The sequence below is a fragment of the Nonomuraea sp. WAC 01424 genome (genome assembly GCF_003947315.1).
Classification (GTDB): Bacteria; Actinomycetota; Actinomycetes; order Streptosporangiales; family Streptosporangiaceae; genus Nonomuraea; species Nonomuraea spiralis.
The window spans coordinates 57,672-111,318 of sequence record NZ_QHHZ01000027.1; the positions used below are offsets into that span (position 1 = coordinate 57,672).

Genomic DNA, 53,647 nt, shown 5'->3' on the forward strand with positions numbered 1-53,647 from the left:
CAACATGAACACGAATCCGCCGACCACGGCCGCCGACCAGTACTGCCCCCGCGCGAGCCCGGGTACGGCCCGCGGCAGCACGGCATCGCCGAGCAGCACCACGATGAGCGCCGCGAGACCGAGCACCGACCAGTGCGCGCGCACCGGGACCCCGGCGACGGCGCCCAGCGAGAATGTCCCCCTCACTTCGTCATCGTCCAGCGGCGGCGGTACATACCGGTAGTGCACTTAGATCCTCATCGCCCAAATTTGACCCGCAGGCGATCACACCCGGTGCCGGTACCTCTGGGTGCGTGGCCCGTCACCCCGCCGCGCGGCCCACTGAGGCGGCGGGGGGACGGGCGGAGCGGTCAGGAGTGGTCGGTGATCTGCTGGAACTTGGTCAGCACGGCACGCGGGTCGCTGCCGGGGGCCAGCGCGGCACCCAGTTCGGCGGCCAGCGTGCCGCGCAACTCCGCCCAGACCGGCTCGGAGGTCGGGTCGAAGCGGGCCTTGGCCACCATGTCCACGATGGAGCTGACCTTCGGGTCCTGGCGCATGAGCGCCGAGGCGGACGTGGTCGTGGGCAGCAGGCCCTCGACCTTGAGGTACTTGGTGTAGTTGTCGGCCTGGTAGAAGTAGTCGAGGAACTCGCGGACCAGTTGCTGGTTGCCGTCCTTCTTGAAGGCCATCAGGTAGTCCTGGATGCCGTGCGTGGCCTGCTCGGCGCCGTTGTTGGTGGGGAACGGCGCCGTGCCGTACTCGATGCCGGCCTTGTCCACCTGGTCGAGGAAGGCGCGGGTGCCGAAGGAGGCGTACACCATGGCCGCCTTGCCCTGCGCGAACAGCGGCCAGGTGCCGTCGGCGCGGTTGGTCTGGCCCGGGTTCGGCTGGGTGTAGCCGTCGTTGGTCAGCGACTTGAGGAACTGCAGCGTCTCGACGGCCCGCTCGCCGTTGACGGTCCACTTCCCGTCGGTACGCCAGTCGCCGCCGTCGGCCCGCAGCCAGGTGCCGAACTCGTAGCCGCCGGCCTCGGCGCCGAGCGCCAGCGCGTACGGCACGTACCCGCCGGGCAGCGCCTTGATCGCTTTGACCGCCGCGCGGAGTTCGTCCCAGGTGGCCGGGGGCTTATCGAGGCCGGCCTCCTTGAGGATCTTCTTGTTGTAGTACATGCCGTTGACGGTGGCGACGAACGGCAGGCCGTACTGGGCGCCGTCGTAGGAGGCGTTCTCGGCGAAGGAGGGCAGGAAGTCCGCCAGCACCTCCTTGGAGACCACCTCCTCGGCCCGGTAGAGCAGACCGGCCTCGGCGTAGTCGGCGAAGACGTTGATGTTCAGCAGGTCGGGGAGCTGCTTGGTCTGGACCATGGTGTTGACCTGGCTCTGCAGGTTCCCCCAGTCGATCACCTGGAGGTCGACGTTCTTGCCCGGGTGCTTGGCCTCGAACGAGGCGATCAGCTCGTCCCAGTACGGTCGCGTGCCCTCGGTGTACTGGGCCACGACCAGCTTGATGGAGTTCTGCCCGCCGCCGCCCGAGCCGCCGCCCGACCCGCCGCCGCAGGCGGTCAGCGCGAGAACGAGACCGGTGAACGCGGCCAGGCCGCCGAGCCGTCGTCGTCTTGTGGGGGTCATCTCACACCGATCTTTCTCGTTGTCACTTGGTGCTGCCCGCGGTGAGGCCGCTCACCAGATGCTTCTCGATGAGCGCGAAGAGGATCACCGCGGGCACGATCGCCATCAGCGCCGCGGCGAAGAGGTACTGGTAGTTGGTCTCGTACAGGCCGATGAACTGCTGGACGCCGACCGTCAGCGGCACGCGGCCGCCCGCCGGGTCGTTGAAGAGCGTCAGCGCGATGACGAACTCGTTCCACACCTGGATGAAGGTGAAGATCATCACGGTGACGAGGCCGGGCGCGGCCAGCGGGAGGATCATGCGCAGCATGATCCGGAACTTGCCGAGGCCGTCCATCATGGCGGCCTCGTCGATCTCCTCCGGGATCGCGCCGAAGTGGGCGTGCAGGATCCATACGGCGAAGGCGAGGTTGAAGGCCGAGTTGATGGCGATGATCACGAAGTAGCTGTTCACGCCGTCCACGAACACCGCCTGCCGGTACAGGCCGATGAGCAGCGCGACGGCGGGGAACATCTGCGTCACGAGGATCACGCTGAGGAACGCCGTACGTCCCCGGAACCGGAAGCGGGCCAGGACGTAGGCGGCGGGCGCGGCGACCACCAGCACCAGGGCCGTGGAGGCCAGCGCGACGGTCAGGCTGACCCGGAAGTAGTCGGCCAGCGGGATGCGCCGCCACACGTCGGCGTAGTTGGACCACGCCCAGCTCTTGGGCAGGTAGTCCGCCGGGACGGCGAACAGCTCGGCGTCGGTCTTGAGCGAGCCGAACAACATCGCGGCGTACGGGGCGAGGAAGAACAACGCCACCGCGAACCCGATGATCGGGAGCACGACGGGACGGACCCGCGCCCACCCGCGCCCCGCCCGCACCAGCACCGGCCTGCTCCGTCCGGCGGGGGCCGGGACACGCGGCGCGACAGTGGGAGGCTCCTCGACAGAGGACTCCCCACCAGCGGACTCCTCCTTGGCAGGTTCCGCCGCCGGGTTGCGATAGGGACGCAGGACCAGCACGAAGGCCAGGATGAGCAGCAGCAGGAAGGCCACGTTGAGCACGCCGAGCGCCGCCGCCTCGCCCGAGTCGAGCTGCGCCGTGAACGCGATCTTGTACAGCCACGTCACGGTCGTGTCGGCGTGGTTCCCCGCCGTCTTCCCCATGATCACCCAGATCACGGTGAACGCGTTGAAGACGTGCAACATGTTGAGCACGAGCGCGATCATGAGCGAGGGCCGCAGGATCGGCAGCGTCACCCGCCGCCAGGTCGCCCACGCGCTCGCGCCGTCCATCCGCGCGGCCTCCAGCACGTCGTGCGGCACCGTCTGCAACCCGGACAGCAGCACGTACGTGGTGAACGGCATCGAGGTGATGATCCCGACCGCCATGATCGCGTACAGGGCGGTGGCCGGGTCCTTGTACCAGTCGACGGGCGCGGAGATGATCGACAGATCCATCAGCAGCCGGTTGAGCAGCCCGTTGCCGCCCTCGTAGATGAAGCGCCACACGGTCGCGGTCATCACCAGCGAGGTCGCCCACGGCACCACCAGCGCGAGCCGGACGAACTTGCGGCCGAAGAACGGCTTGGACAGGAACTGCGCCAGCGCCAGCGAGAGCAACATGGTCAGCCCGACGACGATCACCAGCCACAGCAGGGTGTTGCCGACCACCGGGCCGAGCGCGTCCTCCTTCAGCAGCCTGGCGTAGTTGTCCAGCCCGGCCATGCCCCTGACCTGCCCGATCCTGCTGATGTCGAGGAAGGACATCCAGACCATGTACAGGGCCGGGAAGCCGACGACACCGGCGATGAGCAGCGTGCTCGGCGTCAGCCAGCGCCAGGGGACGGTGCGCTCCCACAGGTCGGCGATCCGGCCTGCCGCGAGCATCTTCATGGCGCGTTCCTGAGGTTGGCGGTCCAGGAGTCGAGCGTCGCCTGCCACTCGTCGCGCTCGGCCGGCATGCCGGGCACGCCGGGGCGTCGTTGCCAGGGCAGCGGGCCGGACTCGCGCCGGTACTCCACGCCGATCGCGTCCAGGCGCTCAAGGTGCGCGGCCAGGCGGCGGCGGAAGTCGTCCAGGTCCCGTTCGGGTCCCGACCATACGGTCTCCGCGAACGCCGCCAGCCGGGGGAAGGCCATGTAGTCGACGTGCCGGGTGGAGTCGATCAGCTCCGTCCAGACCCCGCACTGGGCTCCCATGACGCGTTCCGCGGCCGGGTCGCCGCGCAGCTCCGGCGGGACGGGTTCGAAGGCATAAACGTCCTCGACGGTCAGCACGGTCCTGAACGGCATCGGCTCGTCGTCGCGTTCGCTCTGCCGGTAGTCCAGGTAGACGGCGGTGTTGGAGCAGTTGATGACGTCGTGCCCGGCGCGGGCGGCGGCCACCGCGCCCAGGTCGGCCCGCCAGGAGGCCACCACCGCGCCGGGGGCGAGCCCGCCCTCCAGGATCTCGTCCCAGCCGACCAGGCGCCGCCCGCGTTCGGTCAGGTAGTCGTCGAACTGGCGGATGAACCAGCTCTGCAGCTCCTCCTCGTCGCGCAGGCCCAGCTCGGCGATGCGGCGGCGGGCCGCCGGGCTGTCGCGCCACTGCTCCTTGGGGCACTCGTCGCCGCCGACGCAGACGTACGGGCCGGGGAACAGGTCGAGCACCTCGTCGAAGACGTTCTTGAAGAACGTGATCGTGGAGTCCTCGACGTTGAGCACGTTGTGGCCGACGCCCCAGGTCGTGCCCACGCCGATCGGGGTGTCGAGGTTGCCCAGCTCGGGATAGGCGGCGATGGCCGACTGGGTGTGGCCGGGCAGGTCGATCTCGGGCACGACCGAGATGTGGCGGCGTGCGGCGTAGGCGACGATCTCGCGGAGGTCGTCCTGGGTGTAGAAGCCGCCGTGCGGCCGGCCGTCCATCTCCCCCAGCCAGCCGACCTGGCTCTCCTCGCGCCAGGAGCCGATCTCGGTGAGGCGCGGGTATCGCTTGATCTCGACGCGCCAGCCCTGGTCGTCGGTCAGGTGCAGGTGCAGGACGTTCAGCTTGTGCAGGGCCATCAGGTCGATGAAGCGCAACACGTCCGCCTTGGTCATGAAGTGCCGGGCCACGTCGAGGATCGCGCCGCGCCAGGCGAAGCGCGGGCGGTCCTCCACGTGGACGGCCGGCAGCTCCAGGGGCCCGCCGGCGTCCGCCCGGCGGAAGGCGGCGGGCGGCAGGAGCTGGCGCAGCGTCTGCGCACCGTAGAACGCGCCGGCCGCCGATCCGGCGTCGAGCGCGACCCCGTCGGGCGCGACGGTCAGCCGGTAGGCGTCGGGGGGCAGGTCGTCGAGGCCGAGCCTGATCATCGCCGCTCCGGGGTCGCCGGGCAGCAGTTCGCCGCCGGTGACCGCGCTGAGCTCGCCGCGCAGCCAGGCGGCCTCCTCGCCGAGCGCGGGATCGGCGGTGAGCGCGGTGTCGCGGTCGATGACGAAGCGGCCCGGTCTGGCCTCGTGGTGCAGGGGCTTGGGGACGATCATTAGGCGGCCTCTCGGAACTGATGAAGGAGACTCTTCGCCTCGGGCGCGTTCCCGGGCGTGACCGACGGTGCCCGACGGCGGGAGGTCCGCGCCGAACTGCGCCCGACCTCTTTTACGAAGGAGCACTTCATTAGTAGCACCGGCCTGACGGGAGGGTCAATGCTCATTTATGCTCGTATCAGCCCTCGTCGATCACCCTTGGAGCTCCGGGCGGGCATAATGAGTTCCGTACTTATCGAGGAAACCTGCGTTAGGACGGGACGATGGCCCCCACACTCCGCGGCGGCGGGCTGTCACGGCTCAGGCAGCTCAACGTCCTGACCGCGATCGCGGCACTGCGCGCCGCCGGACCCCTGACACTGTCGGCCCTGGCCGAACGGACCGGATTGTCGCGCCCCTCGACGAAGGAGGTCGTGGACGAGCTGATGAGGCTCGGCTGGGTGGAGGAGACCCCGCCCGCGCAGGGCACGCTCGGCCGACCGGCCCGCCGCTACCGGTTCCGCGCCGGGAGCGGCCACCTGGTGGGGCTCGACATCGGAGGTCACAACATCCGGGCCGCCCTGGCGGACCTGAACGGCGTGATCATCTCCGAGACCCGCCGGCCCGTGGAGCCGGACACCCCTCTCGACGAACGGCTGGCCGCGATCGAACACGCGGTCGCGGGCTGCCTGGCGCTGGGCGGCAAGACCATCGACGACGTCTGGATCCTCGCCGCGGGCACGATCGGCGTGATCACCCCCGAAGGCCGCATCCTGTACTGCGCCGCCGTTCCCGCCTGGACCGGGTTCGACCTGGCCGGTCACCTGCGCCGGCTGTTCCCCTGCGAGGTGCTCGTCGAGAACGACAGCCGCCTGGCCGCCAGGGCCGAGGCGGTCCGCGGGGCCGCACGCGACGTCGCCGACGCGGTCTACCTGCACGTCGGCCGCCGGATGGGCACGGCTGTCATCATCGACGGCAAGGTGCACCGCGGGTTCGGCGCGGCGTCCGGCGAGATCGCCATGTTGCCGCAGGCGCGGTTGTTCGACGCCTCCGAGCACCTGCAGAGCTGCGCGATCATCCCCGAGGGCACCCCGCCCGCGGACGCCGCCGGTTACACCCTGGCCGCCGCCCGCGCGGGCGACCCGGTGGCGCTCGCCGCGGTCGAACGGTACGCCGGCGACCTGGCCGTCGGCACCAGCGCGATGGTGTTGCTGCTCGACCCGCAGGTCGTCGTGCTGGGCGGCGGGTTCTCCCGGTCGGCCGACGTACTGCTGCCGCCGCTGCGCGCCCGCCTGGAACGCGTCTGCATGCGCCTGCCCGACCTGCGTGCCTCGACGCTGGGCGACGAGTGCGTGGTGACCGGCGCCATCGACTACGCCGTTGCCCACCTCGACGACCAGCACTTCACCCCGGACGCCCCCCTCCCCACGCCCCGCTGACCCGCGCGCCGGAAGGCAGGCGGTGGCAGGCGGTGGCAGGCGGCGCGTACGGTTCCGGCGCGGTGCCGGGCCGGGCCCCCAGGGGGCCCCGGCCCCTGCGACGGCGTGCCGTCAGCAGCTGGTGCTGTCGGTGCCGTCGTGGTCGACCAGGACGTCGTTGCCGTTCTGGCCGTCCAGGCCATCGTTGCCGGGGCCGCCGTCGATCAGCCGAGGCCGTTGGCGACGGTGGCGTCCACGCTCGCGGTGGCGGTCCGATCCTGCGACCTGAGGGAGGACCCATCTCCGGCCAAAGGGAGGACGCCCCTCCGGGGCCGCATCGCCGAGCTGTGGGCCGCGGCCCCCACGGTGATCCAGTCGGGCGGGGCCTCAGCAGCCGGCCTCGCAGCCACGGCGGAACGTCCGCGCGGTCGGTGTGCTGATGGAGGACGGGTTATTCCGTCAGTGCGCCGAATACGTAGGAGCCGGGGGCGTTCGGGTCGTCGCCGGCCCAGAACTCGGTCCAGTGGGTGCGGAACTCGTCGCGGGTGAGGTGGCCGTCGCCGTCCAGGTCGAGGCGCGGGAAGATCTCATCGGTCGCCGAGGGTGTCCCGTTCCACGTCTCGATGAGGGCGCCGTACTCCGAACGGGAGATGCGGCCGTCGCCGTTGAGGTCGATGGCCTCGAACATCGCGTCGGCGGTGCCGGAGACCGCGTCGGCCATGTCACCGAGCCCTTCCACGACGCGAAGCACCTCGTCGAGGGAGACGCCCTCGTCACCACCGGGGACGGAGGCGGCCCGGAGCACCGGCCACCAACCGGTCATGACGGAGGCCAGCCGCTCCGGGTCGACAGACCCCGCGACGGCCGTCCAGCGCTGGGCGAGCGCCTGGAAGTCGGCCTGGGTCAGCCGGCCGTCGCCGTCCACGTCCATCGCCCGGAAGACTCCGCCGACCTTTCTCCGCTGGAACTCACTGGCCACATTCGCCTCCATTTTTCGGGAGACTCAATGCTGTCGAGAGATCACTAAACGTGACCATAGCCATTTGAGTGACGAACTTGTCACGCAGTGTGGAAGGCTCACATCCGGGAGCGCAGTACGTCGACCTCGCAGCCCGGCGCGAACGGGTCGAAGCCGTGCTCGACCAGCCAGCGGACCGCCACCAGGCTTCGCAACGACCACCACGCGCGGATCACGTCGAGGTCGACGTCGGTGCCGTAGCCGGCCAGGACGTCGCCAAGCCGCTCCTCATGTCCGAGCGTCAGGATGGCCAGGTCGAACATGGCATCGCCCCGGCTCGCCTCGGACCAGTCGATCACGCCGGTGACCTGGTCACCGTCGACGAACACGTGGGTGATCTGCAGGTCGCCGTGCGTGAACACCGGTGTCCACGGCCGGAGTGCGGCCTCGGCGACCTTGCGGTTGCGGTTGACCAGGTCGGCGGGGAGGACGTCGTTCGCGAGGAGCCGTTCGCATTCGCCGTCGAGGCGCGAGGCGATCTCGTCGAGGCTCGGGCCGGGCCAGGGCGGCAGGGGCGCGTCGTGCAACGTCCGTACGGCGGCGCCCGCGGCGGCCCAGGCCGCCGGTGACGCGGTGGACGGTTCGCCGAGGCGGCCGAGTGCCGTCCCGGGGACGGCGGCGAGCGCGAGCACGGGCGGCCTACGCCACAGGACCTCCGGAGTCGGGATCGGCGCCATGGCCATCGCCTCGACCTCGACGTCGGTACGTGTCTGATCGGCGTCGACCTTCAGGAACACGTCCCCGACCCGCAGCGTCGCACGCTCGTTGTGGGCGACGACGACCTCGACCTCCTCCATGCCGGCCATTGTCTCGGGGCGATCATCGATGTCGCCACAGGTTTATCGCGCGGGAGGGCACGCCTGACCACGTGCGATCGTCCGGCGGCCTCGTGCACGGCGCTGGCGGGGTGGTGTCCGGGCGATCACCCGCGCCCGGTCGGCTCGTGAAGAAGGGACGCGCGTCCCGCCAATAGGGAATGTGATCTTCAGAACGACAGCGATCTCGCTGACCATCATGCTCCTCGGAGCCACCCAGCCCAGTGCGGAGGCGCCGCCGCCGGGCGGCACCGCCCGTACCGTGACGTTGATCACGGGCGACCGGGTGACGGTCACGGCCGACGCCGTGCGCGTCTCGCCGGGCAAGGGCCGTAAGAACGTCGTCTTCAGTACGCGCAAGTTCGGCGACCGGCTGCGCGTCGTCCCCGGCGACGCCCTTCCCCTGCTGGCCGGCGGCCGGCTCGACCCGCGCCTGTTCGACGTGACGACCCTGCTGGAGTACGGCCCCGGCGCCCTGCCCCTCATCGTCGCGGGCCCGGACGGCGCCCGGCGGCCCGGCCTGGCCGCCAAGGGCATGGCGGTGACCCTCGACCTGCCCGCCGTGAACGGCGCCGCCGTACGCTACGACGCCGCCGCCGGCTCCTGGGCGGATCTGAGGAACTCGTTGTCCGCCGGCACCGCCAAGGTCTGGCTGGACGGCCGGGCGACGCTCTCCCTGGACGCCAGCGTCAAGCAGATCGGCGCGCCCACCGCCTGGGCGAAGGGCTACACGGGGACCGGCGTGAAGGTCGCCGTCCTGGACACGGGCATCGACGACACCCATCCCGACCTGGCCGGCAAGGTCGTGGCCCGCCGGAACTTCGCCGGTACCGACACAGACGCGGACGTCATCGGGCACGGCACCCACGTGGCCTCGACCATCGCCGGGACCGGCGAGCGCTACCGCGGCGTCGCGCCGGGCGCCACGCTCCTGGACGCCAAGGTGTGCGCCGAGCGCTGGTGCGCCGACTCGGCGATCCTGGCAGGCATGCAGTGGGCCGCCGAGCAGGGCGCGAAGGTGGCGAACCTCAGCCTCGGCTCGCCGGACTCCCCCGGCCTGGACCCCGTGGAGGAGGCCGTCCAGACGCTGACCGAGCGGTACGGCATCCTCTTCGTCGTGGCCGCCGGCAACACCGGCAAGCCCGGCAGCGTCTCCTCGCCCTCCACCGCGGACGCGGCCCTGTCGGTCGGCGCGGTGGACCGGTCGGACCGGGCGGCCCTCTTCTCCAGCGCCGGTCCCCGTCCGGGCGACTCGGCGCTGAAGCCCGACCTCACCGCGCCGGGTGTCGCCATCACGGCGGCGCGCGGCAAGGACTCCCCCGGCGACGGCCCATACGTCGCGATGTCCGGCACCTCCATGGCCACCCCGCACGTGGCCGGGTCGGCCGCGATCCTGGCCGGGCTGCGCCCGGACTGGACGCCCGAGCAGCTCAAGGGCGCGTTGACGGCCACAGCCCGGCCGCAGCCGGACACCGGGATCTTCACCCAGGGCGCCGGCCGGGTCGACGTGGCCCGCGCGATCGGCCAGACGGTGACCACGACTCCGGCGTCCGTGAGCTTCGGCCGCGTCGCCTGGCCGCACGACGACGACGAGCCCGTCACCAGGAAGATCGCCTACCGCAACGACGGGCCCGAGCCGGTGACGTTGCGCCTGTCACCGCGGGGCGGCGCGTCCGTGTTCACGGTGACGCCCGGCACGCTGACCGTGCCCGCCGGCGGCCGGGCGGAGGCGACCGTCACCGCCGACACCCGCGGCGACGCGCCCGACGGGCCGCTCGGCGGGTACCTGGAGGCCACCGCCGAGGGCGGCAGGTCGGTGAGCACGCCGCTGGCCGTGGTCAAGGAGGTCGAGAGCTACGAGCTGACCCTCGACCGGACGGGCGCCGCGGAGGCGACGACCACCGTCTACCGGACCGACGTCGACAGGAAGGACCTGAACCCGGTCACCGTCCCGCCGGGCGGCAAGGTCACGCTGCGGCTGGCCAAGGGCACCTACGTCATCGACAGCCAGACCGTCGACGACCAGGGCTTCACCATGCTGGTCCACCCCGGCCTGCGCCTGGACCGGGACCGGTCCGTACGGCTGGACCCGGCCGAGGCGCGGCCGGTGTCCATCGCGGTGCCGGACCCGGCGGCCAGGCACCTGCTGACCGACGTGATCTACAGCGGCCGTACGCTCGACGGCGCCCCCTACTACATGAGCGTGGCGGCCACGTTGTTCGACGCCACGCCGCGCATCCGTACCGCGCAGGTCGGGTCCGGCCGGTACGACCTGCTGACCACGGTCGCGGGGAACTGGGCGGTACCAGGGCCGGGCGGTGACCTGACGGGCAGCGCCGAGGCGTACCGACTGGCATGGTTCGTCCGGGGACAGGTGCCCACAGGCTTCAGCCGCCGGGTCGGGCGCGAGGACCTGGCCACGGTCCGCAGGGACTACGGCGCGCCGATGCCCGACACGTACGCGGAGGTCGCGAGCGGCGCATGGCCCGCGGACCGGCCGTACTTCAACATCGTGTTCTCGACCGACTTCCGGCCGCCGTTCAAGCACACGGAGTACGTCAACACCGACGGCGGGATCCGCTGGAAGAACGGCTATATAGAGATGGGGCCGACCTGGGGAGGCTTCCTGGACTCGGCCGCCACCAGGTACGAGGCCGGACGCGCGTACGACGAGATCTGGAACCGCGGCGTCTTCGGCCCCGCGCCGATCGACGGAGAGGGCACGCCACTGATCTCCCGCGAGGGTGACGTGATCTCCGCGTTCCCGTTGCTCTACGCCGACGGGGCCGGGCATCCGGGGTTGTCGGAGGTGTCCAGGGCGCGGATCGCCCTCTACCGCGACGGCGAGCTCGTGGCGGAGGAGCCGTACATGGGGGCCAAGTTCGGGGTGCCCGCCGGGGAGGCGGCGTACCGGCTGGAGGTGGAGGCCGAGCGCGCTTCGCGGCCGATCTCCACGCGTACGGCGCTCACCTGGACGTTCCGCTCGGCCGGTGGCCGGGACGGGGCGCTGCCGCTGCCGGTCGTCGCCTTCTCGCCCGCGCTGGACCCGGCCGGGACCGCGCCCGCCGGGCGGGCGTTCGCGGTGCCGGTGGCGGTGCGCGGACCGGCGGGGACGGTACGGAAGCCGTCCGTGGACGTCTCCTACGACGACGGCCGCACCTGGCAGCCGGCGCCGGTCACCGGCGGCGCCGCACGGCTGCGCCACCCGGCCGCGCCGGGCTTCGTGTCCCTGCGCGCCCGCGCCACCGGCGGCGGCGGCACCGTGGAGCAGACCGTCAGCCGCGCCTACCGGATCGCCTGACAGCGGGCGGCGAGCCGCTCAGCGCGCGCAGAGCTCGGGGACGAGCACACCGGGTATCCCGCTTGATCATTACGGCGGTGCGGCTTCCCGTTAAGCTCTGCGCGCATGCGATTAAGGATGATCTGCATGCTGCTGCTGGTCTACGCCGTCTCGGCGGCGCCCTTGTTCCTGCCCGGCGAGCTGCGGGTGATCGTCCAGCCGGCCACGGACGACGCGGCCGAGGTCTACTACGAGCCCGTCTCGCCCGTGCTGCTCAGGTCGTACGAGGACATCGAGTCCTTCAACCAGGCGCAGTTGCTCGCCGAGCAGCGGGCCGAGGCCAATCCGTACGACCTCGCTCCCCCGTACATCGCCCACGGCGGGCGATACCGGCTCGTCGCCCCCTACGTCACGGCGCGAGGGCGCGCGCTGGCCGCTCCGGTGCTCTCGGGGACGTATTGGTCCGAGGGACAGCAGGTCAGGTACGACATCGTCCCGGAGGTACGGCGGGTCACGAACAGCCAGGCCGCGCTGAAGCAGCTGTTCGAGGACAGGCTCGGCCTGCGTGAGGAGCCCAGCGCCCTCGGGGCGGGGATCGACGCGGAGACGAACCGGATCGTCCTTGAGACGAACAGCTTCGACCAGGCTCTGCGCCGCAGGCTGGCCGAGCGGTACGGCGGGCTCGTGGCGGTGAGGTGGGATCCGTTCCAGGAGCCGATGGTGCTCCGGTGAACCGGGATCCGCGTCATGCGCGGGCCTGCCCACGTTCGTGGAGAAACCACTGGCCACGACCGTGGAGGACGCCGACCGCCGCGACACCACCGGCCTGCTGCTGCAGAAGGGCGCCCACGACCTCGACGTCATCCACTGGCTGGCCGGGTCGCGTACCGGGCTGGTGACGGCCATGGGCGCCCTGGGCGTCTACGGCCGCGTGGAGGACCGTTCGCCCGGCCTGGACGAGCGGTTCGATCCCGAGCGCAACTGGCCGCCGCTCGGCCAGCGCGGCCTCAACCCGGTCATCGACGTGGAGGACCTGTCGATGGTCCTGATGCGCCTGGACAACGGGGTGCAGGCCAGTTACCAGCAGTGCCACTACACGCCCGACTACTGGCGCAACTACACGGTGATCGGCACCGAGGGCAGGCTGGAGAACTTCGGCGACCACCGGGGCAGCAGCGTCGTACGGGTGTGAAACAAGGGCCGGCGCGACTACGACGCCGACGGGGACCTGGTGGTCGCCGTACCGGAGGCTGAGGGCGGGCACGGCGGGGCCGACCGGGCGCTGATGACGGAGTTCCTCCGCTTCGCCAGGGAGGGCGGGGCCACCGACACCTCACCGGTGGCCGCCCGGGACGCGGTGGCGGCGGCGTACCACGCGACCATGTCACTCCGCTCGGGGTCGGTGCCGGGCGCGGTGCCGCCGGTCTCACCCGAGATTTCGGCCTATTTCACGATTTAGGACAGCCGTTTCGCGTAGGGCGGCGTCGGGCGGGTACCGGGCCAATGATTATGATCAAGATCGCGACGGAAATGATCTACTGTTCCGCCGTGATAGCCGCCCCACCCCCGAAGGGATGCTGATGCCCAAGCTCACCCGCGCCGCCGCGACCACGTTCGCGGCGATCGCCCTGGCCGCCACCTGCTCCGCAGTGACGGCGCCCGCCAGCTCCGCGACCACCTCGGTCGCGGCCTCCACCTGGATCAAGTACGGCGACTACTCCAGCGAGGCGAAGTGCGTCGCCAAGGGCAAGCAGCTCAAGGCCAGCGGCGCGTACCTGTCGTACTTCTGCGAGTACACCGGCTTCTTCACGCTGATGGTCCTGACCAGGTAGTCGCCTGACCACCCGCGGCCCGGAGGTCATCCCCTCCGGGCCGGCGGGCTCACGGCGTCCGGCCGGTGGACCCGTCGAAGATCATGGTGTGCCCGAGCGGCCAGCCGGGGTCGCCGGTGCGGACGAAGCGTACCCAGGCGGCGTGCATGGCGTCGGCCAGGGCCTGGGGCGCGTCCGGTCCCGCGGTGCGTTCGACGCCGGGCGCGTCGAGCACGTCGAAGACGAAGGGCAGGTCGAGGTTGTGCACCGCGCCCACCCGTCCGCCGCCGACCGGGCTCTCGACCGGCGACTCCCACCGGAACTCGTAGCCGTGTGCGGGCCTGGCCTCGCGGATCCAGCAGGTCTCGCGGGTGAACAGGTGCTGGGTGAAGGCACGTCCAACGCGCTCGGCGGGCGTGAGCCCGGGTTCGTCGACCGTGACGCCGAGGTGGTCGAGCGCGGCCCGCGCGGCGGCCTCGTCGAGCCCTTCGGCCAGGCGGCGGACGAACACGTCGGCCTCCTGCGAGGTGCAGCCGACCAGCAGCGGGACGTGCCGGCTCGCGCCCGCGCGCAGGGCGGCCAGCGGCACGGCCGGGATCAGGTCGCCGTCGACGACCGGCTTGACCGGCACCGACTCGTTCAGCCCGCCGGAGTCGCCGGTCAGCGGCGGCGGCTGTTCGGCGACGAGCGCCTCGGGGGACAGCGCGGCGAAGGCCGACCTGGTCGGGGCGATCCCCAGCCGGGCGGCGAGCGTCCTGGCGTAGTCGCGGGCCTCCTGCTCGGTGGCGACCAGGGTGGCCGAGCCGCTCATCACGATCGCCCGCCGGAACAGCCCTTCGGCGCGCGGCATCGTCAGCAGGGTGGCGACGGCGGCGGCGCCCGCCGACTGCCCGGCGATCGTCACGTCGCCGGGGTCGCCGCCGAAGGCCGCGATGTTGTCGCGTACCCATTCCAGGGCGGCCAGCCAGTCCAGGACACCCCGGTTGAGCGGGGCGTCCTCCAGGGCCAGGAAGCCCTCGAAGCCGAGCCGGTAGTTGACGGCCACGCAGACCACGCCGTCGCGGGCGAAGCGGGCGCCCTGGTGCCAGGCGGCCCCGTTGCCGCCGATGGAGAACGCGCCGCCGTGGATCCAGACCAGGACGGGCAGGTTCGCCCGGTCGGTCCGGGGGGTGCGTACGTCGAGGTTGAGGCAGTCCTCGCCGGTCTCGAAGACGTCGGGCGCGTACAGGCCGACGTCCTCACCGGCCGCCTGCGGGGCGGCGGGGCCCCGCGTGACGGCCGGCCGTACGCCGTCCCACGCGGGCGGGGGTACGGGCGCGCCGAAGCGGTGCTCGCCGAAGGGCGGGGCGGCGTACGGCACACCGAGGAAGGCCGGCACGCCCTCCTCGGCCCTGCCCTCGACCAGCCCCGACGTGGTACGCACGATCACCGGCGACGCCATCCGGCCGTCCCTTCGACGATTCTGACCGCCGCCCGGGTGAGCGGCTCAAGACGGGCCTCGTCCACCTTGTCCAGGGTGTCGGCCGAGTCGAACAGGTACATGGGAGCCGACAGGAAGTGCACGAGCGGCACCCCCTCGGGGTGGAAGAAGGCCCCGTCGGTGGGCGGCATCGGGGAGAACACGTCCGGCGGCAACACGAACGAGCGCCGCAGGTCCTCCGCGACGACGGCCGCCGCCACCAGGCTCTCCAGCTCCGGTTTCCTGGTGGTGAACCACCAGCCGGGTTCGGGGTCGCCGGTGGGCACCAGCTCGCCGTCCACGACCACGCACCGCCGGGCGGCGTGCTCCAGGTGGAGCTGGAGCACGACGTCGTCCAGCAGGGCGCGGTTCTCCTCGATGAAGGCCCGGGTGCCCGCGGCGTGCGCCATATGGCCCGCGGTCAGCAGGAAGATCAGATTGTGCGGCCGGTCCCGTTCCGGCACGCCCGCCCAGTACCGGGCGGCGGCCAGCACCAGCGCGATTCCCGAGGCGTCCTCGACGGCCGAGGCCCAGGGCGCGTCGTGGTGCGAGCCGATGATGACCCACTGGTCGGAGCGGCCGGGGAGCGTGCCGATCACGTTGTGCGACAGGCCCGGGCCCGTCTCCGACTCGACGGTGAGCGTGCCCGTGCAGGGGCCCTCGTCGACCAGGTCGAGCACCCGCCGCGAGTCGGCGCCCGACAACCAGACGGCCGGGAGGTCCCGGTGCACGGCGTCGTAGGGCACGTAGTAGTCGCGGGTCTCCCACGGCACGCCGGTCAGCGCCCCCGCGAAGGCGGCGGCGCCCGCGTCCATGACGCCCTGGATGACGTCGAGGTAGTCGAGCTGGAACGGCAGCGTCTGGACCAGTTCGCCGAAGACGCCCTCGGGGTCGTGCACGGCCGTCGCCAGGTCCCTGACGTAGGACTGCGGCAGCTCGGTGAAGGCGTACTCGGGCACGACGATCGCGCCCGGCACGACCTCGCGGCTGACCGGCGCGGTCACGGTCGCCTTCGGCGTGGTGTACGGCAGCGCGGACGCCGCCACCCGTACGACTCTGGACGGGTCGGCGTCCAGCCGCACCACCAGGGTCGCCGTGACCGGCCGCCAGACGGGCAGCTCGACCGGCGCCAGCCGTACGTCGTGGAGCCCGAACTCGGTGAAGCGCCCGGCGGCCCACTCGGCGGTCCAGTCGTCGGCCGGGTAGCCGGGACGCCTGACGCCCCGCGAGGTGACCGTCTCGATCCACCCCATCATCCGCGCGGCGTCGGGGATCAGGTCCGGGATCATCGTTTCAGCCCTCCGAAGGTGAGCCCCGCCACGTAGTAGCGCTGCAGCGCCACCATGAGGACGAACGGCGGCACGGCGGTGACCAGTGCCGCGGTGGTGGTCAGGTGATAGGTGATGCCGACCTCACTCTGGAAGTTGGCCAGCCCCACCGGCAGCGGCCACAGCGACTGCTCGTTGGCCACGATCAGCGGCCACAGCAGGTTGTCCCACTGCGCCAGGAAGTGCACCAGGAACAGGGTGATGAGCGCGGGCTTGAGCAGCGGCGCGGCGATGCGGGCGAAGATGCGGAACTCCCCCGCGCCGTCGACCCGCGCGGCCAGCAGCAGCTCCTTCGGGATGCCGAGGGCGAACTGCCGCACCAGGAACACGCCGAACGCGCTGATCATGCCGGGCACCATCATGCCCTGGAAGGTGTTGACCCAGCCGAGTTCCTTCACGATGAGGAAGACGGGGATGACCAGGACCATCGGGGTGAGCGCGAGCGTGCCGATCACCAGCGCGAACAGGATCCGGCGGCCGGGGAAGGAGAGCTGGGCCATCGCGTACCCGGCGGCGGCCGAGAAGATCACGTCCAGCAGGCCGGTGCCGACGCACAGGACGAGGCTGTTGCGCAGGTACGTGGGCAGGTTGCCCTCGCCGGCCAGCCGCCCGATGTTCTCGGGCAGGTGGAAGCCGTTGAAGACCAGCCCGCGCAGGTCGGTGTCGTCCGGCGCCGAGGCCACGACGATCATTGAGTAGACCGGCAGCAGCATGCACCCGACGGCGGCGACCAGCCAGACGGTACGCAGAACCTTCATTCGTCGCCGCCCTTCAGGAACCCGAACTGCAGCGCCGAGACGATCACCATGGCGGCGAGCAGCACCATGCCCATCGCGGCGGCGTAGCCCATGTGCTCGTAGGGGAAGGCGTTGGCCCAGATGTAGTACGGCAGCACCTGGGTCGCGTCGGCGGGCCCGCCGCCGGTGAGCAGGAACGCGGGCACGAACGCCTGCATCGAGCCGGCCACCGAGATGACCAGGACGAACAGCAGGGTCCTGCGCAGCAGCGGGAGCGTGATCCGGGTGAACGTGGTCACCGCTCCCGAGCCGTCGATGGCGGCGGCCTCGTACACCTCGCCGGGCAGCGCCTGGAGCCCGGCGGTCAGGATGATCACGAACAGCCCCATGCTCTTCCAGACGACCATCACCACCAGGGCCCAGATGGCCAGGTCGGAGCTGGTCAGCCAGGACTGCGGCGGGATCCCGACCAGGCCGACGAGGGTGTTGGCCAGGCCCCGGTCGGAGTAGATGATCACCCAGACCATGGACGTGGCGGCCAGCGGCATCACGGCCGGGATCATGACCAGCGCCCTGAGCCAGCGGTTGATCCGTCCCGGCTTGCTCAGCGGCACGGCCACCAGCACGGCCAGCACGATCGTCGGGACGACCGTGCAGACCGTGTAGACGACGGTGATCCACGCCGAGTTGAGGAAGCCGGGGTCGGCGAACATGCGCTCGTAGTTGGCCAGGCCGATCCAGTTCGGCGTTCCCGCCATCTCGTAGTCGGTGAAGCTGAGATAGATGGCCGACAGGAACGGGACGAGCCAGAACACCACGAAGAACACGGCCACCGGAAGGGTCAGCGCCACGCCCGCCGTGGCCTGAGGCCGGGTCCTGACCGCGCCGAGCACCCCGCCGAGCCCCCCTCCGCGAACGCCGCCGCGAACCCCGTCGCGCCCGCCGTCGCGAACCTCGTCGAGCACGCTCACAGGACCGGTCGCACGGTGGCGTCGAAGGTCGCCGCGGCCTGGGCGGGGGTCGCCTTGCCGTGGGCGACGGAGTCGACGGCACTGGAGGCGGCCTTCGCCAGTTCGAGTGTGCCGGGCACGACCGGGCCGAAGTCGACGTGCGGCAGGCTGTCGGCGACGATCTGCATGATCTCGGACTTGCCGCGCGGTCCGGCCTCGCGCCAGCCCTTGGTCGGGATGATGATGCCGTTGTCGAGGTTGGCGGCCACCGACGGGGCGCCCTGAAGGTAGTTCACGAGGTGCCAGGCGGTGAACTGGTTGGGCGAGTCCTTGGCCACACCCCAGCCCCAGGTGTAGGCGGGAACGACGGACGGGCCGCCGGCCCAGGTGGGCATGGGCGCGACGCCGTACTGCTTGCCGAAGGTGAGCTGGTCCTTGCCCAGCTTCTCCAGCGCGGGGCCGAGGAAGGCGCCGCTGACGACCATGGCGGCCTGGCCGGAGTAGAACAGGCCGAGCGCGCCCAGCGGGTTGGACAGCTTGGGGTTGCCGAGCCCCGACATGTACGCCAGGGCGGCGAGGCCCTGCTCGGTGGCCAGCGACGCCTTGGTCCCGTCCGCCGTGACGAGTTCGCCGCCCTTGCCCCGGACGAGGGCGGTCAGCGTCATGAGGGCCCACTGCGGGTCGCCGTAGAGCCATTGGAGGCCGACCCGTCCGCGGTCCTTCGAGGTCAGCCTGGCGCTGTACTCGGCGACCTCCTCCCAGGTGGTCGGCGGCTTGTCGGGGTCGAGTCCGGCCTCCTTGAACCGGTCCTTGCGGTAGTAGAGCATGCAGGGGTTGAAGTCGATGGGCACGCCGTAGGGCACGTCCCGGTAGGTGAGCGGGGTGGTCGTGCCCGGCTCGTAGTTCTGCAGCGGGAGCGCCTTGGTGTCGACGGGCGCGAGCCGCTGCTTCTTGGCGTGCGCGGGGAAGCTCCAGTGGCCGATCTTGAAGACGTCGGGCGGGGCGCCGCCGCTGAAGGCGGTCAGCAGTTTGGCGTCGAGCTGGCCCACGGGCAGGTAGAGCAGCTTGACGTCGACCTTGAACTCGGCGATGTAGCGGTGCACGAGATCCTGGAACTGCTGGCCGGTGTCCTGCGAGCCGTGCAGCCAGACGGTGACCTCACCGTGCGGCCTGCCGTCCGCGGCCTGCTGCCGGGGCTGGTCCTTGCCGCATCCGGCGAGCAGGGTGAGCGCGCCGGCGGCGAGGAGCCCACGCCGCGTCAGATCCGCCATGGTGGTTCTCCTAGGTGAGGTTCTTGAGGGCCTGGTTCTGCCAGGCGGTGTTGGTGGGGAGCTCGGGGGCGCTGCCGGCGAACGCCCCGCGGGCCTGGAGGTCGCCCTGGAGGCGGTACTTCAGCCAGGCGGTCACGTAGCCGAGGAAGCCCCCGCCGGAGTTCTGGATGTCGTTGTGTCCCGCGCCCTTGAGCAGCGCCCTGCCCGCTCCGGCGGTGGCCTGGTCGTAGTAGCCCTGTACGGTCCCGGCCGAGGAGATCAGCCAGTCGTCCGCGCCGCTGAGGAAGAGCACCGGGCAGGTCAGGGCGGCGGCGGAGAACTCGTCTCCTGGGCTCGCCATCCACTGGGCGGGTACGGCGATCGGCACGACGGTCTTGATCAGCCCGGCGGAGTGGTTGGCCGCGTTGATGGATCCGCCCGCGCCCTGGGAGTGGCCGACGGCGGCGACCTGGGCGGTGTCCAGCTTGCCGTGGAAGACGCTGGCCGGGTCGCCCCCGAGTCCGACGAGGTGCTGGGCGGCGGCGAGGATCTCGGCGCCGGTGCCCGTGGTGGTGTCGGTGGAGGCGACCACCGCGAAGCCCCACGAGGCGAGGTGGTTGAGCAGGCCCGGGTAGTTGTCCGGGGTGGCCCACGAGCCGTTGCCCCAGGTGACGATCGGGTGGGTGACGCCGCCCGAGCCCAGGTTCTGCGGATAGTAGAGCCGGTGGCCGCCCGAGGTGCCGGTGGCGACCGGCCACGGACCCGTCGCCTTGTAGGTCGTCTCGATGGTGGAGGCGGCGCCGGCCTCGGTGGTCCACGACAGGAAGCCGGCCGACATGAGGCCGAGCGCCCCTGCCCGCAACGCCTGCCGACGGGTGAAGTTCTCCATGGTCACCTCGATGATTATTTGGAGACGTGAACGTCTCCTAAGAGAGGGAAGTACGATCGGTGAGCGATGTCAAGAGATGAACAGAAGGAAGTTCCAGCGGCCCGGCCACTCCCCAGAGGGCGCCACGGACTCTCCCCCGACACAGTGCGCAGCTCCCAGCGGGACCGCCTCGTGGAGGCCATGCTGAGGCTCGTCGCGAGACGCGGCTACGCGGCCACGAGCGTCCCGGACGTGATCGCCGCCGCGCGGGTGTCGCGCAACGCCTTCTACGCCCAGTTCGCCGACAAGGAGGCGTGTTTCCTCGCGGGATGCGAGCGCGACCTGCCCGACATGATCGACACGATCTACGCGGCCGCGTCGGGGGCGGGCGACGGATGGCGGGAAGAGCTCTGGCTGGGGACGACCGCCTACCTGCGCTGGTGGCAGGAGCGCCCGGAGTACGCGCAGGCGTACTTCGTGGAGTTGCCGAGGGCGGGTGAGCGGGCCGTCGAGCAGCGCGACGCCGCCTACCGGCCCTTCCTCGACATGTTCGGGGCACTGGCCGCGCGGGCCAGGCTGGAGGATCCCGCGCTGCCTCCGCTGCGCGCCGCGGTGCCCCGCCTGATCGTCTACGGGACCACCGAGTACATCGCCGCGGAGGTGCGTGAAGGCCGCGTCGCCACGTTGACGTCGTCGGCCGGCGACCTCTACCACTTCGCGGTCGCCCTGCTGGCCGGCCCCGATCACGGCATCGAGACCACCCCTTCCGCCTGAACCAGCCAGCCCTCGGGGAAACACCCCTCCGCCGCCATGTGGGCGACGGCGGCCAGCAGGCCGCCGTTGCCCGGCAGGTAGAGGGGCAGCAGGCCGGGCCACTGATGGTTGTGGCCGCTGGCCAGATAGGTGTTCTTCGGCACGTCCAGCAGCAGCGCGTCCACGGCGGTGCCGGGCTCGCCGAGCCTGGCCGCGCACATGGCGAGCATCGGGTAGTCCCAGCCCCAGGTGCTCTCCAGGTCCCAGTCGGCGAGCACGTCGTGCAGCGTGGCCCGCATGGTCTCCGGGTCGATCAGCGGGGTGGGCGGCACGAACCCGAGCGCGCCGGTCATCGAGGGGTGGTCGGTCCTGATCGTGTACGGCTCCACCCCGATGGCCGCGTACACGCCGTCGCGCACCGCCGGCCGGGCCAGGCCGTCCAGGACCCGCGCCCACTCCGGGTCGGGACCGAGGCCGAGCAGCCCCCGCCACCGCTGGGCCGTCTCCAGCCCCCACCACCAGTAGGCCAGCTCGAACGTGGGATCGCGCACCGACCGCCGCGACTCGTGATAGGACTCCTGCGCCGGGACCAGCGGCGGCCCCAGATGCCCGTCACCGGCGAAGGAGGCCATGAACTCGGCCGTCTCGAACACCAGGTCCCGGTAGTCCTCCAGCGCCCCCGGGCGGACCCGGCGGAGCAGCTCGGCGAAGTAGATCAGGTGCGGCTGCTGCCAGACGATGAACGCGCCGATCTCGCTCGGGCTCTCCCTGCCCTCCGGCCCCACCTGCTTGGGCCAGCGGGCGCCGCGGAACCCCTGCCGCGCGGCCGTGGCCCTGGCCCGCGGCAGGATCGAGCGGTACCACGGCAGGCTCCGCTCCAGCAGCTCGGGCCTGCCCCACAGGGCGAAGTGGGCGGCGTGCCACCAGTGCATCTCCAGGTGGAACTTGCCGCTCCAGGAGTTGACGGCCAGCCCGGTCTCCTGCGGCGGGGTGGTCCCCGCACAGTTGACCGCGGTGAGGTACTGCGAGAGCACGACCCGGCGTTCGAGCTCGGGCGCCCGCGGGTCGGTGCTGCCCTCGAAGCTCACCGCTCCCCCGCTCGTCCAGAACCGCTCCCAGTGGGCGGCGGCGGCCGTACGGACCTGGGAGAAGGACGGGAGGGCGGCGCCGACGGGCTCGCGGGCGAACTCGACGACGAGTTCCAGCTCGTCGCCCTGGATGAGGTACACGTGATCGGCGGGCGACGTGAGCTCCGCCGGTCCCGTCCACTCGGCCGCCACGTGGTAGCGGTCCTGGTCCAGGACGCGGGTGAAGTCGCAGCGCGAGCCACGCCGGATGTACGTGGTGGTGTGCCGGTCGGGTTTGTCCCAGTCGGCGGTGGTGTGCCAGCCGTCACTGGCGTAGGGGAAGGCGATCCTGATCCCCGCCCCGCCCACCACGCGGACGGCCAGCAGATCCCGCTCGGGGTGGCAGACCGTCTCCACCTCGTACGGCAGGCCGCCCAGCTCGAAGGAGCTGGACAGCGTGCCGGTCCACAGGTCGAGGGTCTGCGCCGACCGGCCGAGCGGGGCCGCCTCGTCGGCGTCGAGGCCGATCCGGCCCAGATGCAGGCGGTGCGGGTTCACGTGCAGCCAGCCGCCCGCCTGGGTGGCCGGGTAGAGGTCCGGGTAGCCGACGCCGTCGTAGTCGGTGAAGGCGTCCTCCAGCACGTGCCCCTCGGGGTTCGGCATCGTGTGCCAGCCCCACTGCGCCTGCGTGCCCAGCGGCGCGAAGGTCTGCAGCCCGGTGGCGTCGGCGGTGAAGGCGAACTCCCCGTTGCCGACGGTGAGCGGGCACCCGGCGTCGGCGACGGTGTGCCGGCGCACGAGTGCCCTCCTGTCCACGCTCACGCACACCCCGGCGTGCCGGAGGCGCGCTGCTGGCGCATGGCGGTCACGTCGCCCGCGACGTCCGACTGGGCCATCGGGCCGAGATCGAGCACGACGTCGGTGAAGGCGAGCGACGCCTTGCGCATCACCGGCAGGTCGATCGCCTCGGGGCCGAACTGCGGCGAGAACAGCGTCTTGGGCGCGGCGATGGGCGCGATGACGGGCAGCAGGTGCTGGTTGTACGGCGTGCCCTCGCCGCCGAAGCTGCAGTGGTGCGGCACCGTGGCGAGGTCGGCCGCCGACAGGCCCTTGAGGATCGCGGTGCGCCGCACGTCCCAGTACTGGATGTGGCCCTTGACCAGCTCGCGCAGCGGCGTGCTCTCGCTGACGGGGACCCACAGCAGCTCGGTGAGGGTGGGGCTGGCGACGAGCTGCTTGCCCGGCAGGCCGTTCGGCCTGGCGACCGCGTCGTAGCGCTTGGCGCCGAGGTGTTCGAGCACGACGACGGAGGAGACCTTGCCCTGGTCGTACTCGGCGTCGAGCTGGGCGGCGAGCTGGCCGGCGCCGCCCTCGCGCACGTCCGGACCGGTCAGGTGCTGGTAGAGGTGGCCGGTCACGAACGCGAACTGCACGGTACGCGGACGGCACTCCACCGGCAGCGACGACAGATAACGGGCCATCTCGATCATGGTGAGCGGGCCGTTGTCCCACACCGCGCTCATGCCGTCGGTGTGGCTCTCCACGACGATCTTCTGGTCGCTCCCGCCGGGAAGCGTCGCGAACAGGGTACGGGTCGTCGTCGGCGTCCAGGCGGCGTTCACGGTCAGCGCGCCCTGGACCGGCTGCCCGGCGGCCAGCGCGGCCTTGATCTGCTTGCCCTGGTCGGCGCCGACGTACGCGCCCGGCACGCCGTACGGCAGGCCCTCGTAGGGCGCGTACATGTCCTTGATCTGGGCGTGCGGGAGCTGGCTGATCTCGATCACGCCCAGCGCGCCCGCGGCGGCGGCCGCCTTGAGGTCGGCGTCGGCCGCGGCCGGGGCCTCCATCGACTCCGAGCCGAGCAGGTTGATCGTGAGCCCCGGGTCGTACATGGAGTAGCCGAGCGTGGGCGGATAGAACAGCAGGTTGGGCACGTTGGTCCACGGCAGGTCGCGGACGACGATCTTCCCGGCGGCGTTGGCCGCGGTGATGTTGGTCCCGGCGGCCAGGTGGACGAGCGGCGCCGACACGCCGCCCGCGCCGGTCGAGGAGGAGAACGGCACGGGCACCGCGACCTGTACGGCCGCGCCGCCGACGGTCAGGCCGGTGCCGAGGTTGTCCCAGCGGTCGATGGTGTAGGGCTGGGAGGAGAGCTGAAGGCCGGGGATGGCCGCCATCTCGTCCTCCAGCCAGTCGACGTAGCCGGCGTGCGCGGCGGAGCCGGTCGGCCGGGGGCCGAACGCCGCCTGCTGCCCGGCCAGGGTGCTCAGGCGGGCCTCGGAGGCGAACGCGGCGGGATCGACCCTGACCGGGCAGACCGCCGGGGCGGCAGCCTGGGCTAGGGCCGGTTGCGCGGGCGCGACCAGCGGGAGGAGAAGGGCGAGGAGAGCGAGTCGTCTCACGTGGGGGGTCCTTCCATCGAATCGTTTTAATACATGGCCCGCGACAGTCCCCCGAGGTGCGGCCGGTTTCTCAGAGGCGAGGCGGTCCCGTGGTTCCGCGGACGATCAGCGTCGGCGACACCGACGAGGTCACCGATCGCGCGCGTCCCTCGATGCGTTCGAGGAGCAGGCGGGCGGCGGTCGCGCCGATCACCTGTCCGTCCTGGTCGACGCTGGTGAGCGAGATGCGCTTGAGCGAGGCGATGCCGATGTTGTCGTACCCGGCGACGGAGAGGTCCTCCGGCACCGACAGGCCCGCCTCGTCGGCGGCGCGCAGCACGCCGAGCGCCGCGATGTCGGCCCCGGCGAAGATCGCGGTGGGCCGGTCGTCGCGCGCGAGCAGTTCCCGCGCGCCCTCGAAGCCGCCCTCCTCGGTGAAGGAGGTGGCCAGTACGTCGTCGTCGAGCCCGTGGGCGCGCATCGCCTGGCGGTAGCCTTCGGCGCGCACCGTGTGCGGCAGTCCCTGGGCGCGGGCCCGCTCCAGGTGGGTGATGTGCGCGATCCGGGTGTGCCCGAGCCCGACCAGGTGGTCGACCACGAGCCTTGCGCCCATCACGTCGTCGTCCACGACCGAGTCGTAGGCCGCGGCGCCGCCGTGCCTGCCCACCACGACGGCCGGGATGGCCGTCGCGATGGCGGCGAGCTCGGCGTCGGTCATGACCGGCGAGATCAGGATGAGCCCGTCCATGCTCCGGTCGATCATGGCGTCGGTCATCCGGGCCTGCGTCTTGGGCTCGATCCCGCCGGGTCCGAGCAGCACCTGGTACTCGGTGTCGCCCAGCCGGCCGGTGACGCCCTCGATGATGTCGGGGAAGAACGGGTTGCGGGTGTCGGAGAGCATGACGCCGAGGGTGTAGGTGCGTCCGCGCAGGGCCCGGGCCGCGGCGTGCGGGCGGTAGCCCAGCTCGTCGATGGCCTGTGACACCTTGGCCTGCATCTCCGCGCTCACGCCGTAGGCCCCGCGGACCACCTTCGACACGGCGGCCGTGGAAACCCCGGCCCGCCTGGCCACGTCGGCGATCGTCACCCGTCCGCTCGTCACACGCCATCCTTTTGGGTTCTCGTAGAACGAACTACACACATTGCCGAGAGCAGAGGCTAGCCCGTCGATGCTCCTCGGGTCCACCCCTTGACGGACCTTTCTACCATGCCGTAGAACGTTCTACACAATTCTCCCCTCATGAACAGGAGCACGGGCGTGAGAGCACCATCTCGTCCGCTCGGCGCGGCGATCGGCGCCGTCCTCGCCCTGTCCCTCTCCGGCTGCGGGTCCTCCGCCCCGGAGGGGACCGGTCAGGTGAAACTGACCATCTGGCACAACAGCGCGGACCCGGCGCCGCTGCTGGAGATGTACAAGAAGTTCGAGAAGCAGTCCGGCCACAAGGTCGAGCTCGTGTCGATCCCGTCCGACGGCTTCGAGGACACCACCCAGACCAAGTGGGCCACCGGCGACCGCCCGGACGTCCTGGAGTACCACGCGACGACGAGCGGCCTGCTGGCCCTCAACCCGGCCGAGAACCTGCGCGACCTGACCGGCGAGGCGTACATCGCCAGGTCCGGCGACCTCTACAAGTCCGCCGGGTCCGTCAACGGCAAGGTCTACGCCGCCATCACCGGCTTCCCCCAGGTCTTCGGCCTCTACTACAACAAGAAGGTCTTCACCGCGGCCGGTCTGACCCCGCCCGCGAACTTCACCGAACTCGCCGCCGCCTGCCCCAAGCTCAAGGCCGCCGGGGTCACCCCGGTCTTCGAGTCGGGCGGCTCGATCTGGCCGGTGCAGATCCTGCCCATCCTCTACCTCGCCGGCGCCAACCAGGGCAACGCGTACGGCAAGGCCATCGCGGGCCACAGCAGCACGCTGGCCGACGCGGGCTCGCCCTTCGTCTCCGGCCTGACCGCCTACGCCAAGCTGAAGGCCGACGGCTGTTTCAACAAGGACATCGTCACCGCCAAGTTCGAGGACTCCATGAAGTCCCTCGTGACCGGCAAGGCCGCCATGGTCGCCCAGCACTCCGACATGCTCCCGGCCCTGCTCGCGGCCGCGGGCGGCGACCAGAAGACCGTCGACGACGCCGTCGGCTTCGTCGGCCTGTCCAGCGACAAGCCCCTCGTGACGTACGCGCCCGGCCCGATCGGCACGTTCTACCTGCCCAAAACCGGTGACGCGGCGCGCGAGAAGGCCTCGCTCGACTTCGTGCGCTTCATGACCGGCCCGGCCTACGCCGAGTACATCGCCGCGTCCAAGACCTTCCCCGTGCTCAAGGACGTGCCCGACCCGCAGGGCGTCTCGTCCGTGCTGCAGGACGTCAAGAAGGCGTACGACACCGGCGCGGTCATCGCCTTCAACTCCGACATCCCGGGCATGGGCGGGCTGGCCCAGCTCATGTCCGAGCTGATCGCCGGGCAGAAGGACCCGCAGAAGGCGGCGACCCAGCTGCAGGGCCAGGTCGAGCAGGCGGCCAAGGCGGCGGGACTGCCCGGATGGTGATCCGGAACAGGGCGGCCTGGCTGCCGTGGGCCCTGCCCGCCATCGTGCTGGTCACGGTCTTCTTCGTCGCCCCGTTCCTGCTCAACGTCCGGTTCGCGTTCTCCTCCTGGACGAGCTTCCGGGCCGAGATCACCTGGAACGGGCTGGAGAACATCCGCACGCTGATCGACCAGGACCTGCTGGCCAACGCGGTCACCGTGACCGTGCTGTACGCGATCCTGTGCATGGCGATCCAGAACACGGTCAGCCTCTCGCTGGCCCTGGCCCTCCAGCGGACCAGCAGGATCAACACCGTCTTCCGTTCGGCGTTCTTCCTGCCGACGCTCATCTCGCCGCTGGCCGCCGGGTACATCTGGCGCGGGCTGCTGGCCCCCGACGGCGCGGTCAACTCCTTCCTCGGCATCGAATGGGCGTGGCTGGGCGAACCGTCCACCGCGCTGGTGGTGGTCGCGTTCATCGACGCCTGGAAGTGGAGCGGGCTGATCACCCTCGTCTACATCGCGGGCCTCAACTCCATCCCGAAGTCGTTGCTGGAGTCGGCGACCGTCGACGGGGCCGGCCCGTGGACCCGGCTGCGGCGGGTGGTGTTCCCGCTGCTCGCCCCGGCGCTGACCTTCAACGTGGCGGTCACGCTGGTGGGCGCGCTCAGCGCGTACGACGTGATCGCCGCCACCACCGGCGGCGGGCCCGGCGACCACACGCGGGCCCTGAACGTGGTGATGCGCCAGCAGTGGGGTCAGGGCTTCTTCGGCTCGGCCAGCGCGCTGGGGTTCACCGTGACGCTGCTGGTGATCGCCACCGCCGTGCCCCTCGTGTGGTGGCTGCGGCGCAGGGAGGTGACGGGATGAGAGCGGTCCTGAAGTACGCGGCGCTGACGCTCTTCGCGATCCCGTGGGTGCTCGTGCCCGTCTGGCTCGTGGTCGTCAACTCCTTCAAGCCCGCGGGCGAGGCCGCCGAGCTGGGCCTCGGCCTGCCCAGGACGTGGGCGATCGCCGAGAACTACGGCATCGTGCTCGACCGGGGCGGCTACGTGATGGGGCTGGTCAACAGCCTCAAGGTGACCGTGCCGATCGTGGTGGCCGTGGTGCTCCTCGGCGCGGCGGCGGCGTGGGCGTTCGGGCGCAGCCGGTCGCGGTGGTTGCAGGCGGCCTACTTCGTGATGGGGTTGTCGATCCTGCTGCCGCCGTCGATCATCCCGACGGTCTACCTGCTGCGCGCCCTGTCGCTGGACGGCGGCTCGCTCGGCTACGTGCTGACGATGACCGGCTGCCGCCTGGGCATCGTGATCTTCCTGGCGACCGGGTTCGTGCGCTCGTTCCCCCGCGACCTGGAGGACGCCGCGGCCATCGACGGCGCCTCCCGTCCGCAGGTCTTCGTCCGCGTCCTGCTGCCCCTGCTGCGGCCGGTGTTGTTCGTCGGCGGCGTGATCCTGATCATCAACGTCTGGAACGACTTCTTCTTCGCCCTCTTCCTGCTCCAGGGCAGCGACAACGCCACGCTGCCGCTGAGCCTGTTCCAGTTCGCCTCCGGCACCCTGCAGAGCCTGAACTGGAACCTCGTCTTCGCCCACGTCCTGCTCACCACGCTGCCCCTCGTGGCGGTGTACGTCGTCGCGCAGAAGCGCGTCCTGGCCGGTCTTACGGAAGGTGCACTCAAGGGATGACCACTCACGACATCGCGCTCGACTGGGTCAGGCGCGAGATCAAGGAGGGGCGGCTGCCGTGCGCGGTGTTCGGCGCCGCCACCTCCGACGGTATCCAGGTGCTGGAGGCGTTCGGCGAGCACGACGGCCGCGGGACGAGGACCGACGACCACTTCGCGCTGTTCTCGGTGACCAAGCCGCTGGTGGGCCTGGCCGCCCTGCGCCAGGTCGAGCGCGGCCTGCTGTCGCTGCGCCGCCCGCTGCGGGACGTCCTGCCCCACTTCGCGCGGCCCGACGTGACGCTCTGGCACCTGCTCACCCACACCAGCGGCATCGCCGAGCAGACGCTGACGCCCGACGACCTGGTGGAGCACCTTCTCACCGCGCCGTCGATGTTCGAGGCGGGCACGCTCAGCCACTACTCCAACCTGGCCTTCGCCGGGATCGCGGAGATGGTCCGCGACGTCACCGGCCGCGACGTGGCCGAGGTGATCGACGCCGACCTGAACACGCTGGTGCCGGGCGGCGGGCGGATCACGTTCGACCCGGCGTGCGACGCGGCCGAGGTCCACGGCCTCGACCTGCTCGGCCCCGGCTTCGACTTCGACAAGTTCGTACGACTGCGCCACCCCGCGGGTGCGCTGTTCTCCCGTGCCGAGGACCTCCTCGCGCTGGGCGGCGCGCTGCTGCGCGGCGACCGCCGACTGATCCACCCGACCACCCTGGCCGCCATGACGACCCCGCAGACGACGGGCCTGGTCAAGCTGCAACCCGACCCGGTCAACGCCGGGCAGGACTGGGGACTCACCTGGAACCTGCGCCACTCGGCCCCCGGGCTGCTCGAACGCCGGCTGTACGGCCACGGCGGCGCCTCGGGCTGCCAGTGGTGGATGTACCCGGAGCAGGACGCGTGCTTCGTGCTGCTGATCAACGTGATGGCGCCGAGCCTGTCCGGCGTCGACGTGGACGGCCTGCACAACGCCTTCACCACCGGGCTAGATGCGTGAACCGGGATTCGGGGGTACGGGTCTCGGGCGCGCAGACGCCCTACATCCGTTCGGCTCCAAGCGGGGTGCGGGCGGGCCTGACGTGCGGTCTCGTGGATCCGGTGGGCGTGGACGAGCCGTCGCCCCGGTTGTCGTGGGACGCCCGGCTGCCCGGTGAGGCCACCGTGGTGGTCCGCGCGGACGGGCGCGAGGTGTGGCGGTCGTCCGCGCCCGCCGGCTCGTACGGCGTGGACGTGCCGGACGATCGGCTGGCGCCGCTGACGCCGTACACGTGGAGTGTGGAAGGGCACGCGACCGGCGCGTTCACCACGGGCCTGCGGGCGCGCGGCGCGTGGGAGGCCCCCTGGCTGGCCGGCGACCCCAGGGCGGCGGTGAGCCTGCGCGGGTCGTTCACCTGGGATCCCGCCGCCGGGCGCGCCTGGCTGGCCGCGACCGCGCTGGGCGTCTACCGGGCGCTGCTCAACGGCGTACGACTGGGCGAGGAGGAGCTGGCCCCCGGCTGGACCGACTACGCCCACCGCACGCGCTACCGGCTGCTGGAGCTGACGGACCTGCTGGTCCCCGGCGAGAACGAGCTGGAGCTGTGGCTCGCCCCCGGCTGGTACGCCGGACACGTCGCCGGCGGCGGCCCCCACCGCTACGGCGACCGGCCGGCCGCCAGCGCCCAGGTGCTCGTACGGGACGACGACGGGATCCGCCGCACGTTCGCCACGGACGCGGCCTGGACCCGGCGGGATCTCGGCCGCCCGCGCGCCGACCTGGTGATGGGCGAGACCGTCCAGGCCCCTTCCCAGGAGGCCGGGCCCGCCGTGGAGGTCCCGGCTCCGGAGATCGTGGTCGAGGCCGACCCCGCTCCCCCGGTACGGGTGATCGGCACGGCGCCCGCCGTGACCGTGACCGAACCCGAGCCGGGCGTCCAGGTGGCCGACTTCGGCCGGAACGTCGTCGGGCGCGTACGGCTGCGCGTCGACGCGCCGGGCCCCGTACGGATCGAGGTGCGGCACGGGGAGGAGCTGACCGCGACCGGGCGGCTCTACACCGACAACCTGCGCAGCGCGGACCAGCGTGACGAGTTCGTCCTCGGCCCCGGCCCGCACGTCGTGGAGCCCGCGTTCACCCTGCACGGGTTCCGCTACGCGGAGATCACCGGCTGGCCCGGCCCGCTGACGCCGGACGACCTGGAGGCGGTGCTGCTGTCCTCCGCGCTCGCCGTCACCGGCTCGCTGACCGTGAGCGACCCCGCCGTACGGCAGCTCGTCGCCAACATCGGCGCGTCGGCGGACGGCAACCTGGTGAGCGTGCCGACCGACTGCCCCCAGCGTGACGAGCGGACCGGCTGGACGGCCGACATCTCGGTGTTCGGCTCGACGCTCAGCTTCCTGCGGCACACGCAGGCGTTCCTGTCCGGCTGGGTGACGACGCTGATCGACGGGCAGCGCGCCGACGGCGCGGTCCCGCACGTCGCGCCGGTCCTGCCCGAGTACGGATACGACTCCCCCGTCTGGTCCGACGCGCTGGTCGAGGTGCCGTGGCTGCTGTGGCGGCGCTACGGCGACGACCGCACGCTGCGCCGCGCGTACGAACCGATGCGGCGGTGGGCCGACTACTGCCTGGCCCAGGCCGAGGACGGCCTCAGGCCGGGAAGGGCCCTGGGCGACTGGCTGGCCCCCGGCACGGTCGAGACGCCCAAGAGCCTCATCGCCACCGCCGCCCTCGCCCGCAGCCTGCGCCTGATCTCGTACGCGGCCGACGTGCTCGGCGAGCCGCACGCGCCGGAGTACGGCGAGGCGTTCACCCGCGTGTCGGGCGCCTTCCAGCGGGCCTTCCTCAACGGGCCGAGGCTGCACACCGAGACGCAGACCGGCTACGCCGTCGCCCTGGCCTGGGACCTGGTCCCGCCCGAGGACCGGGCCGCGTCGGCGCAGGCGCTGGCCGAACTGGTCCGCGCCGACGGGCACCGGCTCATGACGGGCTTCGTCGGCACGCCCCTGCTGCTGCCCGTGTTGTCGGAGACCGGCCACCACGACCTGGCGTGCCGGATCTTCAACCAGGAGGGCTATCCGTCCTGGCGCTACCAGCTCCGCGCCGGGGCGACGACCATGTGGGAGCGCTGGGACGCCTGGCACCACCGGCACGGTCTGCAGACCCCGGCCATGAACTCCTTCAACCACTACGCCTACGGCTGCGTGGGCGACTGGCTGTTCCGGCACGTCGCGGGCCTCGGCGACGACCCGCGCGGCACGGGAGGCGGCTTCGGCGAGCTGCTGCTGCGTCCCGGGCCGGTCCCGCTGCTGCGCCAGGCGCACGCCCGCTACGAGAGCGCGTCCGGGGCCGTCGAGTCGGGCTGGCGGGCCGGGCCCGACGGGGTCCAGTTCACCTTCGCCGTCCCGGAGGGCGTGACCGCCCGCGCGGTGCTGCCCGTACGCGGCGCGTGGGACGGGATGACCGTCAACGGCACGTTCCTGATGGGCCTCAGCGAGCAGTTGCCGACCACCAGGCTGGCCGACGGGGGCTGCGCGCTGAACCTGCCGCCGGGCCGCTGGTCGTTCACGGCCCCCGCGGCGGCCACGGCCCACCTGCTCCAGGAATGGGACGACCTGGGCTAGCGAGCCTTAGCGCAGCGAGCCGGCCTCCGGGCTGTGGTCGACGCGGTGGGTCGTCAGACGGTCGGGGCTGGGCCAGCGTACGCCGTGGGCCCAGCCCGCCCGCTCGAACCAGCGGATCAGCCGCGCGCTGGGGTCGAACTGGCCCTTGAGCACGCCGTGGCGGGCGCAGGTCGGCTCCACGTGGTGCCAGTTGTGCCAGCCTTCGCCGAGCGTCAGCATCGCCACCCACCACACGTTGGACGAACGGTCCCGCGTACGGAACGGGCGGTCGCCGAAGGTGTGCGCGATCGAGTTGACCGACCAGGTGACGTGGTGCACCACGGCGTAGCGGACCAGGCCGCCCCACAGGAACGCGCTCCACGCGCCCGACCACGACATCGACCACAGCCCGCCGGCCGCCGCCGGAAGCGCGAACGACAGCAGGACGACCGCCGGGTAGGCGGCGTCGAAACGTCGCACGTCCGGGTCGGCCAGCAGGTCCGGCACCCAGTGGCGGCGGCTGGAGCGGTGACGGGCCGTGTAGAACCAGCCGATGTGGGCGTGCAGCATGCCGCGCAGCAGGGCCGGGCCGGTGTCTCCGTAGCGCCACGGCGAGTGGGGGTCGCCCTCGCGGTCGGCGTACTTGTGGTGGCGGCGGTGCTCGGCGCACCACAACATGAGAGGCCCCTCGACGGCCATGCCGCCGGCCAGCATGAGCGCGATCCGCAGCGCCCGGTTGGCCTTGAACGCGCGGTGGGTGAAGAGGCGGTGGTAGCCGATGGCGATCCCGAAGATGCTCACCAGGTACATCACGACCGCGACGACCAGGTCGCGGGGGCCGATGCCCCACCCCCAGGCGGCCGGCACCGCGAGAGCCAGCAGCAACACCGGCAGGACGACCAGCACGACCAGGTACGCGGCGCGGCGGCCGGTGGTGACCGTCACCGTCTCCGCCGTGCCGGGCTGCGGCATGGGTGACGTCACGTTTTCCTCCCATGAGCGGTACACAGGCTCCTTATTCAACGGCCAGGCCCATGGACTGCGGCAATGTCCTGAGAGTGACGGGATGATTACCGTGAGGAAGCAAAACAATGCACCCGGCCGTCATGAAGAAACGGTGTGACGCCTCCCTAGATTGTGATTGCACAACGTGATCATCACTGTGCGCTCCGACATCAGGCGGAAGGTCCAACGCAATGGGTGTTGTCGATCGGGCGACCACGGGCGGCTATCTGGAGAGATACGACGACGCCCTGGCCAAGGACCCGATGTCCGCGTTCGGCCTGGTCAGGGAGTGGATGCGGACCGACTGGCGGAGCCTGTTCGCCGAGTTGCGCGAGCGGCGTCCCGTCTTCGTCACCCCCGCCTTCACGGTCGTGACCCGCTTCGCCGACGTCACCGAGGTGCTCTCCCACGAGCAGGTCTTCTCCGTACGCGCCTTCGGCCCCCGTCTCGACGCCGCCCTGGGCGCGCCGTTCATGCTGGGCCGGGACGCCACGCCGATGAACTGGCGGGAGAAGGGCCTGATGCAGTTCGTGCTCGACCCTCGGGACGCGGCCGACGTGCGCGAGCTGACCGGCCGCCTCGCCGACGAACTGCTCGACGCCGCCCGGCCCGGCGGGCGCCTCGAAGCGGTCCACGGGCTGTTCCGCCCGGTCGCCCTCGGCGTGTGCGCACGGTACTTCGGCGTCCCCGGCCCCGATCCGCAGACCCTGGGCGGGTGGACGCGGGCCATCGTCGCCGACGGCTTCGCCAACTTCGGCGGAGATCCGCACCTCCAGGCCGCGTCCGTCAAGGCGGGCGGCGAGCTGGTCGACCACCTGAGCGACCGCCTCGCCCAGCACCGGGCCACCCTGCGGGCCGGCCGCGACCTCCCCGACGACGTCTTCGCCCGCCTGGTCCGCGCCTCCCCGCCCGCCGTGACCGACGACCGGATCGTGGTCAACATGGCCGGGCTGCCGCTGGGCTTCGTGGAGAGCGCGCCGGGGGCCATGGTCGAGGCGGTGGAGCAGCTCCTGCTGCGCCCGCGGGTGCTCGCGCAGGCCGTGGCCGTCGCCGACGACCCCGGACGGTTCGATCCGTACGTGTGGGAGGCCCTGCGGTTCAGCCCGTTCTTCAAGCTGCTTCCCCGGCTGTGCGAGCGCGACCACGTCCTGGCCGCCGGCACCCCGCGCAGCACGGTGATCCCCGCGGGCACGTTCGTGCTGGCGGCGCCGGCCTCGGCCATGTTCGACGCGGACGTGGTGCCCGAGCCCGAGGAGTTCCGCCTCGACCGTCCCCGCCACCATCACCTGTTCTTCGGCTCCGGTCATCACGCCTGCCTCGGCGTGCACCTGGCCGGCGTGGTGATCGCCGAGACCGTACGCCGGCTGCTGCTGCGTCCCGGCCTGCGCCCGCTGCCGCCGCCCGCGGGCCACGTCGAACGCACACTCGGGATCTTCCCCGACACCTTCAACATCGGGCTCGGCGCCGAGAGGCGGGAAGGCTGACGATGGGAAGCAGCGCACGGAGCATCGCCACGGACGGCCTGTCCAACCGGCTCAGGTTCCTGGCCCTGACCAACGGCCGGCCGGTCTGGGACCTCCTCCAGCGCAGCCGGCCGCTCCGGCGCCGGATCAACGCCTCGCTGATCGACCACGCGATTCGCGAGATGCCGCCGCGCCCCGAGCCGCTGAGCACCATGGCCGACTACACCTCGTGGGCCTCCCTGACCGACCGCACCTTCAGCGGCAGGCACCTGCCCCCGGTCGCCGGCATCGAGGAGAACCGGCCCACACCCGAGAGGGCCGGCGACCTGTTCGCCCGCGGCGAGTCCATGATCCTCTGTCCGCGTTCCACGGTGCTCTTCGCGTACTTCGCCCAATGGTTCACCGACGGGTTCCTGCGCGGCGACATCAACGTCCCGCGCGACCCCCGTAAGAACAGCTCCAACCATCACATCGACCTCAACCAGGTGTACGGCCTCGACGAGGCGGCGTCGGCGGCGCTGCGCGCGTTCGACGGCGGGCTGCTCAAGAGCCAGCTGATCAACGGCGGCGAGTTCCCGCCCTATCTGTGCGAGAACGGCAAGATCAAGCCGGAGTTCGCCCCGCTGCGCGTGATCCGCTTCGAGCACCTCACCGACGCTCAACGCGACACGCTGTTCGCCACCGGCAGCGACCGGGGCAACGGCCAGATCGGCTTCACGATGCTCACGGTGCTGTTCCTGCGCGAGCACAACAGGGTGGCGCGGCTGCTGGCCAGGGAACATCCGCGCTGGGACGACGAACGGCTGTTCCAGACGGCCCGCAACATCCTCATCGTGCTGCTGATCAAGCTGGTCGTCGAGGAGTACATCAACCACATCACCCCCTACCACTTCCGGTTCACCCTGGACCCGCGGCTGTCGGCGATGCTGGACCACGCGCCCTGGCACCGGCAGAACTGGGCCTCGGTGGAGTTCAACCTCGTCTACCGCTGGCACAGCCTGATCCCGTCCCGGCTGACGGTGGGCGGGCATCAGCTGCCGATGGCCGAGACGTTCTTCAGCGGCGCGCTGCTGCCCGGCCCCGGCCTCGGCCGGCTCTTCGAGGACGCCTCCCGCCAGCGGGCCGGCCGTATCTGCCTGTTCAACACCGACCCCGTCCTGCGCGAGATCGACGTGCTCAGCCTCGCCGACTCGCGGGCGCTCGGCCTGGCGCCGTACAACGACTACCGCGAGCACTGCCGCTTCCCCAGAGTGCGCGCCTTCGAGCAGATCACCGGCGACCGGCGGGTCAGCAGCGCCCTGAGCGACCTCTACCGCGACGTGGACGACGTCGACCTGTACGTCGGCCTGTTCGCCGAGGAGCCCGGATCCCCCGACGCGATCCTGCCGCCGCTGCTGACCAAGATCATCGCCATCGACGCCTTCTCCCAGGCGCTCACCAACCCGCTGCTGGCTCCGCGGATCTTCAACGCCGCCACGTTCTCCCCGCAGGGCCTGCGGATCATCGCGGCCACCCGCACGCTGTCGGACGTGTTGCGCCGCAACACGCCGGAGGACCAGAGCCCCCGCTTCGTCAGTATGTCCCGGCGGCCCCGGCCATGACCGGGGACGACGACCCGGCCGCCGAGCCGCTGCGCGCCCTGGCCAGGGAGCTGGTGGACATCGCGGTCACGATCCAGGACGCGGCGGCCCACGCCACGGCCGCGCTCACCGACGCGGCGCTGCTGCGCGCCGCCCCGAACGCCCCCTCGGCGGCCCGGCCCGCCTACCGCGCGCTGCTGCGGGCCACGACGAACGGCCGGGGCCTCGGATACGCGTTCACCGGCGGCCGGCTGGCCACCGCGGCCGCCAAGGCCGGCGCCATGCTGGGGGCCGAGAGCCTGGCCGTACGGGTGCTGGCCACGTCGCTGCGGTTGCGCGTGGCGGCGGTGGCGCTCACCCACCCCGAGCTGACCGGGGACCCGATGCTGGTCCGGCTCATCGACGCGGCCGCCGCCGACCGCGACGTGGAGGCCGTACGGGCCCTGCGCGCGCTGGTCAAGGACCGTGGCGCGGTGCGCGCGCTCAGCCAGCTCGCCCCGGTCTTCGGCGAGGTCCTGGCGCTGCGCGCGCTGCTGGACGAGAACCCGCTCAACGACGCCACCGCCTGGCTCATCGCGACGGGACGCGGTTTCGCCACCGCCGATCCGATCACCGGCATGAGCAACCGGGCGATCGCCGTGCTCGACACCGGGGAAGGCGCCGCGCGCCGGATCGAGCTGACCGCGGCCGAGTCGGCCCGGCTGTGCACGCGGGGGTCGTTGCTCGGCTTCCTGGCCAACATCGGCACGATCGGCACCACCGGGCGGGCGCTCGTCCAGAGCGTCGAGGGGCCCGACGGCGTGATCCGTCACGTCCTCCAGGCGCCGGGCATGCGCATGGGGCGTCCCGACGGCGACTCGCCGCAGGACCTGCTCGGGGCGTTCAGCAGCGCCGTGCTGGCCAGCAGCCCCTACAGCCGCGCCCTGGCCGAGGCCGTCGCCGACTACGGGCCGCCGCCGGGCGCCGAACTGGCGCTCGTCGGACACAGCGCGGGCGGTGCGGCGATCATGAACCTGGCACAGGACGCCGGATTCTGCGCCCGGCACACGGTCACCCACGCCGTCGCCGTCGGCTCGCCCGTCGACTTCAAGCGCCCCGCCGACCCGCGTACCTGGGTGGCCAGCGTCACCAACCGGCACGACATCATCCCCACCCTCGACGGCCAGGGCGCCGGCACCTGCTTCGACCTCCACCCCGGCTGGTACGTGGTGGACTACAGCGACTCGACCCATCTGTTCCCCCACTGCCACAGCATCGAGCGTTACCTCGCCAACCTCACCGACGACCTGCCCGAGGCCCGCGAGCACATCGAGCAGCGGCTCGCGGCGTTCCGGGGGCGGGTGGTGCGTTCGCAGGCGTACCTGCTGTTCGACCGTCCGCCGGATCCGGTGGGGTTCCCGTTCCTGGCCGTGCCCACCCGTCCCGTGGGCGGGCCCGGGGGGAACGTCGAACTGCCGATCAGGTGCCGTGACGGCGACGCGCTCACCGCGTACTTCGCCGTGCGTCCGGCGGCGGCGGCGGAGCTGCTGGAGGGCACGGGGCTCGGTCCCGCCGTACGGGTGGCGGGCCGCGCGCTGCTCGCCGTGCACGCCGCCTGGAACCGGCGCACCAGCGCGGGCGGCTACGCGGAGCTGCACGTCGGCGTCGTCGTTCCGGGGCCGTCCCGCCGCAGCTCGCGTCCGGCCGTCCGGCCCGACCTGCTGCGGGCGGCCGAGCTGCGCCGCTCCGGCACGTTCCTCGTCGGGTCGGCGGTCGACACCGTGGCCGTACGCGCCCTCGGGTCGCGGTTGTGGGGCGGCGAGACGTACCTGACGCCGCTGGAACTCCGGCTCGACGGCCGGTCCGCCCACGTCACCGCCGGCCAGATCCTCACCCTGCGCGGACGGCTCGGTCCCGGCCTGCCCGTGAACGATCCCGGCCTGGTCGGCTACACCGGCGCGGCGGGCGCCGTGCTGCGGTCCTGCGTACGAGCTCGCGGGCGGGCCCGGCTGCACGCGGCGCCGTCATTGCGGCTGCTCGTCGAGCCGCGGTCGGCCCACCCGCTGGCCGGCCGGCTCCGCGAACTGGCGCTCGACGGCGCCCGCCCGCTGCTGTGCCTGTCGTCCACCACCCGCCAGACGCTCCGGGACGCCGCCGTCCCGGTGCCGCGGGCCTGACGGAGGAACCATGCCCACCCCGATCGCCGCGATCATCGCCCACGCCGAGGTCCTGCGTTCGGACGCCCGCGCCCTCGCCGCCTGCGCCGAACGCCTGCGCGCGATCGAGGCGGAGCTGAAGGCCGTCGACGGGACGCCGCCCTGGTTGCGCGCCTCGGTGACCGCCCACCTCGCGGCCTGCACGGCGGCCGCCAGCGACCTGGAGACGTCCGCACGACGCCTGAGCCGGTACGCGGAGGAGGCGAGCGCCCCGCCCCGTACGGGCCGCCGGCGATGACGGACGGCCCGGCGCCGCCCTTTCGGAACGTTCGGCGGACGTCGGCCAGGGTCGGTTGACAAACTGGATGACCCGCTGAGTTGACACCATCGACAGGGACGGGTATCCGGTGAGTAAGTGATCTTCATGGCGGAGGCGGCATGAGTCAGGTGGGCCGCCCGGGGCGCCGGCCGGCGCCGGTCCCCGATCCCGACAGCGTCCTCGGGTGCTTCGCCCGGGCATTGCGTGAGTTACGGAACCAGGCCGGTGGCCCCAGCTACGCGACGCTGGCCCGGGAGGCCGCCCGGCTGGGCTCACCCTATTCCGAGACGTCGTTGCGGAACGCCGCCTCCGGGCGCGTCCGGCCGTCGTGGGACGCCGTCGCGGCCTTCGTCCAGGCGTGCGCGGCCTTCGCGCGGACGCATCCGCAGCGGGCGGAGGAGATCGCCCGCGACTGGAGCCTGCCGGTGCTCCTCGACCTCTGGGCGGTCCGCTGGCGCGAGGCGTCGGCCTCGGCCGGGCCCGAGACGCCGGACGAGGCCCCCGGCCCGGCCGCGCCACGCCGCGACCTGCCCGGAAACCTGCCGTCGGCGCTGACCGGGCTGGTGGGCCGAGGCCAGGAACTCGCCCAGGGCACCGGGCTGCTCCGGACGGCCCGGCTGGTGACCCTGACCGGCGTCGGCGGCGTCGGCAAGACCAGCCTGGCGTTGCGCGTGGCCGAAGAGGCGGCCCCATGGTTCCCCGACGGGCTGTGGCTGGTGGAACTGGCCGAACTCACCGAGCAGGCGATGGTCGGCCGGGCCGTCGCCGCCGTACTCGGTGTCCAGTCCAACGCGGGGCAGGAACCGCTGGAGGCCATGGCCGAGGCGCTCGCCGGCCGGCGGGTCCTGCTGGTGCTGGACAACTGCGAACACCTGCTCGACGCGACCGCCGCGGTGACCCGATCGTTGCTGCGGGCCGTACCGGGCCTGCGGGTCCTGGCCACCAGCCGGCAGCCGCTGGACGTGACCGGCGAACGCGTGCTGGCGATCGGCCCGCTCCCGCTGCCGGAGGAGACCGGGGCGGATTCGGCGGCCGTCGACCTCTTCGTGGGGCGTGCCCAGGCCGTCCTGCCCGGGTTCCGGCTGACGGCGGAGAACCGCGCCGCCGTGGTCAGCGTGTGCCGGCTGCTGGACGGCCTGCCGCTGGCGCTGGAACTCGCCGCCCGCCGCCTGCGCACGCTCTCCGTCAACGACCTGCTCGACCGGCTCGACCGACGTTTCCTGCTGCTCGGCTCGGCGGGTGCGGAACGTACGGCGCATCCGCGGCACCGGACGTTGTCGGCGGTCTTCGACTGGAGTTACGAGCTGTGCTCGCCGGCCGAGCGGGCGGCGTGGGAACAACTGTCCGCGGCCTCGGGCGGCGTCTCCCTGACCGACGCCGAGGCCCTCTGCGCGGGCGGGAGCACCGGCCCGGACAGCGCGTTCGAGGCGATCGCCGGACTCGTCGACAAGTCGCTGCTGCGGCGGGTCGAGACCCAGGGACGGACCCGGCTGCACCTGCTGGAGACGGTCCGGCTCTACGGGCGGGAACGGCTGGCGTCCTCGGGACGTGAGCACGAGGCCCGGCGCCGCCACCAGGACCGCTACCTCGGCCTGGCCCGGCGGGCGGAGGAGGAGTACGCCACCCCACGGCAGGCGGAGTGGCTGGTCCGGCTCGCGGAGGAGCACGCCAACCTCCGGCTGGCCCTCACCCACGTGCCCGCCGAGGACGACACCCTCTTCGAGGGCGCCTACGCCCTGTGGTTGTACTGGGTGGCCAGCGGGAAGGTGGGCGAGGGCGTCCATTGGATGCGCCCGCTGGCCGAGCGTCACCCGCGTCCGCCCCGCGCCGAGCCGGCCCCGTCCTGGTGCCGGGCGCAGTGGTCCATCGCGTTCGTCCTGCTGTTGCACGGCGACCGGGCCGCCGCCGAACGCGTACTCGACCGGCTCGAACCGGTCATCGGCCGCGAGGGCGATGAGTGGGCCGGGATTCGCGCGGCCCTGCACCAGTTGCGCGGGTTGTCCGCCATGGTCCGCGGCGATGTCGAGCAGATCGAGAAGCACTCCTCGACGGCGCTGCGGCTCGACGGCCACCGGCCCGGCATGCTGACCGCCCAGCAGGCCCTGGCCCAGCTCGGGGTGGCCGCGTCGATCCGCGGCGCCCGGGAGGAGGCCCGCGACTTCTTCCGGCGGGCGCTGGAGCTCTCCGAGGCGTGCGGGGAGATCTGGCACCGCTCCTACCTGCGCTGGACACTGGCCATCGAGTGCGCGGAGACCGGCCGGGTCGAGGAGGCCACCACCCTGCTGTGGCGCAGCCTGGACCTCAAGCGGCGGCTCGGCGACCCGCTCGGCGCCGCCACGGTGAGCGAGACGCTCGCCGGTGTCCTGGCCCAGCGCGGGGAGCCGCGCGTGGCGGCGCTGCTGCTCGGCGCCGCGCACGCCACCTGGCAGGTGGCCGGCGCTCCCCAGCTCTGGGGCATCTCGCACCTGGTGCACAGCCGGGCCCGCAACATCGGCCGGATCCAGCGGATGCTCGGTGACGGGTCGTACCAGAAGGAGTACCGCCAGGGTGAGCGCCTGGGCCTCGTGAGGGTGCTGGCCGCGCTGGCCGACGAGCGGTCGTAGGCGGGCGGTACGCCGAGCCGTACGTTCGATTCCGCAATTCCGCAGCGAATGCGCCGCCCTGCCGCAACGGCGGGGCCCCGGCCGTCCCGGTCTTCCAGAATTGAGGAACTTCGCCGGGAAACGCCTGGCAGAAGGATCGCGGGCGAGCCGCCGTGAGCGCGGCTTTGGAGGAACGTCATGGAGATCGAACTGGCCAGCGTGCTCAGGGCACTGCGCGAGGAACTCGCCAGATCCGTCAAGGAGAGCGAGGGCGAGGCGGTCCGGTTCCGGCTGGAGAAGATCAACCTTGAGGCGCAGATCGCCGTGACGAAGGGGCAGGAGGGCGGCCTGGGCGTGAAGCTCTGGGTGCTCTCCGGCGACGGCAAGCGGTCCTCGCAGACCGTGTCCACGCAGTTGCTCAAGCTGGAGCTCTCGGCCGAGACCGCGGACGGCGGCTACGTACGGACCAGGGCCCGCCGGGACTGAGCCGGCCCGCCGCGCGACCTCCGCTGACCTCCGCGCCGTGCCGGGAAGGGACCGACGACACTCTTGGCCAGTCTGACGAAACTCGACAGGGTCGTCTCGTTCGAGGAGGACGGGGACTTCATCGGCAGCGGCTACCTGCTCGCGCCGGACCTGATCCTGACCTGCGCGCATCTCTTCGGCAAGCCGCCACGGCCCGGCGCCGCCTTCGCCCGGTTGTCGAACGACGAACGGCACCTGGAGATAGATACGGTCTTCCCGCACCGAGAGTACAGACCGAACGACGACCGGTACGACCTCGCCCTGGTGACGCTGCGCGGCCCGGCGACCCAGGACGGCTCGACCGCCCGCATCGGGAGACTGGACAAGGGCACCGGGCGGGTCCCGTGCGACGTGGTCGGCTTCACGACCTTGGACTCCCGGGACTTCGACTGGCACCGGAGGCACGTGTTCGTGAACATCGCCCTCGGCACGTTCGAGGCCCCCGAGCTGCTGGACCTGAACGTCGACTCCGGCCTGCCCGAATGGAAACACGTCTTCTATCAGGCTCGTCCTTACCCGGCGGACAGATCACCCTGGGCCGGGATCTCCGGCGCTCCCGTCCTTCCCGTGGGAGAGGACCTGGTCGTCGGCGTCTGCACCGGCCACGCCTCGCCGTCACTGGTCGCCGCCAGCACCGTCGGCCTGGAGGAGGATCCCACCCTCAGCGCCCTGCTCGCGGAACGCGGCCTGCGGGTGGAGAGGTATCCCGCGACGGCCGGGACGATGATCGCCGAGCCGCCGGATCTCATGCCGTACGAAGAGACGGCCGCCGCGCTCACCGGCACGGACGCCTACCTCAAGGGTCTGCGGTTCGTCAGTCCCGGGCACCAGCATCGCGCCCGTCCCGCGAACCTGCTCGCCGCGCTGGAGTCGGAGACGCACGGCGTGCTCGTCACGGGCCCGGCCGGGTCCGGCAAGAGCCGCATCTGCCTGGAGACCGCCTCCAAGGCGCGGCAGGACGGCTGGCTCGTGCTGCACCAGCACCCGGCGGCCCGGCCGACCGTCGAGCGGCTGGTCGAGGCCGCGGTGAACTCCGGGAGTGACCGGGTTCTCATCGTCGCCGACGAGGTCTCGCCGGACTTCTCCCTCGACCCGCACGCCATCCCGGCGGCGCTGGCCCAGGCCGGGGTGACCGACCGGCCGCGGCGGGTCGCCGTCCTCGCCGCCGCGGGCCCGACCCCGTTCGCGACGCTGCGCGGACGCGAGGTGGCCCAGCGTTTCAGGCACGTCACCGTGCCGGACGCGGAGCCGTACCTGCGTGACGTCCAGGACGTGATCCTGCGGACCGTCGCGCCCGAGGCGCTGAAGGTGCCGCAATGGGGGTTCGACGGGCTGGCCGGGCTGTGCGGGCTCAGGCCGGGGCTCGCCGTGCTGATCGCCTCCGAGTTCGAGACGCGGCGGGGTGGCCAGTTGCTCGTGCCGCGCAGATCCCGGCTGCCCGGTGGCGAGTTGTCGAAGTGGCTCCTGACGCACCTGCGCGCCGACGGCCTGCTGCCCGCCACGGACGAGGGCTCCGAGACCGGGGCCGCGCCGGAGCCGTACCTGCTCGCCGCGGCGGCGGCCGTCTGCGCGTGCCCGCAGCCGCGCGCGGACATCGAGGCCGCCGCCCGGCGTCTGCTGCTGTGCCTGCGCGAGACCGCGCTGACCGCCGAGTCCGTGGTGGACCTGCTGCTCAGCCGGGGCTGGCTGGAGGAGCGGGACGGGCGGCTGCACAGCCTGCACGACGTGGTCACCGAGGAACTGCTGCGGTCCTGCCTGCTCACGCCCTCCGGCGAGACCCTCCAGGGGGCGCAGGCGGACCTGCTGATGGACGCCGTGCTCACGGGCGTGACCACGTTCGCCCACTTCGCGCACCGGCTCCGGGCGATGTCGGCCGGCTACCCGGAGGAGAAGCTGCCGCCGCTGCTGGAACGGCTGTGCGGGCAATGGCTGGAGCGGAACGCGACGAACGTGGGCGCGCTCCTGAGGGCCGCCGGCGGCGCGCAGGACGCCGAACAGGCGCTGCTGGCCCTGGTCGCCGGACCACCCTGGCAGGACGCGACGACACGTCACTGGGACGCCGTCGCGGGCCCGTGCCTCCGGGCGGCGGAATCGGAGCAGCGGGCGCCCGTCATCCTCAGGAACGCGCTGCGTTCCTGCCCCAAGGCCGCCCCGGTCCCGCTTCCGCTGGTCGAGTCGGCGCTGGACTGGCTGGAACGCTCCCCCGGGCACACCGGCACACCGGAACTCCTCGGCGCGCTGCTGGTCCGCCTCCGGCCGGGCGCCGCCGGCGAGGACCGGTGCCGGGCCCAGGCTGTGGCGTGGCTGTCCGAGCACAGCCTCCGGCCGACGGCCTCCCACGTACTCCAGCAGTTGCTGACGAGCACCGCGCTCGCGGCCGAGGAGTCCGAGCAGGCGGCCACCGCCGCTGTGCGGTGGCTGGCCAGGTACGGCGACAAACCCGAGGCGAGCTTCGTGCTCGGGCCCCTGCTGCAGTGCCCGGACCTCGCCGAACCGCTGCGGGCGCAGTCGGCCGAGTGCGCCCTGGCCTGGCTGCGCCGGCACGACCGGCATCCCAACGCGACCTTCGTGCTCAGGCCGATGTTGTCGATGGACGGTATCCGGGCCCGGCACTTCGACGCGGCGGTCACGCACACGCTGAACTGGTTCGTCGCGCACGGCACGGAGAACTCCGCGTTCCAGATGGCCAAGCTGCTGCTCAAGCCCAGGGCCGGCAGGTCGGCGACCGACGCCGTACTGACCTGGCTGGACACCCACCACGCCCGGTGGGAGAGCCTGCACGTGGTCAAGGAGGTGGCGCGGCTCAAGGAGAAGGACATCAGCCCCGCCCAGGCGCGGCGTGCCATCGGCCACGCGCTGGTCTGGCTGGGCGCCCGTTCGGAGCCGGAGCGGGCCCACTGCGAACGCCGGGAGGCGAAGGAGGTCATCCACGCGCTGGCGGCGCGGGGCCGTCGCAGGAAAACCTCCGAGGAGGGCTCCCGTGTGGTGGACCGGATGGAGTTCAGGTCGGGTCAGGCCGACGAGGTGGCCCGCTACGCCGCGAACTGGATGGACGTCCACGGCGTCGGCATGGTCCCGGCGCTGCTGCTGAGCTCGATGCTCGGCTTCTGGCACTGCGGGCCGGAGCAGGGGCAGCGCATTTCCGCTCATGCCCTCGCCTGGCTGAACGCCCACGAGGACGACCTGGAGTACGGCGTCGTGCTCGGCGAGCTGCTGCGCCGGGGGCAGCTCTCGGGCCTCCAGGCGCGGCAGGCGGTGGAACGGGCGCGGTGGTGGCTGCGGCAGCCGGACCGCCAGTACGACGCGGTCTTCTACGAGGGCCTGCTCAAGCTGCTGAAGAAGTACGCCGCGCAGGACCCCGAGGTGGCGGCGCGGGTGCCCGGTCTCGTGGACGCCGTCCTGGGTGTCCCGCACCCGGTACGGCTCAGCCTGGACCGGGCCCGCTTCCTGCTCGGCGTTCCCGGTCTGACCGAGGACCAGGTGGACCGGATCGTCCCCGCCGTCCTCGACTGGCTCGAACTGCACGTGGAGCATCCCCGTTCCGACTTCGTCCTGCGTTCGCTGCTGCGGCGGGACGACCTGCGGCGCGCCCATGCCCGGGGCGTGATCGACCTCGCCTTCGCCTGGCTGCACCACTGGAACGACATGGCCCACGCCAAGACCGTCCACGACGGTCCCGCGCTGGTGCTGACCGGGCTGCTCCGGCGTCCCGAGCTGGCCGGTTCGCTGGTGACCAGGGCGGTGAAGCTGGCGTTCGACTGGATGTCGGCGTGGTTCAGGCAGAACTCCGGGCTCAACCGCAACCTCCTGGGCGCGCTGCTGAGCAGGCCGGAGCTCCCGCCGGAGACCATGGCGGACGTGCTCCAGCGCGCGCTGCACTGGCGTGGTCAGGACATCGTCCTCTCCGCGCCCGGCGAAGGCGAGGAGTCCGGGCCCGAGCTCGAAGAGCACGCGTTCGCCTGGCTGGACGTCCACCACGGGAGCCAGGCGGCCGGCCGGGTGATCGGCGCCCTGACCGCCCGCCTGCTGCGCGCCGTGGACGTCGACCCCGCGAGCCTGGACCGTGCCGCCGGCTACGCGCCGGCCTGGCTGAGGGATCATCCGGAGGACTTCGACGGCCGGTTCATCCTCCCCTCCCTCCTCGACCACCATGACCGTTTCCCGGCGTACTCCCGCGAACTGGTGGATCTCACCCTGCACTGGCTCGTACGGCATCACGCGGCCTTCGGCGCCCGTCAGGTGCTGCGCCACCTGCTCGACCATCCCGGACTCACCCAGGAGGAACGGGAGCGGGCGACGCGATACGCCTTCGCCTGGCTGGCGGAGTTCGGGACGAACACCAAGGCCTCCTTCGTCCTGCGGCCGCTGGCGCAGATCCCGCTCGACCACGACCAGGAACGGCTGCTGACCGACCTGATCGTCACGTGGTCCTCCCTGATGGTGAGCAGGCTGAGGAGCCTCGGCGAGAACAACCAGCTCCGGAACCCGAGCGTGGAACGTCCCGATCCCCGGTACGTGCTGCGCGTCCTGCTCGTACGGGCCGGCCTGGCGCCGGAACACCTGGCCAGGGCGCTGGCCGCGGCGCTGGCCGCCCGGTTCCCGCCGGGGTTGCCGCCGCGCTTCGAGTGGGAACTGCCCGGTCCGGAGGGAGGCGGCGGATCCCTGCCGGAGTTCGCGTTCGCCAGGATCGGCACGATCGCGCGACTGCCGGAGGCCGGCGAGGTGATCGCCGAGCTGCTGAGGAGCTCCGACCTTGAGGACCGCGGGCCGCACCTGATCGACGTGGCGCTCGGCTGGCTCGGCGCGCACGGCGGCGGCCCGGAGGCCGTCCAGGTCTGCTCCTGGCTGCTGAAGTCGCTCAGGCCCCCGATGGAGGGGTACGACGCCGCGGCCCGGTTCTCGGTCCAGTGGCTTGAGTCGCATCCCGCCGACGCGAACAGCACGCATCTGCTTCAGCACCTGTTGCGCCGGACGAGCCCCCGCTCCGCCGCCGCCGCGGCCTCGATCGGACACGCCGTCGCCTGGCTGGGCGTCCACGGTGGTGAGTACGCCGCCGGCCGCGTCCTGGCGCCGCTGCTCAGCCGCGCGGACCTCGCCCCTGACGACGCCGCGATCGGGCTGCGGCACGCGATGGACTGGCTGGCCGCGTACGGGTCCGACGCCCGGGCTCATCATGTGCTGCGCGGCGTGCTGGCGTGTGACGGGCTGAGCCCGGCGCAGCAGGAGCAGGCCGTACGGATCGCCCTCGCCTGGGTACGGGCGGACGACGTGCGGCCCGCGGCGGCCGGGCTGCTGGTCGGCTGCCTGGGGCTGGCCGGGCTGCCCGCCGGTCTGCTGCGTGACGCCTGCGGGCTGGCGCTGGCCTGGCTGGGCGCGCGGGCCGGGTCGCCCGCCTCGCCCGCGGTCGTCCTCGCGTTGTTGCGCCGTACCGATCTCGACGGCGAACAGGCCGCCCAGGTACGGCGGTGCGCGGACGCCTCGCTGGCCGGGCGGCTGCTGAACCGCCCGGCCGGCGCCCTGCTGGCCGCCTACCTGGCCCGCCCCGACGCGCCGCCGTCGCTGATCGCACAGGCTCTGGCCTGGCTCGACGAGTGGAGCGAGACCCCGGAGGCGGACCAGGTGCTGATCGCGCTGCTGGACCGGCCGGAGCTGGGCACCAAGGACGCCCGCCACGCCGCCCGCATGGTGCTGCAATGGGCGGACGAGCACGACGACAGCCCTTCGGTGCCCAGGCTGGCCGGGCTGCTCACGGCACGCGGCGACCTGACCGCCTACCAGCGCGAACAGGCCCTGGGACTGCCCACGGAGGCCAGGTCCTCGTGAGCAGGGCTCAGGTGTTCGCGTCGGCAGGCGTGGGGGGTTCCGGGGCTAGCGGACGCGGATGAAGACCGGGTTGGAGTAGAACCACAGGTCCTGCCACGGGCTTTCCTTGCCGTCGGCGGCCGGCTCCATCTCGTCGGTGCCGGTGCCGCGTACCCGGAGGTAGCTGTCGGCGCCCACCTCGCGCAGGGTGTGCCGGATGACGTAGTCGCGGCCCTGGCGGCGCCAGTCGTTCGGGCCGAAGCGGGCCACGACCTTGGTGGTGGGGTTGGTGTCGGCGTCGAGGTTCGAGCTCACGCCGGTGACCTGGCCGACGATCAGGTCGACGCGGCGCACCTCCGGACGGTCGCCGTTGGCGTTCTGCCCGTCCAGGGGGCGGAAGCGGATCTCCACCTCGACGTCGGTGCGGTTGCGGCTGCTGACGACGAGCGTCTCGCCCACCGTGGCGCGGCGGCCCTGGTTGGCGGCGGTGACGTCGAGCGCGGTGACCAGGTCGCCGGTGGTGACGAAGATCCGGCCGTTGCGCAGGGCGTCCATGATGTCGCCGTAGTCCTGGCGGGCGGCCACGTAGGTCTTGCTGTACTCGCCGGGCCAGAAGTCGGAGCCGCCGCGGGTCCAGTGCACGTGCGAGTCGGAGGTGGCGGTGATCCACCAGTGCCGTCCCTCGCCCAGCAGCGAGTCCCACAGGCCGCCGACCCGGGCGGTCATCTGGTCGAAGCCGCCGTAGGTGGGGTGGTTGCCGTAGCCGCCGCGCGCGCCGCCGTTCAGGGGGCCCGCCTGGTGACCGGGCGCGCCCTCGAAGCCCACGTACACGTCGGGGGCGGTGTTGTTGCCGTTACGGAACTCGCGCGGCGTGTCCTGGCCCCACACGCCCAGGCCGGTCGCCGACCGGGACGCGTGGTGGGCGATCACCAGCGGCTTCTGCCGCATGTCGCGGGCGGCCTTCAGGAACTCCACCATCTTGGCCTCGGTGTCGCGGCCCGGGTCGGCGGGGAAGGCGTCGTGCTTGGCGAAACGGCTCTCCAGCTCGAACAGCTGCTGCGCCTCCCCGTCGTGGTGCGGGATCATCAGCGTGTGGTGGTCCAGCGCCGGCGCGTCGAACTCCATCCCCCAGAACTGCAGCACCTCCGGCACCAGCACCCGTGACCGCAGCAGGTCGGGGTAGGCCTGCTCCAGGTTCACCTTCGAGTGCGTCGGGCCGCCGTGGTCGGTGCACATGGCCCAGGTCAGGCCGAAGTACTTGGCCATGATGGCGTTGGTGACGATCGGGTAGACCGCGTCCGCGCCCTTGTGGAAGGTCGGCGGGTTGGTCTTGGTGTCGAACTCTCCGCTGTACTCCGAGTGGACGTGGTGATCGCCCGCCCGCCACATCCGGCCGTTCGAGCCGCCGTTGCCGAACTTGCGCTCGTCGTCGGCCTGCGCCGGGGTGCCGCCCACCAAGGGGGCCGCGGCGGCCAGGGTGGCACCGACGCCGGCGTACTTGACCAGCCGCCGGCGGGACAACCGGGCCTGCTCGGCCTGCTCAGCCTTGTTCTCGCTCACGGTGAAGCCTCTCGTGCATGCAAATCTGGGTGCCGACCCGCAAGCCTCGAAGAGTGGGCTGAACACCGTGTGAATGCCGTTCGGGTGGAGCACGAACAGTCGTTGCCCGGTCGGCCGAGCCGTACGTCAGGAGCGTGGGGTTGGGGGCGCGTCGCTGAGGGCGGTGAGCAGGAGGTGGCGCTGGAACAGGGTGAGCTCGCCGACGCTGGTGCCGTTGCCGATCTTGGCGGCGCGCAGCGTACGGCTGATCTGGTCGGTGGTGTGCTCGGGGAGGGCGCGCAGCAGGTCGGTGGCGTCGGCCGCGATGGTGGCCGGGTCCCGGCGGGCCAGGAGCTGTTCGAGGGTGAGCTGCCCGGCGGTGACGGCGGCGCGCAGTTGGGCGGCGCTCATCGGCTGGGGCGACGGGTTCGGCGCGGGGGTTGGCCGGTTCGGACGGGGTGCGGGCGCGGTGGTGAGCCCGCGGGCGGCGGCGATCGGGGCGGACCGCGGCCCGTCCGTGAGCAGGGTCTGCGTGGTGACCAGCAGGCCGCCGATCGCGGCGACGGCGAAAGCGGCGAGGACGAGGTGGCGGCGGGTCAGGCGGCGGCTGTCGCGGGCGATGGCGAGCCCGATGAGCCCGGTGCGCAGCAGTACGCCGGTGACCATGCCCAGCAGGATCGGGACGCTCTGGGCGGGCAGGGGCGCCACTGTCGCCAGGACGACCCCGGCGGCCGGAGCCAGGCAGGACAGGGTCAGCCAGGGCGCCGCCGGTCTGCGTGCCAGGTCGAGCATGGCGGTCAGGGCGAGCCCTTCGCTGGCCGAGTGGATCACCAGGGCCGCCACCACTACGGCGGACGCGGCCAGCGCCAGGGTGGCGCCCTCGATCATGCGGTGCAGGGACAGCGCGGCCGCGGTGCCGACGCCGCCGTAGACGGCGGCGCTGACCGCCTGCTTGACCCGGCGGTGCAGGCCGGGCGCGTGCCGTCCGCCACCGCCGCCGCCGTGGTTGTGGCCGCATCCCTTACGGGTGAAGAAGGTGATGACGAGGAAGCCGAAGACCCCGGCCAGGCCCACCAGCCACAACGGCACGCCGGTGACCTCGGCCTCGTGCCAGGCGTCGGGCAGCAGATCGACCAGTGCGGTGATGAGCATCAGCGCCGAGGCGATGGCCAGCCAGACGCTGATCGTGGCGTTCTTGCGACGGGCCAGGGTGGCGCCGGTCAGCGTGGACAGCGTCACCAGGGACACCGCGGCCCAGGTGGTCCAGGGCAGCCCGGCGGCGTCGAGGCCGGCGCCACCCGGGTTCAGGTCGAACTGGGCCAGGACGGGCGGGGATGCTGGTAGCAGCGTCGTTCCCCCGAGCGGCACGAACATGACACGGCCTTTCCTGCGTGAGGGCGGTGCTTGGGAGCGGAGGGCTGCGTGGTGACCGCGAAGGCGTACGGGACGGGTGCGCCGGTCGGGTGGCGGTCGGCGAGTCGGTGGCGGTCGGTGGGTCAGTGGCGGTCAGCGGTCAGTGGCGGTCGGCGGTGTCGCGGACGGGGAGGTGCGGCTGTGCGGAGAACGGCCGGGGCGACGACGCGGCTTCATGGGCGCCGTGGCCGGGCGGATGGTCGTGCGTGGTGAGCTGTTCCAGGGCGGCGCGGAGGTGGCCGAGCTGGGTGTGGAGGTTGTGCTGGAGGTGCCGGCCCTGGTCGGTGATGGCGTGTTCGAGGTGGCCCAGCTGCTCGTCAAGCGTCTGGCGGGTGGCCTGGGTCAGCGCGCCGGCCGCCGATTCCGCCTCCTGGCGCAGGCGTTCGGCGTCGCGGTGGGCGGTGGCGAGGATCTGGCGGGCCTCGTGCTGGGCGGCCTCCAGGGCTTCCTGGGCGGCACGGTGCGCCGCGGCCAGGGTCTCGGCCCCGGTGGACACCTCGGTGGCGCGGACGCGTTCGCGTAGCTGGGCGTTGTCCTGCCACAGGAGGCTGAGCGTGGTCTCCACCCGGGCGAGGAAGGCGTCCACCTCGGCCAGGTCGTAGCCGGAGCGCAGGCGTACGACGGTGAAGACCTGGTGGTGCACGGCGGTGGCGGTCAGCAGGGCGAGCTGGCCGGGCAGGTTCGCCGGAAGCGGCGGCGAGGTGACGCCGTCGGGGGCGGCGTGGCTGTGGGGAGAGTGGGGACCATGGACGTGGTCGTCGTCGTGGTCTTCGTGCTCGCTGTGCATGGACTGATCCAGCCTTTCACCGTCGTCTCGGTGGCCTGACTCGGCAGCGGGTGGGGACGCTCCGGCGTTTCCGTGGGGGGCGACGCCGGAGCGTGGGCCGGCCTGCGCCGAGCCGGGGGCGGCGGCCCGGCCGTCAGGGGTGGGCCGCCATGGTGGCTAGGACGAGGTGGCGCCGTGGTCGTCGCAGTGCCCGGAACCGCAGTCCTGGGCCTGGCCGGTCAGCGCCGCGTGGTCGTCGGCGCAGTCGCCGGCGCCGCCGGGCGCGCAGTGGGAGCCGTCGTGGGCGTGGGGGCCGTCGTGGGGGCCGTCGTGCGCGTGGACGCCGCCGTCGTGATGGTGGTGATGGGGGTGCGCGTGGTCGTGCGGCTCGGTCATCGGGGGTCCTTTCGCTCGCTCATAGGGGCTTGCGGGGGGCTCCGGCGGTGCTCCTGCGCAGGTAGCCGTTCCAGGCCCAGCCGTGCGCGCCGGTGGGGGTGGTGATCCGCAGCCAGCCGTTCCGGCTTGAGCAGCCCCCGGTGACCGGACGGCTGCCGGCGTCGAGGCGGCCGAGCATCCGCCCCTGCCGCCGGGGCGTCGAGCGGACGGCGATCGTCTCGCCGCGCCGGAGGTGGTCGGGCTGGTAGCGGCAGGAGCTGACAGGCCGTGCGGTGGACGTCGTGACGGCGGCGGAACCGGCGGGGACGGCCTGGGCGGGCAGACCGGCCAGTGCCAGCCAGCCGGACATCGCGGCCAGCAGCGCGGCGGAGGTGGGAACGGTTCTCATCGTGAACCCCTTCCTGTACGGCGGGTCGGGTCCCGGAACTTCTACGTTCTGTAGTTGACTCATTACTGTTTGTTTAAACATCTGATCAGATATTCATGGGTACAGATGATTTTGTGTCCGGCCAACCCGGCCCCTTGACCTACCGGACCACAGGAGCCAGCATTTGTACATATGAACAACCCGTCAGATGTACGTGACGGGTCATCTGCTGCCGCACCCGGCCGTCACCCACTCCACGAGGAGCGCCAATCGTGTCCGAACAGCAGGATCACCAGCACGAGCACGCCGGACGGCACCCCCAAGGGCACGGACATGGGTACGGACATGGGCACGGGCACGGGCTGAGCGCGGACGCCGACCGGCGCTACCTGCGCGGCGCGCTCATGCTGATCGCCGGTTTCATGGCCGGGGAGGTGGTGATCGGCCTGATCGCCGGCTCGCTGGCGCTGATCTCGGACGCGGGGCACATGCTCACCGACGCCATGGCGATCGTGCTGGCGCTGGTCGCGATGCGGATCGCGGCCCGGCCGCCCCGGGGCGGCTTCACCTTCGGCCTCAGGCGTGCCGAGATCGTCTCCGCCCAGGTGAACGGCATCACCCTGCTGCTGCTGGCGGCGTACTTCACCTTCGAGGGCGTGCGCCGCCTGGTCGACCCGCCCCCCGTCGAGGGCCTGTACGTGGTGGCGACCGGGCTGGCCGGCATCGCCGTGAACCTGGCCGCCACCTGGCTGCTGTCCAAGGCCAACCGGTCCAGCCTCAACGTCGAGGGCGCCTTCCAGCACATCCTCAACGACCTGTACGCCTTCATCGCCACCACCCTCGCCGGCCTGATCGTCTGGCTGACCGGCTGGAACCGGGCCGACGCCGTCGCCGCCCTCGTGGTCGCCGCCCTGATGCTGAAGGCCGGCTGGGGGCTGGTCCGCGACGCCGGGCGGGTGTTCATGGAGGCCGCGCCCGCGCAGATGAACCCTGCCGAGGTGGGCCGTCAGATCGTCGCCCTGGACGCCGTGGTCGAGGTGCACGACCTGCACATCTGGGAGGTCACCTCCGGCTACCCCACCCTGTCGGCGCACGTGCTGGTCGCCCCGGGCGCCGACTGCCATGCCGCCCGCCTGGCCGTCGAACGGCTGCTGCGCGAGCGTCACCACATCGAGCACACCACGTTGCAGGTCGACCACGCCGTGCCCGGCAGCCACGCCTTCGACGACGAGGGCCGGCTGCGGCGTCTCGTCGAGCACTGCCCGGACCCGCACGGTCCCACCCACCACGCCCTGCATCCCGACGCGGCCGCCGGCATGGCCGCCGGGCCCGCCCCTCTCGCCGAGGCCGAACCGCGACCGGCGTCCTGCCACGACAACGAGCAGGGCGCATGATCGACGGCGCCCGCCCGCGCCGCGTGCTACCAGCCGACCTCGTCGCAGCCGGTGTGGTCGTCCGGCTCGACCTGGAGGGTGGCGTGGGCGATGCCGTGGCGGGTGCGCAGCAGGTCGCGGGCCTCGTCCAGGACGGCGTGGTTGCTGTTCTGGTCGACCGTGACGAGGTGGGCGGTGGCGACGTTCATGCCGGAGGTGAGGGTCCACAGGTGCAGGTCGTGCACGTCGCGCACACCCTTGATGGCGGCCAGGTCGGCGGCCACGGCGGCGGCGTCGACGCCCTCGGGCACGTGCTGGCCCAGGACGGCGAACACCTGGCGGCCGAGGGAGATCGCGCGGACGGCGACGAAGATCCCGATGGCCAGG

At 72.2% G+C, this 53,647-nt stretch carries 41 protein-coding genes and 1 pseudogene (1 of these 42 running past the window's edge); 20 read left to right on the forward strand and 22 right to left on the reverse strand.

All coding sequences use genetic code 11. From position 1 onward, the window contains the following. The 4 genes from DMB42_RS48935 to DMB42_RS48950 all read right to left on the reverse strand — a co-directional run. Positions 1 to 186: the 5' end (the start) of a site-2 protease family protein gene (locus DMB42_RS48935; protein ID WP_125647892.1), read on the reverse strand. 936 nt of this gene lie to the left of the window's left edge; only the first 186 of its 1,122 coding nucleotides appear in the window; it begins with the start codon at positions 184 to 186; the stop codon falls past the left edge of the window. 164 nt (positions 187 to 350) lie between these two features. Continuing rightward, the gene (locus tag DMB42_RS48940) at positions 351 to 1,610 is read right to left on the reverse strand and encodes an extracellular solute-binding protein (protein ID WP_125647896.1); all 1,260 of its coding nucleotides are present in this window, start codon (positions 1,608 to 1,610) and stop codon (positions 351 to 353) included. A gap of 22 nt (positions 1,611 to 1,632) precedes the next feature. Further along, positions 1,633 to 3,492 carry an ABC transporter permease subunit gene (locus DMB42_RS48945; RefSeq protein ID WP_125647899.1) on the reverse strand — a complete coding sequence of 620 codons (1,860 nt, stop codon included), beginning with the start codon at positions 3,490 to 3,492 and terminating at the stop codon, positions 1,633 to 1,635. Further along, entirely contained in the window at positions 3,489 to 5,099 is a 1,611-nt protein-coding gene (locus DMB42_RS48950; protein ID WP_125647902.1) for a beta-N-acetylhexosaminidase, read from the reverse strand. The genes DMB42_RS48945 and DMB42_RS48950 overlap by 4 nt, the downstream gene beginning before the upstream one ends. A gap of 263 nt (positions 5,100 to 5,362) precedes the next feature. Between DMB42_RS48950 and DMB42_RS48955 the strand changes: the two genes are divergently transcribed. Next, positions 5,363 to 6,517, forward strand: coding sequence for an ROK family transcriptional regulator (locus DMB42_RS48955; protein ID WP_125647905.1), 1,155 nt, complete (start codon positions 5,363 to 5,365; stop codon positions 6,515 to 6,517). A gap of 430 nt (positions 6,518 to 6,947) precedes the next feature. On the opposite strand, the gene DMB42_RS48960 is transcribed toward DMB42_RS48955, so the two are convergent. Both DMB42_RS48960 and DMB42_RS48965 read right to left on the reverse strand, forming a co-directional pair. Further along, on the reverse strand, positions 6,948 to 7,475 hold the full coding sequence (locus DMB42_RS48960; protein ID WP_185845270.1) for an EF-hand domain-containing protein: 528 nt from the start codon (positions 7,473 to 7,475) through the stop codon (positions 6,948 to 6,950). A gap of 98 nt (positions 7,476 to 7,573) precedes the next feature. After that, positions 7,574 to 8,311, reverse strand: coding sequence for a phosphotransferase family protein (locus tag DMB42_RS48965; protein WP_125647911.1), 738 nt, complete (start codon positions 8,309 to 8,311; stop codon positions 7,574 to 7,576). Positions 8,312 to 8,492: 181 nt separating this feature from the next. Here DMB42_RS48965 and DMB42_RS48970 point away from each other — a divergent pair, with 181 nt between their 5' ends. From DMB42_RS48970 to DMB42_RS48985, 5 genes are all read left to right on the forward strand, one after another. Next, entirely contained in the window at positions 8,493 to 11,630 is a 3,138-nt protein-coding gene (locus DMB42_RS48970) for a S8 family serine peptidase (RefSeq protein WP_221762707.1), read from the forward strand. Between the two features lie 126 nt (positions 11,631 to 11,756). Further along, a complete protein-coding gene (locus DMB42_RS48975) occupies positions 11,757 to 12,341 on the forward strand; it encodes a hypothetical protein (RefSeq protein ID WP_125647914.1) in 585 nt (194 codons plus the stop codon). A gap of 37 nt (positions 12,342 to 12,378) precedes the next feature. Then, complete coding sequence (locus tag DMB42_RS55760; protein ID WP_260478387.1) at positions 12,379 to 12,801, forward strand: Gfo/Idh/MocA family oxidoreductase; 423 nt, start codon at positions 12,379 to 12,381, stop codon at positions 12,799 to 12,801. A 39-nt stretch (positions 12,802 to 12,840) separates the two neighbouring features. Continuing rightward, a complete protein-coding gene (locus DMB42_RS55765) occupies positions 12,841 to 13,068 on the forward strand; it encodes a hypothetical protein (protein WP_260478388.1) in 228 nt (75 codons plus the stop codon). 121 nt (positions 13,069 to 13,189) lie between these two features. After that, positions 13,190 to 13,441, forward strand: coding sequence for a hypothetical protein (locus DMB42_RS48985; protein WP_125647917.1), 252 nt, complete (start codon positions 13,190 to 13,192; stop codon positions 13,439 to 13,441). A gap of 49 nt (positions 13,442 to 13,490) precedes the next feature. Here the strand turns inward: DMB42_RS48985 and DMB42_RS48990 are convergent, their stop codons facing one another. Genes DMB42_RS48990 through DMB42_RS49015 form a run of 6 tightly spaced genes read right to left on the reverse strand, consistent with a single transcriptional unit; the run spans position 13,491 to position 20,033 of the window. Then, positions 13,491 to 14,861: a carboxylesterase/lipase family protein gene (locus tag DMB42_RS48990; protein WP_125647920.1), complete on the reverse strand. Its 1,371-nt coding sequence runs from the start codon at positions 14,859 to 14,861 to the stop codon at positions 13,491 to 13,493. After that, on the reverse strand, positions 14,846 to 16,168 hold the full coding sequence (locus tag DMB42_RS48995) for a M28 family metallopeptidase (protein WP_229824088.1): 1,323 nt from the start codon (positions 16,166 to 16,168) through the stop codon (positions 14,846 to 14,848). The genes DMB42_RS48990 and DMB42_RS48995 overlap by 16 nt, the downstream gene beginning before the upstream one ends. Next, entirely contained in the window at positions 16,165 to 16,965 is an 801-nt protein-coding gene (locus DMB42_RS49000; protein ID WP_125647923.1) for a carbohydrate ABC transporter permease, read from the reverse strand. Before DMB42_RS49000 ends, DMB42_RS48995 begins: the two co-directional genes overlap by 4 nt. Next, on the reverse strand, positions 16,962 to 17,909 hold the full coding sequence (locus tag DMB42_RS49005) for a carbohydrate ABC transporter permease (protein ID WP_125647926.1): 948 nt from the start codon (positions 17,907 to 17,909) through the stop codon (positions 16,962 to 16,964). The genes DMB42_RS49000 and DMB42_RS49005 overlap by 4 nt, the downstream gene beginning before the upstream one ends. 2 nt (positions 17,910 to 17,911) lie before the next feature. After that, on the reverse strand, positions 17,912 to 19,165 hold the full coding sequence (locus DMB42_RS49010) for an ABC transporter substrate-binding protein (RefSeq protein WP_125647929.1): 1,254 nt from the start codon (positions 19,163 to 19,165) through the stop codon (positions 17,912 to 17,914). Between the two features lie 10 nt (positions 19,166 to 19,175). Continuing rightward, the gene (locus tag DMB42_RS49015) at positions 19,176 to 20,033 is read right to left on the reverse strand and encodes an alpha/beta hydrolase (RefSeq protein WP_125648012.1); all 858 of its coding nucleotides are present in this window, start codon (positions 20,031 to 20,033) and stop codon (positions 19,176 to 19,178) included. Between the two features lie 180 nt (positions 20,034 to 20,213). On the opposite strand from DMB42_RS49015, the gene DMB42_RS49020 reads away from it, so the two are divergent. Further along, positions 20,214 to 20,786, forward strand: a complete 573-nt coding sequence (locus tag DMB42_RS49020; RefSeq protein ID WP_185845271.1) for a TetR/AcrR family transcriptional regulator — start codon at positions 20,214 to 20,216, stop codon at positions 20,784 to 20,786. Here the strand turns inward: DMB42_RS49020 and DMB42_RS49025 are convergent. The 3 genes from DMB42_RS49025 to DMB42_RS49035 all read right to left on the reverse strand — a co-directional run bounded on the left by DMB42_RS49025 (position 20,756) and on the right by DMB42_RS49035 (position 25,315). Next, a complete protein-coding gene (locus tag DMB42_RS49025; RefSeq protein ID WP_221762708.1) occupies positions 20,756 to 22,630 on the reverse strand; it encodes a hypothetical protein in 1,875 nt (624 codons plus the stop codon). The genes DMB42_RS49020 and DMB42_RS49025 overlap by 31 nt on opposite strands. A gap of 20 nt (positions 22,631 to 22,650) precedes the next feature. Continuing rightward, on the reverse strand, positions 22,651 to 24,234 hold the full coding sequence (locus DMB42_RS49030; protein ID WP_125647935.1) for a hypothetical protein: 1,584 nt from the start codon (positions 24,232 to 24,234) through the stop codon (positions 22,651 to 22,653). Between the two features lie 70 nt (positions 24,235 to 24,304). Then, complete coding sequence (locus tag DMB42_RS49035) at positions 24,305 to 25,315, reverse strand: LacI family DNA-binding transcriptional regulator (protein WP_125647938.1); 1,011 nt, start codon at positions 25,313 to 25,315, stop codon at positions 24,305 to 24,307. A gap of 156 nt (positions 25,316 to 25,471) precedes the next feature. Between DMB42_RS49035 and DMB42_RS49040 the strand changes: the two genes are divergently transcribed. Genes DMB42_RS49040 through DMB42_RS49060 form a run of 5 tightly spaced genes read left to right on the forward strand, consistent with a single transcriptional unit; the run spans position 25,472 to position 32,016 of the window. Next, positions 25,472 to 26,761 carry an ABC transporter substrate-binding protein gene (locus tag DMB42_RS49040; RefSeq protein ID WP_125647941.1) on the forward strand — a complete coding sequence of 430 codons (1,290 nt, stop codon included), beginning with the start codon at positions 25,472 to 25,474 and terminating at the stop codon, positions 26,759 to 26,761. Continuing rightward, positions 26,755 to 27,609 carry a carbohydrate ABC transporter permease gene (locus DMB42_RS49045; protein ID WP_125647944.1) on the forward strand — a complete coding sequence of 285 codons (855 nt, stop codon included), beginning with the start codon at positions 26,755 to 26,757 and terminating at the stop codon, positions 27,607 to 27,609. Before DMB42_RS49040 ends, DMB42_RS49045 begins: the two co-directional genes overlap by 7 nt. Beyond that, positions 27,606 to 28,424 (forward strand): carbohydrate ABC transporter permease, encoded by an 819-nt coding sequence (locus tag DMB42_RS49050; RefSeq protein ID WP_125647947.1) that lies wholly within the window; start codon positions 27,606 to 27,608, stop codon positions 28,422 to 28,424. Before DMB42_RS49045 ends, DMB42_RS49050 begins: the two co-directional genes overlap by 4 nt. Further along, positions 28,421 to 29,410: a serine hydrolase gene (locus tag DMB42_RS49055; RefSeq protein WP_125647949.1), complete on the forward strand. Its 990-nt coding sequence runs from the start codon at positions 28,421 to 28,423 to the stop codon at positions 29,408 to 29,410. Before DMB42_RS49050 ends, DMB42_RS49055 begins: the two co-directional genes overlap by 4 nt. Next, positions 29,407 to 32,016, forward strand: coding sequence for an alpha-L-rhamnosidase (locus tag DMB42_RS49060; protein ID WP_185845272.1), 2,610 nt, complete (start codon positions 29,407 to 29,409; stop codon positions 32,014 to 32,016). The genes DMB42_RS49055 and DMB42_RS49060 overlap by 4 nt, the downstream gene beginning before the upstream one ends. A gap of 6 nt (positions 32,017 to 32,022) precedes the next feature. Here DMB42_RS49060 and DMB42_RS49065 read toward each other — a convergent pair whose 3' ends face one another. Next, positions 32,023 to 32,979: an acyl-CoA desaturase gene (locus DMB42_RS49065; protein ID WP_125647955.1), complete on the reverse strand. Its 957-nt coding sequence runs from the start codon at positions 32,977 to 32,979 to the stop codon at positions 32,023 to 32,025. Positions 32,980 to 33,191: 212 nt separating this feature from the next. On the opposite strand from DMB42_RS49065, the gene DMB42_RS49070 reads away from it, so the two are divergent. From DMB42_RS49070 to DMB42_RS49100, 7 genes are all read left to right on the forward strand, one after another. Next, on the forward strand, positions 33,192 to 34,484 hold the full coding sequence (locus DMB42_RS49070) for a cytochrome P450 (RefSeq protein ID WP_125647957.1): 1,293 nt from the start codon (positions 33,192 to 33,194) through the stop codon (positions 34,482 to 34,484). Positions 34,485 to 34,486: 2 nt separating this feature from the next. Then, positions 34,487 to 36,064 carry a peroxidase family protein gene (locus DMB42_RS49075; protein ID WP_125647960.1) on the forward strand — a complete coding sequence of 526 codons (1,578 nt, stop codon included), beginning with the start codon at positions 34,487 to 34,489 and terminating at the stop codon, positions 36,062 to 36,064. Further along, a complete protein-coding gene (locus DMB42_RS49080; protein WP_125647963.1) occupies positions 36,061 to 38,199 on the forward strand; it encodes a hypothetical protein in 2,139 nt (712 codons plus the stop codon). Before DMB42_RS49075 ends, DMB42_RS49080 begins: the two co-directional genes overlap by 4 nt. A 10-nt stretch (positions 38,200 to 38,209) precedes the next feature. Beyond that, complete coding sequence (locus tag DMB42_RS49085; RefSeq protein WP_125647965.1) at positions 38,210 to 38,476, forward strand: hypothetical protein; 267 nt, start codon at positions 38,210 to 38,212, stop codon at positions 38,474 to 38,476. A 221-nt stretch (positions 38,477 to 38,697) separates the two neighbouring features. Then, positions 38,698 to 41,100, forward strand: a complete 2,403-nt coding sequence (locus DMB42_RS49090; RefSeq protein WP_185845273.1) for an AAA family ATPase — start codon at positions 38,698 to 38,700, stop codon at positions 41,098 to 41,100. Between the two features lie 177 nt (positions 41,101 to 41,277). Beyond that, positions 41,278 to 41,565, forward strand: a complete 288-nt coding sequence (locus tag DMB42_RS49095) for a trypco2 family protein (protein ID WP_125647970.1) — start codon at positions 41,278 to 41,280, stop codon at positions 41,563 to 41,565. 63 nt (positions 41,566 to 41,628) lie between these two features. Beyond that, the gene (locus DMB42_RS49100) at positions 41,629 to 47,427 is read left to right on the forward strand and encodes a trypsin-like serine protease (protein WP_125647973.1); all 5,799 of its coding nucleotides are present in this window, start codon (positions 41,629 to 41,631) and stop codon (positions 47,425 to 47,427) included. A gap of 45 nt (positions 47,428 to 47,472) precedes the next feature. Here the strand turns inward: DMB42_RS49100 and DMB42_RS49105 are convergent, their stop codons facing one another. The 5 genes from DMB42_RS49105 to DMB42_RS49125 all read right to left on the reverse strand — a co-directional run bounded on the left by DMB42_RS49105 (position 47,473) and on the right by DMB42_RS49125 (position 51,908). Next, positions 47,473 to 48,966, reverse strand: coding sequence for a phosphoesterase (locus DMB42_RS49105; protein WP_125647976.1), 1,494 nt, complete (start codon positions 48,964 to 48,966; stop codon positions 47,473 to 47,475). Between the two features lie 126 nt (positions 48,967 to 49,092). Further along, complete coding sequence (locus DMB42_RS49110; RefSeq protein ID WP_125647979.1) at positions 49,093 to 50,319, reverse strand: hypothetical protein; 1,227 nt, start codon at positions 50,317 to 50,319, stop codon at positions 49,093 to 49,095. Positions 50,320 to 50,458: 139 nt separating this feature from the next. After that, positions 50,459 to 51,145, reverse strand: a complete 687-nt coding sequence (locus tag DMB42_RS49115) for a DivIVA domain-containing protein (RefSeq protein ID WP_125647982.1) — start codon at positions 51,143 to 51,145, stop codon at positions 50,459 to 50,461. A gap of 156 nt (positions 51,146 to 51,301) precedes the next feature. After that, positions 51,302 to 51,520: a hypothetical protein gene (locus tag DMB42_RS49120; protein ID WP_185845274.1), complete on the reverse strand. Its 219-nt coding sequence runs from the start codon at positions 51,518 to 51,520 to the stop codon at positions 51,302 to 51,304. A gap of 19 nt (positions 51,521 to 51,539) precedes the next feature. Beyond that, a complete protein-coding gene (locus DMB42_RS49125) occupies positions 51,540 to 51,908 on the reverse strand; it encodes an SH3 domain-containing protein (protein ID WP_125647985.1) in 369 nt (122 codons plus the stop codon). Between the two features lie 251 nt (positions 51,909 to 52,159). Here DMB42_RS49125 and DMB42_RS49130 point away from each other — a divergent pair, with 251 nt between their 5' ends. Next, positions 52,160 to 53,281: a cation diffusion facilitator family transporter gene (locus DMB42_RS49130; RefSeq protein WP_125647989.1), complete on the forward strand. Its 1,122-nt coding sequence runs from the start codon at positions 52,160 to 52,162 to the stop codon at positions 53,279 to 53,281. A gap of 26 nt (positions 53,282 to 53,307) precedes the next feature. On the opposite strand, the pseudogene DMB42_RS49135 reads toward DMB42_RS49130, so the two are convergent. Then, a pseudogene (locus DMB42_RS49135) lies at positions 53,308 to 53,647 on the reverse strand (cation diffusion facilitator family transporter); the annotation flags it as partial.

Excerpts from the sequence above, each read along its gene's own strand:
- DMB42_RS48940 (WP_125647896.1), bottom strand. The coding sequence starts at position 1,610 with ATGACCCCCACAAGACGACGACGGCTCGGCGGCCTGGCCGCGTTCACC.
- DMB42_RS48945 (WP_125647899.1), bottom strand. The coding sequence starts at position 3,492 with ATGAAGATGCTCGCGGCAGGCCGGATCGCCGACCTGTGGGAGCGCACC.
- DMB42_RS48950 (WP_125647902.1), bottom strand. The coding sequence starts at position 5,099 with ATGATCGTCCCCAAGCCCCTGCACCACGAGGCCAGACCGGGCCGCTTC.
- DMB42_RS48955 (WP_125647905.1), top strand. The coding sequence starts at position 5,363 with ATGGCCCCCACACTCCGCGGCGGCGGGCTGTCACGGCTCAGGCAGCTC.
- DMB42_RS48965 (WP_125647911.1), bottom strand. The coding sequence starts at position 8,311 with ATGGAGGAGGTCGAGGTCGTCGTCGCCCACAACGAGCGTGCGACGCTG.
- DMB42_RS48975 (WP_125647914.1), top strand. The coding sequence starts at position 11,757 with ATGCTGCTGCTGGTCTACGCCGTCTCGGCGGCGCCCTTGTTCCTGCCC.
- DMB42_RS48985 (WP_125647917.1), top strand. The coding sequence starts at position 13,190 with ATGCCCAAGCTCACCCGCGCCGCCGCGACCACGTTCGCGGCGATCGCC.
- DMB42_RS48990 (WP_125647920.1), bottom strand. The coding sequence starts at position 14,861 with ATGGCGTCGCCGGTGATCGTGCGTACCACGTCGGGGCTGGTCGAGGGC.
- DMB42_RS48995 (WP_229824088.1), bottom strand. The coding sequence starts at position 16,168 with ATGATCCCGGACCTGATCCCCGACGCCGCGCGGATGATGGGGTGGATC.
- DMB42_RS49000 (WP_125647923.1), bottom strand. The coding sequence starts at position 16,965 with ATGAAGGTTCTGCGTACCGTCTGGCTGGTCGCCGCCGTCGGGTGCATG.
- DMB42_RS49010 (WP_125647929.1), bottom strand. The coding sequence starts at position 19,165 with ATGGCGGATCTGACGCGGCGTGGGCTCCTCGCCGCCGGCGCGCTCACC.
- DMB42_RS49015 (WP_125648012.1), bottom strand. The coding sequence starts at position 20,033 with ATGGAGAACTTCACCCGTCGGCAGGCGTTGCGGGCAGGGGCGCTCGGC.
- DMB42_RS49020 (WP_185845271.1), top strand. The coding sequence starts at position 20,214 with ATGCTGAGGCTCGTCGCGAGACGCGGCTACGCGGCCACGAGCGTCCCG.
- DMB42_RS49045 (WP_125647944.1), top strand. The coding sequence starts at position 26,755 with ATGGTGATCCGGAACAGGGCGGCCTGGCTGCCGTGGGCCCTGCCCGCC.
- DMB42_RS49050 (WP_125647947.1), top strand. The coding sequence starts at position 27,606 with ATGAGAGCGGTCCTGAAGTACGCGGCGCTGACGCTCTTCGCGATCCCG.
- DMB42_RS49055 (WP_125647949.1), top strand. The coding sequence starts at position 28,421 with ATGACCACTCACGACATCGCGCTCGACTGGGTCAGGCGCGAGATCAAG.
- DMB42_RS49070 (WP_125647957.1), top strand. The coding sequence starts at position 33,192 with ATGGGTGTTGTCGATCGGGCGACCACGGGCGGCTATCTGGAGAGATAC.
- DMB42_RS49075 (WP_125647960.1), top strand. The coding sequence starts at position 34,487 with ATGGGAAGCAGCGCACGGAGCATCGCCACGGACGGCCTGTCCAACCGG.
- DMB42_RS49080 (WP_125647963.1), top strand. The coding sequence starts at position 36,061 with ATGACCGGGGACGACGACCCGGCCGCCGAGCCGCTGCGCGCCCTGGCC.
- DMB42_RS49085 (WP_125647965.1), top strand. The coding sequence starts at position 38,210 with ATGCCCACCCCGATCGCCGCGATCATCGCCCACGCCGAGGTCCTGCGT.
- DMB42_RS49095 (WP_125647970.1), top strand. The coding sequence starts at position 41,278 with ATGGAGATCGAACTGGCCAGCGTGCTCAGGGCACTGCGCGAGGAACTC.
- DMB42_RS49110 (WP_125647979.1), bottom strand. The coding sequence starts at position 50,319 with ATGTTCGTGCCGCTCGGGGGAACGACGCTGCTACCAGCATCCCCGCCC.
- DMB42_RS49115 (WP_125647982.1), bottom strand. The coding sequence starts at position 51,145 with ATGCACAGCGAGCACGAAGACCACGACGACGACCACGTCCATGGTCCC.
- DMB42_RS49120 (WP_185845274.1), bottom strand. The coding sequence starts at position 51,520 with ATGACCGAGCCGCACGACCACGCGCACCCCCATCACCACCATCACGAC.
- DMB42_RS49125 (WP_125647985.1), bottom strand. The coding sequence starts at position 51,908 with ATGAGAACCGTTCCCACCTCCGCCGCGCTGCTGGCCGCGATGTCCGGC.